Origin of the sequence: Polynucleobacter ibericus (genome assembly GCF_018687955.1) — a bacterium.
GTDB classification, from domain to species: Bacteria; Pseudomonadota; Gammaproteobacteria; order Burkholderiales; family Burkholderiaceae; genus Polynucleobacter; species Polynucleobacter ibericus.
Map to the genome: position 1 here is coordinate 113892 of NZ_CP061309.1, position 57187 is coordinate 171078.

A 57187-nucleotide genomic window follows, 5' to 3' on the forward strand; every position below is an offset into this window, starting at 1 on the left:
TAACTGATTTGTATAGGCGCTGCTCTAAGTGCGAAGATTTCAGATCTAGCATTTTCGGTGTAACCACATAAATCAATTACGATATCTATTCTCATCTCTCTGGATAAGAGAGTAATTTCTTCGGGGGTTTTATTGGCTATATCAATGAATTGATCAAATGAGGCTTGCAGTCTTTGACGCATTGAATCATTGGTCTCTTTACCAAAAGAAAATGCATAGACCTCAAACTGACTACGATCGTGTAGTTCAAAGATTTCTGCCGTTAAATAAGAAACCGGATGTTCATGAAAGTCTGGTGAAAAGTAAGCGATACGAATTTTCTGATTCGTGTGTTTTGGAATTGACCCTAATCTAGGATTGCCTGGGTAGTTGCATTGTGCAAACAGGGTTGCAGCCTTTTGATTTATGGCTGGGGAGTCAATGAGTGCCGATATTGGTAGTGGTGAAATAATTTTTTCACTTTGATTAATGCCATCGGCTAATCGATGTTCTGCCTCTTGCATTCCATCCCATAGGCACATGCGCATTCGGGTATATATGCAGTCCCCATATAAAAATTCAATTTTAGGATTAAGAGCATAAGCTTTTTCAAAGCAAACTAAGGCTTCGGAATATTTTTTAAACGCACTTAAATCAATAGCAAGATTGATCCATGCTTCTGCGTGCAAAGGATCTGCGCTCACTGCCTTTTGATAAAAATTAATTGCTTGATCGTGCTCGTATTGATCGTCATAAAGCCTGCCAAGGTTGTATAGCAAATCAGCAGATTGATCGTTAATAGCGGCAGCCTTTAGAAAAAAATCGCGGGCCTCTTTCTTTTTCCCCATAAGGGCGTAGGTAGCACCCAGATCATGGAGAGCTTCAAAGCTCAGGGGATTTAGTGCTAATACTCTTTTAAGGGAATCCAAGGCCTCTGCGAAGTGTCCCAAGGCAAGATGGTGTGATCCTAGCTCATAAGAAAGTATTTCGGAAGCAACCCCTTGCTCAATACAGCGATTAAGCAAATCAATAGATTGTTCTTTGCTAGCCAAAGAATTAGCGATTTGGGCTAGCAATTGAGCGGAATCTTTATGCCTAGGATTGGTCTTTAATAGTCCCACCAATAGCTCAATGCCTGCCATCAATTGGCCTGAATTCAGCAGGATCAGAGCTTGCTCATAGTCGCGTGAGTTCGTGGCTTCATTCATGGGCATATTTTAGGCTTTTAAATGACGATCTTTGGGGGTGGAGTAACCCTGATAATGAGCGGTCAGAGTAGATTTAATTGAAAAAGTCTGCTAAAAATGAATCTCGAGACATTAACCATATTTAGTAATTTTTCTAAATTTAGTTAAATAACACCAGTACCCAATTAAAGAGGCAAATGATTATGCAAAAAACGAATCCCAAAACTTTCTTATATTCAGCACTTTTTTTGATGTTTACACCATTAATGATGGTGTCTTCCAATGCTATTGCTGCCAGTGCCACTATGGATAAGATTAAGTCCAGCGGCGCAGTCACTATGGGCGTTCGTGAATCCTCTATTCCAATGTCCTATACGACTGGTGATAGCCGTTTTGATGGCTACCATGTGGAGATCTGCCGCATGATTTTGGGCGATATTAAAGATAAGTTGGGTATGAGCACTTTGCGCATCAACTATCAGCCAGTGACTTCACAAAATCGCGTGCCATTGGTACAAAACGGTACAGTGGATATTGAGTGCGGTACTACTACTAACAATACTGCAAGAGCAAAAGATGTTGGTTTTGCTAACACTCTCTACGTTGAAGAAGTGCGCATTGCCGTTAAGGCGAACTCTGGCATTACTTCAATTGCTCAACTTAATGGCAAGAAGGTAGCAACCACTACCGGTACTACCTCTGTGCAGCTGTTGCGCAAAAATGAAAAAGCCACTGGCGTGAATTTTGATGAAGTATTTGGCAAGGATCATGCAGATAGCTTCTTGTTATTAGAATCAGGCCGTGCGGATGCTTTCGTGATGGACGGCTCAATTTTGGCGGGTAATATTGCCAATTCCAAGAATCCTAAAGATTTCAAAATTGTTGGTGAGGTACTGGCGACTGAGCCAATCGCCATCATGGTTCCTAAAAATGATCCAGAGTTCAAGGCTGCTGTAAATGCTGCGATTGCCAAGATTGTTGCAAATGGCAAAATGCCTGGATTGTGGAACAAATGGTTCTTATCACCGATTCCTCCTAAAAATATCGTAGTTGGTCTCGAGTTATCTCCAGCAACCAAAAATGCCTGGGCTAATTTGAATGACAAACCTGCGGAAGACTACAACAAGAAGTAATTTGATCTGATTAAGATTCTTATATGGCATTAGATTTAGGTGTTTTTTGTAAAAGCACCTTAGATGGAGAAGTGGTTGATCACTGCTTCTCCTCTATCTTTGGACTTGCTCAGAATGCGGACCCTAGTTATCTAGACTGGCTGATGAAAGCATGGGGCTGGACTCTAGCCGTAGCCGGCCTAGGATTGGCCATTGCGTTGATTTTGGGTGCCATGATGGGCACTTTGAGAACGCTACCTGACAACGGCAGGGTCAGCAGATTATTAGTTAGGGTCTCAACCGCCTGGGTTGAGCTATTTAGAAATATTCCAGTCCTGGTTCAAGTATTTCTTTGGTACCACGTCATTCCCGCTTTCGTTCTCCCCCTAAAGGCGCTCCCATCCTATTGGCTGGTTAGCATTGCATTAGGTTTTTTTACCTCTGCCCGGATTGCAGAGCAAGTTCGTGCAGGTATTCAGTCTTTGCCTAGCGGGCAAAGAGCTGCTGCAACTGCACTGGGATTAACAACGCCTCAAGCTTATCGTTATGTCATATTGCCGATGGCATTACGAATTGTCATTCCTCCGCTGACCTCGGAGAGTATGAATGTCATTAAAAACTCATCTGTTGCATTTGCTGTATCGGTTCCTGAGCTCACCTTATTTGCGATGCAGGCTCAAGAAGAAACCTCTCATGGCGTTGAAATTTATTTAGCCGTGACTGCTTTGTACGCCTTATCTGCTTTTGCAGTCAATCGCGTAATGACTCTCATTGAGAAACGCAGTCGAATTCCGGGATTTTCTGTTGCATCCAATGACGCAAGTCTGGCTCATTAAATGGTGATGATATGTTGAGCTTAGACCTTGGTTTTTACAATTGGGAACTCTTTACAAATTACATTGTGAAGGGTTTGTTGTTTAGTGTGCAGTTAACCGTTATTGCCACCATTGGTGGCATTGTCGTTGGAACTTTTTTAGCCCTGATGAGGCTATCGGGTAAGCCAGCTTTAGTCTACCCCGCAACCTTTTATATCAATACCATGCGCTCCATTCCCCTGGTAATGGTGATCCTCTGGTTCTTTTTATTGATTCCAATGCTCATCGGTAGGCCTATCGGTGCAGACTTATCGGCCACCATTACTTTCATTGCCTTTGAGGCCGCCTTCTTCTCGGAGATTGTCAGAGCTGGCATTCAGTCGGTACCTAAAGGCCAGATGTATGCGGGCGAGGCCTTAGGAATGACTTACGGACAAAACATGCGTTTAGTCGTTTTGCCGCAGGCATTCAGAAACATGATTCCGGTCTTTATGACACAGACCATCATCTTGTTTCAAGATACGTCTTTAGTCTACGCAATTGGAGCCTATGATTTGTTGAAAGGTTTTGAAATTGCCGGAAAAAATTACGGTCGACCAATCGAGACTTATATTTTGGCCGCCGCTACTTATTTTGTTATCTGTTTTTCATTATCTAAGGCAGTGCGTGCCATACAGGCTAAAGTTGCCATTATTCGTTAATTATTTTTTGATCGCTACATACTACATAGACCATCATGATTGAACTTCAAAACGTTTCTAAATGGTATGGCTCCTTTCAGGTTCTGACGGACTGCACCACGTCAATCAAAAAAGGAGAAGTAGTAGTCATTTGCGGCCCCTCTGGTTCGGGAAAATCAACTCTCATTAAAACTATCAACGCACTGGAGCCATTTCAGTCCGGTCAAATCTCAGTTGATGGTATTGATTTGCATGATCCCAAAACGAATTTACCGAGACTCCGCGCTCGCGTAGGAATGGTTTTCCAGCACTTTGAACTTTTCCCCCACTTAAGCATCACCGAGAATTTAACACTTGCTCAAATCAAGGTATTGGGACGATCGGCTGATGAGGCAAAAAATCACGGCCTGAAATATTTAGAGCGTGTCGGATTAATTGCGCAAAAAGATAAGTTTCCCGGCCAGCTATCCGGTGGACAGCAGCAGCGCGTGGCGATTGCTCGCGCCCTGAGTATGGATCCGATTGTGATGTTATTTGATGAGCCTACCTCTGCCCTTGACCCTGAAATGGTTGGTGAGGTGTTGGATGTGATGGTGAAGCTTGCCAATGAGGGTATGACGATGTGCTGCGTTACTCATGAAATGGGTTTTGCACGCAAGGTTAGTCATCGAGTCATCTTTATGGACCAAGGGCGAATCATTGAGGACTGCAGCAGGGATGAGTTTTTTGGCAATCCGGATGCGCGTTCACCAAGAGCTAAAGACTTCTTGTCCAAAATACTCCCCGGCTAAAAGCCTAGGGAGTGCCCTCATTAATTGATGGTTTTTGGTTTTGGCCTCTTGCCAGCTTGAACTCTAATTTCTAGTTCTTTATCCTTGCGTAAGATTTTTAGAGTTGCTCCATTGCCTGGCCCTATCTGAGCAATTTGATTCAATAGCTGTCTGACGTCTTTAGTGCTGTTGCCATTAACTGCAGTGAGGACATCGCCAGGTTTGATACCGCCTTTGTCTGCGGGCCCACCCTCTAGAACACCTGATAAAAGTACTCCTGAAGTATTTTTAGGAAGTCCCAGTGACTCCAGGAGCTCCTTAGATAGATTTTGAGGCTCAACCCCAATCCAGCCTCTGGTAACACTACCATTACTCAGAATGGATTCCATCACTTGTTTGGCAAGATTAATGGGAATGGCGAATCCAATTCCCATGGAGCCACCATTTTTTGAATAAATAGCAGTATTAATTCCAATGAGATGTCCTCGCGTGTCTACTAGTGCGCCGCCGGAATTTCCAGGATTAATTGCTGCATCAGTTTGAATAAAATTTTCAAATGTGTTGATGCCAACATGATCGCGACCAAGAGCGGAAATAATTCCAGAGGTAACAGTTTGACCCACTCCAAAGGGATTGCCAATGGCGAGTACTACATCACCCACATGTATTGACTCCACTTTTCCTAGTGTGATCGGCGTTGGTAATTGTTTGGCATCAATTTTTAAAACAGCAATGTCAGTTTCTGGATCGCTACCAATAATTTTGGCTTTTACTTTTCTGCCATCTGCGAGTGCTACATCAATTTCATCCGCATCACTGATGACATGATGGTTGGTGAGAATAATGCCTTCGGGGCTTACTAGCACCCCAGAGCCTAGGCTGGAGCTGGGCTCTGCGTCTGGTGGTTGATCACCAAAAAAGAATTTAAAAAAAGGATCTGCCGAATTATTTCCATTACCTTTACGAGTTTTGGATGTTGTATTCGCCTTGCTTGTAAAAATATTGACTACAGCAGGCATCGATTTTTTAACTGCATCATGATATGACCCAGGGCTAATTGTGGAGCCATCGTAAGCACCCTCTTTTAGAGTGACGCTCTCGACGATTGAGCTCATTTGAGTATTCGAAAGCCAATTTGGTTTAAGTGTCGTAATTACAAACCATGCAGCCAAGAGTATGGTTACCGATTGCGCAAAAATTAACCAGAGTCGATTCAACATTTTTTATTGAGTTAAAGACGGGTGCGTAGTTTATTTTTTAAGGCTATCGCGAATCTCGCGTAGCAAAACAACATCTTCTGGAGCCGGGGGTGGAGGCGGCGCATCCATGAGGCGAATCCTATTCACCACTTTGACCATTTGAAAAATCACAAAGGCTAAAAGTAAAAAATTAATGGAAATGGTGATGAAATTGCCGTAGGCAAAAATGGGTACACCAGCCTTTTTAAGGGCATCAAAAGTTCTGGGCACACCCTCAGGCACATGGCCGAGGACAATAAAAAGGTTAGTAAAGTCGATATGACCCCCTAAAAGGGTGGAAATAACAGGCATAACGATGTCGTTTACCAGGGAATCCACGATTTTTCCAAAAGCGCCGCCAATAATGACGCCAACCGCCAAATCGATCACATTTCCCTTAACAGCAAAGTCCCGAAACTCCTTTAAAACGCTCATAAATGCTTCCTTTTTTGATTTGATACAGATTAACCTGAGATTAACCCCATAACTTTCTTGCTTACCCCACTTTTTACTTTAAAATCCTACCTTTAAGCAATTTCCACCCATAAATACCCTTTCTAGGAATTTTGTAAATGAGTGACAAGCCCTGTATGGATAAAGATCGCCGTAATTGGCTGATCGCCACTTCGGCGGTAGGAGGCGTAGGAGCAGCCGCAGCCCTTTACCCTTTTGTTGACAGTTTTGAGCCTTCAGAGCGTGCGAAAGCCGCTGGAGCTGCTGTTGAAATCGATATCACTGGCATGCAGCCAGATGAAATGAGAATGGTTGAATGGCGCGGGAAACCGGTTTGGGTAGTTCGTCGCACCCCAGAGCAGGTTGCTGAGTTATCCAAAATTGATAACGAATTAGCCGATCCAAACTCATTGCGTGACCCAGCCCAATTTACACCTCCTTATGCCCAGAATCAGTGGCGCTCCATTAAGCCTGAGTACCTTGTAGTTGTTGGTATTTGCACCCACCTAGGTTGCTCTCCAACAGCCAAATTTGAATCCGGCGCTCAGCCTTCCTTGCCTAATAATTGGCCGGGTGGCTTCCTTTGCCCATGCCATGGCTCGACATTTGATATGGCCGGCCGTGTGTTTAAAAACAAACCAGCACCAGACAACATGGAAGTGCCGCCTCATATGTATTTGAGCGACACCAAAATTCTGGTTGGCGAAGATAAGAAGGCCTAAGGAGAGATAAATGGCATTCCACGAAAAAGAAGTTCCTGCAGACGCCTCCGCAGCCGTAAAGTTAATGGCATGGGTTGACTCACGTCTACCGGTAACCGAGGCATTTAAGCGCCATATGAGCGAGTACTACGCTCCTAAGAATCTGAATTTTTTCTATATCTTTGGTGCTTTAGCGATCGTAGTATTGGTAAACCAGATACTGACTGGTATTTTCTTGACCATGAACTATAAGCCTGATGCTGCAAAGGCTTTTGAGTCAGTTGAATACATCATGCGCGAAGTTCCATGGGGCTGGGTGATTCGCTACATGCATTCCACTGGTGCTTCTCTGTTCTTTGTAGTGGTGTACATGCATATGTTCCGTGGCTTGATCTACGGTTCCTATCGCAAGCCACGTGAACTGATCTGGATTTTCGGTTGTGCGATTTTCTTGTGCTTGATGGGCGAGGCATTCTTTGGTTACCTGCTCCCATGGGGTCAGATGTCCTACTGGGGTGCTCAGGTAATCGTGAACTTATTCTCTGCGATTCCATTCATTGGCCCAGACCTTTCCTTGTGGTTGCGTGGTGACTATGTAGTGGGTGATGCCACACTGAATCGCTTCTTTGCATTCCACGTAATTGCTATTCCATTGGTATTGATTGGCTTAGTAGCAGCGCATATTTTGGCTCTACATGAAGTTGGTTCAAACAATCCTGATGGCGTAGAAATCAAAAATACATTGGATGCCAATGGTCACCCAGTTGACGGCATTCCATTCCACCCTTACTACAGCGTTCATGACGTGATGTACTTAGGTGGATTCTTAATGATTTTTGCTTGCATCGTATTTTTTGCACCAGAGATGGGTGGATATTTCTTGGAAGCGAATAACTTCATTCCAGCAAATCCGTTTGTAACGCCCACACACATTGCTCCAGTTTGGTATTTCACGCCGTTCTACTCAATGTTGCGCGCAACCACCACCAACTTCTTGTTGCCATTGTGGATCTTCTTAGCAGTCATTCTTGGAATGTTTGCTCTGAAGAGTAAAGACATGAAAGTTAAGGGTGCATGCGCAGCAATCGCTCTTGTCTTGGCTGCTGGCTTCTACTTGTTTGATGCGAAGTTCTGGGGTGTTGTAATCATGGGTGGCTCTGTTGTGATCCTGTTCTTCTTGCCTTGGCTTGATCACTCCCCAGTCAAATCCATTCGCTATCGCCCACAATTTCATAAATATATTTATGGTGTATTTGTGGTGAGTTTTGTGATCTTGGGTTACTTGGGTATCCAACCACCATCACCAGTTTTTGAAAAGATTTCTCAGATTTGTACGATTTATTATCTGGGCTTTTTCTTGGCAATGCCTTTCTGGAGCAAGCTTGGTACATTCAAGCCAGTTCCGACGCGCGTTACTTTTGAATCCCATTAATTCAGATACCAGAGAAATTAGGAACTAGCATGAAACGAATTCTGCAAACTTTGATGGGCGTCTGCCAAGCTACTGTTTTGGTTGCTGCCCTAGGCTTTGGTGTAAGCGCCAATGCAAATGAAGGCGGCTTTCCTTTGGACAAGGCGCCGGATCGTGTAAGCAACAACGCATCACTGCAAAATGGTGCAAAGATTTTTGTGAACTATTGCTTAAACTGCCACTCAGCAACCAGCATGCGTTACAACCGCTTGCGTGATATTGGTTTGACCGATCAACAGATCAAAGACAACCTCATTTTGACTGATGCCAAAGTGGGCGATTTGATGACGATCTCTATGACTCCAAAAGAAGGCAAGGCCTGGTTTGGTAAGACTCCACCTGACCTCTCTGTTGAGGCGCGTGCTCGCGGAACGGATTGGCTGTACACCTACTTCCGTACTTTCTACAAAGATGACACCACTCAGACTGGTTGGAATAACTTGGTTTATCCAAACGTTGGTATGCCGCATGTGCTTTGGCAGTTGCAGGGCGAGCGCGCAGCTAAGTTTGAGGAGCGTAAAGATCCTCATGACGACAGCAGAATGGAGAAGGTATTTGTAGGCTTTGAGCAATTAACTCCAGGCATCATGAAGTCACAAGAGTACGACGACAATATTGCCGACTTAGTTTCATTCATGTCATGGATGGCTGAGCCGGTTCAGTTAGAGCGTAAGCGTCTGGGTGTAGTGGTGCTCTTATTCTTAGCACTCTTTACTCTCTTGGCTTGGCGCTTGAACAAGGCTTACTGGAAAGATATTCACTAATTGAATTCAATGGGTCCTGACGCTAGGGCCCATTAGTGAAAGATTTAACGCTGTTGTGCGTTTGTTGTATTGAAGTAGAAATTTAAGGAAATAAATTTATGATGGTGTTGTACTCGGGTACTAACTGCCCATTCTCGCAACGCTGCCGTTTGGTGCTTTTTGAAAAAGGCATGGATTTTGAAATCCGCGATGTTGACTTGTTCAACAAGCCAGAAGACATCTCCGTAATGAATCCATATGGTCAAGTGCCTATCTTGGTTGAGCGCGATTTAATTTTGTATGAATCTAACATCATCAATGAGTATATTGATGAGCGTTTTCCTCATCCACAATTGATGCCGCCTGATCCAGTAGCACGCGCTCGCGCACGTCTCTTCCTCTTTAATTTTGAGAAAGAGCTATTTGTGCACGTAGCTGCTTTGGAAAATGAAAAAGGTAAGGCTGCTGAAAAAACTCATGAAAAAGCGCGTTTAGCTATTCGTGATCGATTGACTCAGTTGGCACCTATTTTTGTTAAAAACAAGTACATGCTAGGCGATGAGTTTTCAATGCTGGACGTAGCTATTGCGCCGTTGTTGTGGCGTCTTGAGCACTACGGTATCGATCTTTCCCGCAATGCTGCTGCCTTACTTAAATACGCCGAGCGTATTTTTAGTAGACCTGCGTATATCGAAGCACTGACTCCCTCTGAGAAGGTAATGCGCCGCTAAGTATTTCTAGCGGTTCATTATGAGTCGGCATGTCTGACGTTCCAAGTAATAAGCCCTATCTAATCCGTGCTCTACATCAGTGGTGCACGGATTTTGGTTTTACACCCTTCATCGCTGTTTTTGTGGATGCTAGGGTAGAGGTGCCCATGGAGTTTGTTAAGAATGATGAAATCGTCCTTAACCTCTCCTTGGAGGCATGTCACCAGCTCCAGATAGAAAATGACTGGATTAGCTTTCAGGCTAGATTTGGCGGGGTTCCTCGGAAAATTATGGTCCCAGTGACTCACGTTCTAGCCATCTACGCTAGGGAAAATGGCCAGGGCATGTCCTTTCCCTTTGACCCAGCCCAAGCACGAGATTTGCACATTGCTGATGCTGCGGATGAAGTCCCAGAAAAGCCCAAATCCACAAGACCAGCCTTGAGGATTGTGAAATAGGCTAAAATATATTCCGTTGCCCCTTTAGCTCATCTGGTAGAGCAACTGATTTGTAATCAGTAGGTGGTCTGTTCGAGTCGGACAAGGGGCACCAAAAATACAAAGCTCACTGCCAAAACAGTGAGCTTTTTTATTAACCTTTAGAGATGCAAATTCGCTTTTCCTCAGGTGTTGTCTAAAGTAGTATAAAAATATGCCAACTTTTAATGTATGCAAAATTGCGATAAACGATTTTCATCATTTATTTGATGATGTGGCCTTATCTGTTGCCGCTTCGTTGAGAGATCTGGGATATGAGTGCAGTATGACTGTCAACGACATGCGACCAGATGCAATCAATATCTTGATTGGCTCCATTATGTTTAACGACATGCTCATTTCCAGCCAGCTAACGCAGCCCTATATCGTTTATCAAATGGAAATTTTGGATGATCATCAAGGACATCTAAAAAATTACCCAAAGTATTTAGACTTTTTATCTAGAGCATTATCTGTTTGGGATTATTCACCTAAGAATTTTAAATACCTCAAATCAAAAGGGCTTAAAAATTTAGCCTATGTTCCTCCTGGCTATCACGCTGTTTGTGAAAAGTTTTCCTGGCGGGAGTCACCGCATGAGTTTGATTTTCTATTTATTGGGTCATTGAGTCAACGGCGATCTGAGTTTCTCACATCCCTTATCAATAAAGGGTATCGAGTGGGGGCGATCACTGAAAATAACGATGCATTTGGTGAAATGCGAGATCAAGTGATTGCAAATTCAAAAATCATTGTTAATGTACATTGCTTTGATGATCTTGATATTCTTGAAACCGTGAGGCTTTCCTACCTTCTGACCAATCATGCAGTGGTGATTTCAGAAGCCTCAGATCATGACCCATATCAGGGGGCTGTTGGATACGCACCGTATGCTGAGTTGGTTGATTATTGTGGCAAGGTTTTGGAGGAAGGTGAAAACTTGAGGCAGCGCTCAAGCAATGGCTATGCTGCAATGAGAGCGATAGATATGACTTCATCCATAAGGGCCGCTTTATTGCAGATTGGTATTGTTTAGCTAATCTACTTTATAAGTGATGTGCCGCTAGTTTCTGGCAGATATTTAATGGCTATTAATGCGCTAATGGCTAAAAAGATGCTTGGATACCAGAGTCCAGCAATGCTATTCCCCCAATATTGATTTATCCAGGTAACAATAAAAGGGAGAAGTCCACCAATCCAGCCAGCTGCTAAATTATGAGGTAGTGTGGCTGCACTGTTCCTAGATTTGGCCGGAAATAATTCTGCAATTAGTGCTGTTTGTGGCCCTACGACTAAAGCCAGTATGCCAGATAGCCCAATTAAGATGATTGCAATCACCATTACTGATGAAGGATGATTTGCTCTGGCGCCGATGGCGGCTATCTCAAGCAAATAAAACGCCGGCAATATTAATAAAGCCCCCAGTATTAAGCCGCTAAGAACAATTTTTCTTCTCCCAAACTTATCAGAGAGCCAGCCGGAAAAAATAGTCATGGGCAAGAGACTGAGTGTGGCGTAGATATTTAATTGATCAACCAGTTTTGCGGGAACCTGCACTGTAGCTTTTAAGAAGATGGATGTGTAAACCTGTACACAGAAAAATAAAATTGCCCCACTTGAAGAAACGCAAAGAAAAAGTAAGAACATTCTTTTTCTAATTTCGGGGTCCTTAAAATTATTAATCAATTGGGATTCTGTCTCTTGCCCTTTTTTTATTAACTCTAAAAAAACAGGCGTCTCCTCTAAAGCCATACGCGCCTTAAAGGCGATCAATAACAATATGAGGGAGACCCAGAACGGTACTCGCCAACCCCAGGCTAGAAATTCTTCGGGTGACAGATGGCCTCGGAGTAAAGCAATTTGTAGGGTAGAAAACAAAATACCAAGCGGACCCATCAGCTGTAGAAAGCTAGTCTTAAATCCCCTGTAATCGCTTCCAGCATGCTCTGTAAGGTAAACGGCGCTGCCGCCAATTTCACCGCCAGCAGAAAGTCCCTGAAGGAGTCGTAGGCTTACAAGCAGGATTGGCGCCCAAATCCCTGCCTGAGCATAAGTTGGCAAAAAGCCCACGCAAACAGTTGCAACCCCCATCAGCGCAATGGTGATCATGAAGACAGGTTTACGACCGATGCGATCACCCATAGAGCCAAAGAGAGCGGCTCCAATGGGTCTGACTACCATTCCAACGCCGAAAGTCGCTAGGCTCGCCAAAAGGGCTGTATTAGGGTCTGAGGAGGGAAAGAAGAGTGGGGCAAAAACTACCGCCAACGTGGCAAATGTTAGGAAGTCATACCACTCTAAAAACGTGCCAAAGCAGGCTGCAATAGCTACTTTTCGATAGGAGTGTGAATTCTGTTTTTGCATTAAGTTATTGATTATATTGAACTAATTTAATTTATGAAATATATTTGTTGCATAGCAGCAAAAAAATCTTGATTTGTCATATTCCTTCAGTTACAGTTTGATGGTGCAGTGCAATATTTAAGGTATCTACAGTTTTCCATCTCTTAAATCGTGCGCTTAATTGACTAGTTGTACCACTTAATTTCTGGAGAAATACATGAACCAAGATCAAATCACCGCTAAATTGTCCCAAATTAACAGCAAAGGCCTCGAGGCTACATTTTCTTTAAGCGAAGCTGCTTTGGAAAATGCTCAAAAATTGGCTGAGCTGAACTACGCTGCCTCTAAGGACGTATTGGTAAATGCTCAAGACGGTATTCAACAAGTTTTGACAGCTAAGGATCCAAAGCAAGTTACCGAACTCCTCAATGCTGAAACATTGCAATCTGCTGGCAACCAAGCAGTTGCTTACCAAAAGAAAGTAAGCAAAGTATTGCGTGATGGCAATAAAGAATTTGTAAACGTAGTTGATGCAAGTATCGACCAGTTGCAAGATGGTTTCCAAGATTGGATTAACACTGTTGCTGCTAATGCGCCTGCAGGTTCTGATGCTTTCTTATCTTCATTCAAGACTGTATACGGTAGCGCATTGCAAGGTTTTGAACAGTTCCGTGCTGCTAGCAAAGAAGCTTTTGCTACTGCAGAAAAAACTGCTGATCAAGCAATCGAAACTGTGCAAGGTCAAATCGCTCAAGTTAAGAAAGTTGCTACACCTGCATCACGTAGCCGTAAATCAGCTTAATTGATTTCTGACTAAGAACTAGAGCTATTAGTAAGTATTAAAAAACCCCGTTCAGTAAAAACTGAGCGGGGTTTTGTTCATTTAAATATTTAGAATCTTTGCTAATACTTCTAAATAAAATTACTCAAAGTCAGATGAGGACTCAATGAGCGGTGGAGCCAGGTTCTTGGTGGGTTTCACGCCAAGCTCTCGTACTTTTTCTGCAGAGCGTATGAGATTGCCTTTACCAGTTTTGAGTTTATTGAATGCATCGTGATAGCTTGTTTGAGCTTGATCTAAGCGTTGCCCCAATTTCTCTAAGTCATCCACGAATCCAACAAACTTATCATAGAGATTGCCACATTGTTTTGCGATCTCAAGCGCATTGCGGTTCTGATGATCCTGTCTCCACAAGTGGGCCACTGTTCTCAAGGTTGCCATTAAGGTGCTTGGGCAAACCAGCACAATATTTTTTGCAAGAGCTTCTTGATATAGATTTGGCGCAGTTTTTAATGCCAGTAAGAATGCTGGCTCGATTGGCACGAACATGAGTACAAAATCAACTGAGCCCACGCCATAAAGAGAACTGTAGTTTTTACCAGAGAGGCCTTGAATATGTTGGCGAAGCGATTGAATGTGTGCAGCCAATTCTTGCTCCGCAATCGCTGGATCGGTAGTTTCAGCATGCCGGGCATATGCAGTTATGGATACTTTGCTATCCACCACCAGGCTTCTGCCTTCCGGCAGTTTGATGACAACGTCTGGTTGCAGACGTGAACCATCGGTTTGTGTATGACTATCTTGCACAAGATACTCTTCGCCTTTGCGCAGGCCAGAAGACTCCAAAATCGACTCTAGGACCAACTCACCCCAATTGCCTTGTACCTTGGAGTCACCCTTGAGGGCTTGGGTAAGAGAGCGAGTCTCATCGGACATGCGCAGGTTGAGATTAGCTAGACGCTCAATTTCGCTTTTGAGGGCATGACGTTCCCGCGCTTCATTACCGTAGGAAGTGCTTACCTGTTCTTTAAATTCTGTAAGCTTAGTTTGCAGCGGCTTTAAGAGAGCATCCAGACTAGCTGCATTTTGTTCGGTAAAGCGCTTGGACTTATCTTCCAGAATCTCGTTGGCTAAATTTTTGAACTGATTTGTTAAGGCCTCTTTAGCTTCATTGAGTGACTCAATTCTGCCTAGACCTTGTTTACGTTCCGAATCTAACTCTGCTTCAAGGCGGATAGCATTTTGCAAAGCTTGGTCGCGCTCGTTACGTAAGTTGAGCCCTAGAGCAAGCTCTGTTTGGGCCTGCAGTTCAACACGCGCAAGGGTAGAGCGTAAGTTGAACGCATAAACTAAAAGGCCTGCACAAACTCCAAATGGCAGGCCAAACAGTAAAAGAGAGCCTAAATCAAAAGTCACGGCGTCAAAAATCAGAGCAAGACAATGAATTAAGCAGTAACGAGTTTTTGAAGTTCACCAGACTGAAACATTTCAGTCATGATGTCAGAGCCACCAATAAATTCACCATTGATATAGAGCTGAGGAATGGTTGGCCAATTTGCAAACTCCTTAATGCCCTGACGAATGCCTGCATCTTCTAAAACGTTCACAGTGTGAAGATTCTCAACTCCACTCGCGCGCAAGATGTTGATGGCATTTCCAGAGAAGCCACATTGTGGAAACTGTGCAGTTCCCTTCATAAACAATACAACAGGATGACTAGTGACGATTTCTTTAATTTGAGCTTGCGTGTCCATATATTCTTTCTACTAAGTTTTTGCTACAGCGATCTTATTACTAAGACGGTTTGAAATAGGGTTTGACTGATTTTAAGACTTAATGTGAAAAAGGGGTATTTCGCTCTATTTTCTGCCAGAGGCGACACGGTAATGGCCGCCCAAATCTAAATGAGTTTGAATATCGCGAAGACCCGCTAACTTCATCAGCGCTACAACCGCTTCAGATTGGTCAAAACCATGCTCAAGGGCAAGCAAGCCATTTGGATTGAGGTGTAATTGAGCGCCTGTAATGATCTTTTCTAGGCAGGTGAGCCCGCTGCCGTGATCCGTAAGGGCTGAAACCGGCTCAAAACGAAGGTCACCCTGATTTAAGTGCACATCTTGGGCGGCAATATAGGGTGGATTGCTGAGGATGATGTCAAAAGACATATCCCCATCCAATGCCTCGTACCAGCTACCCAGTAAAAACTGCACACGAGAAGTAACATTCAATTGCTCTGCATTTATTTTGGCAATTTCTAGCGCCGCTAGAGATTGATCGGTGGCAGTTACTTTTGCATTTGGAGCTTCGTGAGCAATTGCTAAAGCAATAGCGCCAGAGCCAGTTCCTAAATCCAAAATACTGACGTGAGTATCTAAACATTCAATTTCACGTAAACCAATCTCTACAAGCAGCTCTGTTTCTGGGCGTGGTATCAAAACTCCAGGAGCTACATAAAGTTCAATATTGTGAAATCCTCTTTTACCAACTAGGTAAGCAATCGGTTCACCATTGAGTCTTCGGGTTTCCAGCGCCTTCCAATCGGCCATTGCTTCGGCTTGAAGGAGCATGTCATCTCTAGATAACAGAGCAGAACGAGGTAATTGGTAATACTTTTCCAGAACATGAGCCATGAGAATTTTTGCCTCAGTCGGACTCAGTGCTGAGTCTCGTAATAGAGAGCGCAGGCTTAAATCTTCACTCACAGTTTTGCTTATCGCTAAGTAATGACTTAGTTATCACCAAGAGCCGCAAGTAATTCTGCCTGGTGCTCAGATGCAAGTGCATTGCAAAGATCATCGATATCACCATCCATCATCGCATCAATTTTATAGAGCGTGAGGTTGATGCGGTGGTCGGTGATGCGACCTTGGGGAAAGTTATAAGTGCGAATGCGATCACTGCGATCACCTGAGCCGATCAGAGATTTGCGAGTCTGTGCTTCAAGTTGATGCTTCTCGCGTTCGCGCGCGTCCATGATGCGAGAAACTAATACCTTCATTGCCTGCTCGCGATTACGGTGTTGGCTACGATCATCTTGACACTCCACCACTGTACCAGTAGGTAAGTGAGTGATGCGGACGGCAGAATCCGTTTTATTGATATGTTGACCGCCAGCGCCTGAGGCACGGAAGGTGTCAATACGCAATTCTGCAGGATTAATTTTGACTGCTTCAAGTTCGTCTGCTTCTGGCATAACAGCCACCGTGCAGGCAGATGTATGAATGCGTCCCTGCGTCTCTGTTTGCGGTACACGTTGTACGCGATGACCACCAGATTCAAACTTCAGGCGAGAGTAAACAGATTGACCTACCAGTCGCAAGACCACTTCTTTGTAACCACCTAAATCGGATTCAGCAGAATTTACTATTTCCACTTTCCAGCCTTGACGTTCAGCAAAGCGGGTATACATTCTCAGGAGGTCGCCAGCAAAAAGAGCGCTCTCATCGCCGCCGGTACCTGCACGAATTTCTAAGAAGACATTGCGCTCATCATTTTCATCTTTAGGTAGCAAGAGCTTTTGCAATACGCCTGCTAGTTCTTCCATAGTAGCTAAAGCTTGCTTTTGCTCTTCATCAGCAAAGTCCTTCATCTCAGGATCTTTGCGCATTTCTTCTGCTGCTTGCGCATCTGCCTCAGCCTGCTTGTAAAGGCCAAACTGCTCTACAACAGTAGCAATATCAGAATGTTCGCGCGTGAGCTTCCGATAGGCATCCATATCTTTGGTTGCTTCTTCGGAAGTTAATAGGGAGTTAAGTTCGGCTAAGCGCGTGTCTAGGTGGTCTAGCTTAGCCCGCATGCTGGGCTTCATCTAATGCTCTTCTGGCTTGGAATGCGAGGCGAATAATTTAGGTAACAACTTAATCAAGGCGTCACGCTCAGCGCCATTAGAGTGTTGCAGTGCATGGAGTGAGCCATGTAAAAATTTATTAGTTAAACCTTGTGCCATCGCATTGAGAACTTCCTGAGGATCTTCGCCGCGCATTAAGCGTTTCATAGCGCGCTCGAGCTCAAGTTGACGCATGCGTTCACCTTGTTGCTGAATATCTTGAATGAGTGGAACCGCATTACGACCTTGCATCCAATGCATAAAGTTACCAACGCGGTCTTCAATAATGGCTTCTGCTTGACTTACCGCTGCTTGACGTAAGTTGGCACCAGTCTGAATCATTACTCCTAAATCATCCACCGTATAGAGATAGATGTCATCCAATCTGGAGATCTCTGGCTCAAAGTCTCGGGGTACCGCTAAGTCAATCATGACCATTGGCTTATGGCGACGTTGTTTTAGGGCGCTCTCGACCATGCCAAGGCCAATGATGGGCAGGGAGGAGGCGGTACTAGACACAATAATGTCGAACTCGTGCAAACGTCCTGGGAGCTCTGAAAGCTTGAAGGATTCAGCCTCTACATCTTGCGCAGAAATAGAGTCTGCTAACTCCTGACCACGCTCAATGGTGCGATTGGCAATGGCGACATTCTTTGGCTTACGTGCAACAAAATGGGTGGCACATAAAGTGATCATTTCACCGGCGCCAATAAACAAAATCTTTTGATCTGAAATTTTTTCAAAGATCCGTTCGGATAAGCGAACGGATGCTGCAGCCATCGAAATAGAATGAGCGCCAATTTCAGTAGAGCCACGCACTTCTTTCGCAACTGCGAAAGTTTTCTGAAAGAGCTGATTGAGATACGTTCCTAAAACCCCGGCATCATTTGCGGTGCGAACTGCATCTTTCATTTGACCCAAGATTTGGGTCTCACCAATCACCATGGAATCTAAACCACAAGCAACTCTGAAGGCATGCCGAACTGCATCTGATTGTGGCAAGGAATATATATGGGGCTCAAGACTGCTTGGAGCAAGCTGTTGAGTTTTAGCCAACCAATCAAAAGTAGCCTCATGCAAAAGACCTGCGGCACTCGCATCATTTGCTGCACAGTAGACTTCGGTACGGTTGCAAGTTGACAAAATCGTAGCCTCGGGCAGCCCAGCCTGATTCGCGCCAACTAAGTGCTGGCGTAAATCGTGTAACGCTTCTTGAAGAAATTCAGGGTCAAAGGCGACTTTTTCCCGAACGGCTAGCGGCGCTGTGTGATGATTGATGCCGAGTGTCAACAACTTCATAATGGCGATTATAGATTTGATGGCAGCATTAATGGGGGTATGAATGGGGTTTTTAGCTTTTCTGGTGATTGGGGGTATTTCTGGGGTGTCTGCCTGGATTTTTTACCCTGGAGCTTCCTATGGTCTTAGACCTGCAAAGATCCTCACTGCCTTCTTGCTCGGGTTTATTGCGGCTGCTGCCAGCTCGTATTTGGGGCAATACTCGGGTCTTTTCCAATCCGGGCAAATCCTGGAGTGGGCCAGTGCTATTTTTGCCTCTTGTGCAGTGGGTTGTGTTTTTACCGCTTTAGCTAAATAAATCAGTCCAGGTACCATCCACCCACTGAATGGGTGAAGCCTGATGATCAATCAGCCATTGATTGGCTTTAGTGAAGTGACCGCAGCTTACTTTGCCTCCCGGCTCCAAAAAAGGCCTACCTGTTTTGTAAACACCCAAACCAGAGGGGTGGGAAGATTGCAAAACCAATTGACCTAAACCACTTTCAATTAATGGCAATTTAGATTGGGCGTGACCACCCCAAAGCATCCAGACCAAATTTGGCTTTTGTTTTACCAAAGCGGTAATAAGCATATCAATCAGACTTTTCCATCCCAAATTGGTATGACTACCTGCCTCACCCAGTTTGACGCTTAAGGCGGTATTGAGAAGTAGCACGCCTTGTTTGGCCCAGTCATGAAGATCTCCATTGTGTAGAGCCCCAAATCCTTCTAGTGCAAGCGCTTTGCTGATATTTCGGAGTGAGCTTGGAAATGTGCGTGAGTTCACTGCAATCTCTGCGGGAATCGAAAAAGCCAATCCTTGTGCCAGTCCCGGTGAGTGATAAGGGTCTTGACCGAGGATGACCACTTTTACTGAGTTAACAGGGCAAAGCTTGAGGGCTTTAAAAAAGTTTCGAGGTTCAGGCCTTACAGTGTTCGGATCTAAATCCAAAACACTTTGTAAATTTTTCTCTAGTGATTGCCAATCTGTTGAGTTGAAATAATCTCCTAGTAATTCTTGCCAATCATTTGGGATATCGTCTTTTGAAAATAGCGCTTTCAATTTCGGTCAAGCATCTTTCTTGGGTATTAGTTCATACTGCGCCGGTACTGGACTAGATTGCAGTGAGACCATACGTTCATGCTCAAGATCATCGCGATAGAAGGTAATGCGAGTATGAGTATTTTCAGAAAGGCTGCCTAAGACCCGATCCCAGCGTGCGCTGGTGATGCGCTGCCCATCGAGACTAGCCAGTAAATCTCCAGCTGCAAGGCCTGCGGCTTGAGCAAGCCCACCGTCAAGAACGTGGGTAACTTTTAGCCAGCCGTTGGCATCGGTATGTCGCATGCCAAACTGCAACTTCCGCTTTTCTAAAGTGGATAGAGATTTAGGTTTTACAGAAACAAGAGTTGAGCCAAGCCATTTTTGCAGAGGAATATCTTCAACCCCAAAAATGTAGCGCGTCTTTATTTCATGCCAAGTTTTACTAAAACCTTCACCTAGCAATTCGAAAATTAAATCATCTAAACCGTCTTCTGCAATCCCATTGCTACCATGCTTATGCCAAAGAAGGCGCATCAGGTCGTCTAGAGATTGCTTGCCCTTAGAGAAAGTGCGAATTTGTAAATCGAGACCAAGCGCAAGTAAGGCGCCTTTGCCGTAGTAGCTCACGACTGCATTGGGAGTGTTCTCGTCAGCTTGGTAATATTTGGTCCAAGCATCAAAAGAGCTATCAGCTAAGCTTTGCTTCTGGCGTCCAGGGCTGCGCAAGATCCCATTCCAATTGTCTGCAACTAGCTTTAAATAGGTTTTGAGATCGATTCGTTTGCTACGTAATAGTTGAAGGTCATCGTAATAGCTGGTGAAGCCTTCAAACACCCATAAGAGGCGTGTGTGATTACGTTTGGCTAAATCATAAGGCTGGAAAGCTTTGGGCTGAATACGCTTCACCAGCCATGCATGAAAATACTCGTGACTACATAAACCTAGAAATTCTCTATAAGCAGTTTCTTCACAGAGAATGTTTTCTTGAGGAATTTGATCGCGTCGGCAGAGGAGTGCAGTGCTATTGCGATGCTCCAGACCGCCGTAGCCATTCAAAACGGCATTGACCAAGAACAGATATTCCCCAAATGGCGCGCGCTTAGTTTTAGGCTCAAAGAGATTGATGGTGCTGGTGCAGATAGCTTGCAGATCATCTACAAGACGCTTGGCATCAATAATGTGATTACATCCCTGAATTGCCATCCGGTGAGCAACACCATTGGACTTCCAGTGCACAATTTGGAAGTCACCCATAGCTACAGGATGATCTATCAGATCTCCATAGTTTTGCGCCAGATAAAAACCAAACCCTCTAACATCAGTTTTCACTTCTCTTAAAGTAGTTTGTACTGTCCAGTGATCGGCAAAGGCAAGCTCTGGCGCAGTGATGGCGAGTGAGCAAGGTAAGTCCTCTTGCCCCTTAACAGCCAGACACAAGCTAGTGGCATTAAAGAATGCTCTTTCAGTGTCTAAATAGGCTGCACGTACCGATGAGTCAAAAGCATAAACAGTACTGAGGATCTCTACAGGGCCATTAACAGGGGGTAAGCGCCAATGGTCGTTGTCGATACGTTCGAGCGCAATTTTTTTCCTAGTGCCTGCGCTTGAATAAGCCTCGATGGATTCAATTTGCTTACTGAAGTCACGAATTAAATAACTGCCCGGAATCCAGGCAGGCATTTGTAGTACTTGACCCTCGGGATCAGGGTTGGCTATAAACAGCTTTACACGAAAGTGATGACCATGAAGATCGGCAGGCCAGACCGTGTATTGAATTTCAGGTAAGTCAGCATGATTCATGATTATTTCAGTGAATTAAATTTCTTTTCGATATCGGTAATTTGTACGGCGCCAGGGAAGCGGCTGCCGTCAGTGAAGAAAAGGGTTGGAGTACCTGTAACTCCATAGGTCTTGGCAAAAGCCATATTTTTATCAAGGGGTGTACTGCATTCGCCCTTGCCGCTTGGAGTGATGCCACTAATCATCCAATCCATATAGGCCTTATTTTGATCCGCAGAGCACCAAATTTGTTTTGATTTCTGAGCGGAGTCAGCCGACAAAATTGGGATTAAGTACGTGTAGATCGTGACGTTATCAAGCTGCTGTAGCGATTTTTCTAGACGCTTACAGTAGCCACAGTTGGGGTCGGAGAAGACTGCTAATTGACGACTACCGTTACCGCGGACATTTTTGATGGCGTTAGCAGGTATCAAGTCGCTCCACTTGATCCTGTTTAAGTCTGCTTGCCTTTGCTCGGTAATATTTTTGCCCGTAGCAAGTTCAATAATTTCTCCCTGAATGAGATATTTCCCAGAAGCATCTGTATAAAAAACATCATTGCCAACCAGAACCTCATATAAGCCGGAAACAGGAGCTGGTGAAACACTCTTCACTTTGGCATTAGCGCCCAACTTTTTTTGGATTTCTGTTTTTATTTGCTGTTCAGGTTGGGCATGAAGCGGGCCAGAACAAATGAGAGCTACGCTAATTAATGCAATGGCTGATAAGAGTTTATTCAAAATCAATTTCTCCTAAGGCGCGTTCAATTAAGCGCTGTTTTATAAAGTGGCTTTTATTCACAAGACCTAGACCCCAATTGCGAAGTTGTCTTTCAGTACTGCTACTCGCAGAAAATAATTTCTTAAGTTTATCGGTTACCCATAAAAGTGCGCTCGTATCACCCTGGCGTTGTCGTTCGTAACGGCGAAGCAGCACTAGGTCGCTTGGCGAGCGGAAAGACTCACGCTTACCTAAAATATTGAGCAATACCGCAACATCTCGCAAGCCCAGATTAAGACCTTGGCCAGCTAATGGATGCATCACATGAGCTGCATCACCAATGAGCACAACCTTGGGAAGAGCTTCGGGCCCAATAAATCGTTTGGCTCGGATTTTTCTCAAAGGGAAGGCTGCAGGGCTTGAGTTGAGGGTTAGTTCGCCTAATTGCTTAAGAATTGCGCCATTGGCGATAGCTGCAAATTGATCCAACCATTGAGATTGATCTAGTTTTAATAACTCCTCAGCATGCTCTGGTGAGGTGGACCAAACCATGGAGACTTGCTTTCCGGGTAGGGGCAACATGGCAACGATATCGCCGCCTGGCAAGAACCACTGAAAGGCAGTTTCTAAATGTGGATGAGTGCAAAGCCAGTTAGCCACAACTGCACTTTGTGAATAACTTTCTTCACTGACGCTGATACCTAGTTCATTGCGAATCGGGGAATTAGCCCCATCAGCTGCAATTACTAGTTGCGCACGAATACTGCCACCATTTTTTAAATGTAGCGTACTGCCCTCGGCATCAACAATAATCCGTTCTACTGCATCGTTAATGCGCTCCAATTTATTTTGAAAGCGCGAGGCTTGATCAATCGTGTGCTCAATGAGATTCGATTCTCCAATCCAGGCAAGTTGCGGTGTGCCCGCTTCAAATGCAGAGAGATGAAGGAAATCATCTTTTTCGCCGCGATCACCATAGATCCGCATATCTCGAACTGGCTGCAAGCGACTGTGATCGAGCGCATCCCAAATTTGTAAGTGGGCTAGCAATTTTTGGGTACTCGGGGAAAAAGCATAAATTCTTTGACCCCATTGATGTCCCTGTGGGTTAGAAACGTTTTGCCCTAAATCAGGGGCAATCTCGACGGTATGAAGACCAAGCTGGGCGAGCCCTAGGGCACAGGCCTTACCGGCAATGCCTCCGCCAACCACCGCGACATCCACAGCGCGGTTTTGAGAGCTGGTGATCGAGGACTTTGAGAGGTGATTTTGGTGAACTTCTGACATAACTCGATGATATCGAAACCAGCCCCTTTACAATACGGATATGTCTTTGAAATGTGGCATCGTCGGCCTGCCTAACGTCGGCAAATCTACCCTCTTTAATGCGCTTACCAAGGCTGGGATCGCAGCGGAAAACTATCCTTTCTGCACGATTGAGCCAAATGTGGGCGTTGTAGAGGTTCCTGACCCCCGTCTAGCCGCTTTGGCTGAGATCGTGAAGCCTGAGCGCATCCTACCGGCAGCTGTCGAATTTGTCGATATTGCTGGTTTGGTAGCTGGCGCCTCAAAAGGCGAAGGTCTTGGCAATCAGTTTTTAGCGAATATTCGTGAAACTGACGCCATTACCCATGTCGTGCGGTGTTTTGAGGACCCCAACGTGATTCACGTTGCAGGAAAAATCGATCCAATCGCTGATATTGGTGTAATTGATACTGAATTAGCCTTGTCTGACTTAGCAACAGTTGAAAAAACTTTGAATCGCTCCAGTAAAGCTGCTAAGTCTGGGAACGACAAAGAGGCCGCTGCCTTGGTTGCTGTTCTGACTAAAGTTCAAGCCCATTTAGATTCTGCTTTGCCGGTTCGCAGTCTCAATTTGAGCGACGATGAAAAATTATTGATTAAACCTTTGTGTTTGATCACCGCTAAGCCTGCCATGTATGTTGCGAACGTTAAAGAAGATGGCTTCTCAAACAACCCGCATCTTGAAGCGGTAAAGCAGCATGCAGCAAAAGAGGGTGCTCCTGTTGTGGCAGTCTGCGCTGCTATTGAAGCGGAAATTGCCGACTTAGATGAAGCCGATAAGATTGAGTTCTTAGCCGACTTAGGTATGGAGGAGCCAGGCTTAGATCGCGTAATTCGTGCCGGCTATTCATTACTCGGCTTGCAAACGTATTTCACGGCAGGGGTTAAAGAGGTGCGCGCCTGGACTATCCACGTCGGTGATACAGCACCCCAAGCTGCCGGTGTTATTCATACCGACTTTGAGCGCGGCTTTATTCGTGCCCAAACTATTTCTTACGATGACTTCGTGCAGTTCAAAGGAGAGTCTGGTGCTAAAGAGGCAGGCAAGATGCGCGCCGAAGGCAAGGAGTATGTTGTTAAAGATGGAGATGTGCTGAACTTCTTATTCAACGTCTAAAAGCCGTATCTTTACCCAATAAAAAAGCCCTTTTCAGGGCTTTTTTGCTTAAATAGACGAATAGATTTGGTTTTTAAACCGCCTTAACTGCCTTTTCTAAGCATTTAGAAATTTCTTCATAGCGCTTGAGCGCCATCTTGGTAGGTAATACCTCTTTTTTGCGACCATCCTCATTGGCCGCCATTTTGATGTAACCCAAAGCGCTCAGATTTTTAAGGCGCCCATGTAATGTGGCTTGTGAGCCTAAATCTGCTAAAGCAATGAGGTCACCAACTAAAATTGCTTGCTTAGTTTGGGCGCATGAAACAATCTTATCCAGCAGACTCTCTTCAATGCAATCGAGCTTCTTTCCTGGGTTGATGCGATCAATTGCATCAATCAGGTTGAGAAACTTAATGTAAGAAGAGGTTTTTATAGTAGACATATTTCTTGGTAATAATTAGATATTAGCTTTAAAGCTAATATCAGTTTATTCCCTAATCCTAGTTTTAGCAATTGACCGACATCAATTAAAAGAATTAATCCATACTGAATGCAATGTCAAAATTTTTAAAGATTTCTGTAGAGTTGTTTATTGGGTGCGTAATTAGTGCGATGGCGTACACATTACTTTTTTATTTAAATGGATGGTTAACCGACAGCTTAGTTTTTGGCTTGGGCGTAAATTGGATTTATCTACCTGCCGGCCTACGCTTATTTTTGACCTTGATTTTTGGTTTGCCCGGTGCCGTTGGTATTGCAATAGCTTCATTTTTAATTAGTTATTACGGCGCTTTCCCACAAGAATTAACTCTCTGTATTGGCACTGGATTGATTTCAGGATTTGCACCTTACTTAGCCAGATATTTTGTATTTAGCAATCTTCGACTTGAGTCAGATCTCAGTAATTTGAACTTCCCAAAGTTGATTGCTTGTATTTTGATTTATTCCTTGCTCTCCGCAGGATTACATCAGTGGTGGTTTTCAACGATGGACCTAGACGATACAGGAAGCCTTAATCACTTCGCAGTCATGTTTATTGGCGATGTACTGGGTTCGCTACTGCTAATTTCTTTGATCAAATACTGTCTTGATCTATTGAGAAAAGCTAGGAGAACAGCTCACTAAGGGCTGCACCTGGATCTGAAGCGCGCATGAATGCTTCTCCAACCAGGAAGGCGTTAATCTGATTGTTGCGCATGAGCTCTACGTCAGCACGATTCAAGATGCCAGACTCTGTCACTAAGGTTTTATTGCTAGGAACCATCGACATTAAAGAGAGGGTGGTTTGTAGAGTCACATCAAAGGTTTTGAGATTACGGTTATTAATACCTAGTAATGGGGTCTTCAGTTCAAGTGCCTGCTCTAATTCTGGGGCATTGTGCACTTCAACTAAAACATCTAGCCCTAATTCATGAGCGCATGCTTCAAGCTCTTTCATTTGATTTAACTCTAGGCAGGCCACGATCAGCAAGATGGCATCGGCGCCAATGGCGCGAGCTTCATACACTTGATAAGGGTCTATTGTGAAGTCTTTGCGCAATACTGGTATGTTGCATGCAGCACGAGCTTGCTGTAGATACGCATTGCAACCCTGGAAATAGTCTTGATCAGTTAGGACTGATAAACAAGCGGCACCATGTTTTTCATAGGACTGAGCAATAGCAGCTGGCAAGAAGTTTTCGCGCAAGATTCCTTTGCTAGGGCTCGCTTTTTTAATCTCGGTAATCACTCCGGCTTTGCCGGAAGAGATCTTGTTTTCAATAGCTTTGATAAAGCCCCTTGGCTTTAGAGCAGCATCTTGATTGTTAGCTTCAGCCCGTTCACGTTGGTTGGCAAGCGAGAGTTGCTGCAGGCAACTGGCCACTTCAATTTTTTTAGTAGCAATAATTTTTTCGAGAATATCGCTCATGAATAACCAATTATTTAGATTGTGTTGCTGCAATAAAAGCGTCTAATTTTTGACGTGCCGCCCCAGAGGCGATAGCGGCTTTTGCTAGCGCAATACCACTAGCAATATCTTTAGCCACGCCAGCCACATAAAGTGTTGCTCCGGCATTGAGGCAAACGATATCACTCGCTGGCCCTGATTTGCCATCGAGCACATCTAAGACAATCTTTTTGGACTCTTCAGCGTTAGCAACTTTAAAACTATGGCTAGGAGCAGTACTCAATCCAAAATCTTGTGGCTGAATTTCATATTCACGTACCACACCATCTTTGAGTTCGCCAACCAATGTCGGACCCTCTAAAGAAATCTCATCTAGACCATCTCGCCCAAAAACTACCAGCGCATGTTCCATTCCGAGGGCTTGTAATACCCGCGCCTGAATACCTACAAGATCTGCATGAAATACGCCCATCAAAATACGTTTCGCATCGGCAGGATTGGTGAGGGGTCCCAGGATATTAAAGATCGTACGCACACCTAACTGCTTGCGGATAGGTACTACATTCTTCATGGCTGGATGATGGTTTGGGGCAAACATAAATCCTGCGCCTACCGTTGAAATGCATGCAGCAACTTGATCGGCAGATAAGGCTAGATTGACACCTAAAGCCTCTAAAACGTCAGCGCTGCCAGACTTACTGCTGACGCTGCGATTGCCGTGTTTAGCAATCTTTGCGCCTGCGCCGGCAGCTACAAACATGGCTGCGGTTGAGATATTAAATGTGTGCGCGCCATCACCACCAGTGCCCACTACATCGACTAAATGGCTGCGATCGTCTACTTTTACTGAAGTTGCAAATTCCCGCATTACTTGCGCTGCAGCAGCGATTTCACCAACTGTTTCTTTTTTGGTACGTAAAGCAACTAGCAATCCCGCAACTAGCTCTGGTGACATTTCACCGCTCATGATGAGCCGCATCATGGCAGTCATCTCATCATGGAATAACTCGCGATGTTCAATGCAGCGTTGTAAAGCTTCTTGCGGAGTAATTGGCATGGCGCTGTTAGTAGGCCCTTATTTATTTTGTAAAAAATTCTTGAGTAGGGCATGACCATGCTCAGAAAGGATAGACTCTGGATGGAATTGCACGCCCTCAACAGCAAGTTCCTTGTGGCGTACACCCATGATTTCGCCATCCGATGAAGTTGCCGTCACCTCTAACATTGCCGGTAAGGTGCTCTTCTCAATAGCAAGTGAGTGATAACGGGTTACTTTAAATGGATCCGGCAGGTTTTTAAAGACGCCAACACCAGTGTGATGAATGCTATCCGTTTTACCGTGCATGACCTTTTGAGCGCGAATGACTTTGCCGCCGAATGCTTCACCGATCGCTTGGTGTCCTAAGCAAACACCGAGGATCGGAATTTGACCGGCATAGCGTTTGATAGTTTCGACAGAGATACCTGCCTCTGAAGGACTGCAAGGCCCAGGAGAGATGCAAATACGTGCAGGATTTAACTTCGCAATATCTTCTACCGTGATTTCATCATTGCGAAAGACTTTTACCTCTTCACCTAGTTCTGCAAAATATTGAACAAGGTTGTAAGTAAACGAATCATAGTTATCAATCATTAGGAGCATCAAGTCCTCCTTGTACTAAATCTGCTGCAGTTAATACTGCGCGTGCCTTGACTTCTGTTTCTTTCCATTCAGCAGTTGGGTCAGAGTCAGCTACAACACCAGCGCCAGCTTGAGAGTGGAGCATGCCATCCCGAATCACACCAGTGCGGATCGCAATCGCGACATCCATATCACCTGAGAATGAAAGGTAGCCCACTGCACCACCATAAACACCGCGCTTCACAATTTCCATTTCATCAATGATTTCCATTGCCCGAATTTTGGGGGCGCCTGACAGGGTGCCTGCTGGAAAAGTAGCTCGCAACACATCCATATTGCTCATATTGTCTAAAAGATCCCCCTCTACCGAGCTCACAATATGCTGAACATGGGAGTACTTCTCGATAGACATAGAGTCAGTTACTTTGACTGAGCCAGTTTTAGCAATACGACCTACATCATTGCGGGCTAAATCAATCAACATCACGTGCTCGGCGATTTCCTTAGGGTCTGCCAAAAGCTCTTTTGCCAAGCGCTCATCTTCCTCTGGGTTGGCGCCACGCGGACGGGTACCGGCGAGCGGTCGTATTGTGACAATCTTCTCGGCAGCCCGTTTTTCTTGGCGCACTAAGATCTCCGGAGATGAGCCCACGATTTGCATATCGCCAAAGTCGTAGAAATACATATAAGGCGATGGATTGAGTGAGCGTAACGCTCTGTAGAGTGCTAAGGGAGAATCTGTAAATGGTTTGCTAATACGCTGACCAATCACAACCTGCATGCAATCGCCAGCCAAAATATATTCTTTGGTCTTGAGAACTGCGCTCTCAAAATCAGCTGCTTTGAACTTACGAATGAGATCGGTTTTGGTGCTTGGTAAGGATGCTGGCATGTTAGCTGGTTTACCAAGACAAGTCAGCAATTCTTTCAAACGATCTTGTGCTTTTTCAAAGCTATTAGCAATACTAGGGTCCGCGTAAACAATAAAATAAATTTTTCCAGCGACGTTATCAATGACCGCTAACTCTTCAGTCAACATGAGTTGAATATCAGGTACACCTAATTCATCGGGCAATTGATGTTTGGCCAAACGAGACTCGATATAACGAACGGTGTCGTAGCCAAAGTAACCAGCAAGACCGCCACAAAAGCGGGGCATATCAGCTTGTAAAGCCACTCTAAAGCGCTTGAAATAAGCATCAACAAAGTCGAGTGGATTATCGGTGTTGGACTCAACAACTTTTCCATTTGTTACGACTTCGTTAATTGGTGCGCTAGGTGTGCCAACCGTTCTGACGATAGTCTTGGCGGGCAGACCAATAAAGGAGAAGCGGCCGAAACGCTCGCCACCTAAAACAGACTCTAATAGGTAAGTATTAGTCTTACCAAATGCATGACTCAGTTTGACGTAAAGCGATAGAGGAGTTTCTAGATCTGCCAACACCTCTTTGATCAGGGGAATGCGATTGAAACCCTGTTTAGCTAGGGCATTAAATTCTTCGAGCTGCATTACGCTTTTCCTGACTTTCCTAATTCAGTGCGCATTGCATTAATTACTTGTGCGTAATTTTCTTGTGCATAAATCGCTGAACCCGCAACAAAGGTATCCGCACCAGCTCGTGCTACTTCTGCAATGTTGTCGACCTTAATTCCACCATCTACTTCAAGACGAATATGTCGACCAGTTTCAGCTTGATAGCGGTCGAGACGGGTACGAACTTGTGCGATCTTTTGTAAAGTACTTGGGATGAAGGATTGACCACCAAAACCCGGGTTCACTGACATGAGTAAAACAAGATCAAGTAATTCCAAGGTGTGATCAAGATGATCAAGCGGTGTAGCCGGATTGAATACGAGACCAGCTTGGCATCCTTGATCGCGAATTAAGTTCAATGTGCGGTTGACGTGGGGACTGGCTTCAGGATGAAAGCTAATTAAATTTGCGCCCGCTTTAGCAAAGTCGGGGACGATGCGATCTACAGGCTCGATCATCAGGTGAACATCGATCATTGCAGGCTTGCCATCTTTGTTTGCGTAAGGACGAATAGCCTCACAAACCAAGGGGCCAATGGTGAGATTGGGTACGTAGTGGTTATCCATCACATCAAAGTGAATCCAGTCAGCACCTGCCACTAAAACGTCCTGTACTTCCTTGCCTAGGCAGGCGAAGTCGGCCGACAAAATGGAGGGGGCAATAACAAATTGACTGTTTGAGGATGATTTTTGGCTTTCCATCCCTAGATTCTAGCTTGCAGTTGGCTTAAGGATGGAGCAGAATTCGAGCATGAATCCCCATGAAATGAGCATTACGGTCAAAGCCCAGTACCTTCCTGAGCAATCTGACCCCGATAACCGTCAATTTGCCTTTGCTTACACGGTAACCATCCGAAACACCGGAACCGCCAGTATTCAGGTGATTGCCCGCCATTGGTACATTACGGACGGGGACAACGATGTCCAGGAGGTAAAGGGCTTGGGGGTTGTTGGGCAGCAGCCTCTATTGCGCACTGGCGAGCATTTTGAGTACACCAGCTGGGCCACATTACCCACCCCTGCAGGAACTATGCGTGGCGAGTATTTCTGCGTGACTGAGGATGCCCAGTTTTTTCAGGCCCCTATCCCAGAATTTGCCCTAGTGATGCCGCGTACCCTGCATTAATGCAGGGTTTAGAAAAATGCTATTTTTTGCCTTTGCCGGTCCAAAGGACAATAAACAATAAAAGTCCTAAGGCAACAGCACCTTCAAAGACAAACAGCAGCATTGGGTATTCATCGAGTAAATTGGCAATCATGATTTCTAAATTTAAATTAGTTCCAGCAAGTGTATTCGCTATCTTCATTGCTAGCTTGATTTCAGGGTGCTCTGCTCCGCCTACTCGTGGCACTGGATATCGCTCTGGTAGTTCCGGCGCTTCACCATCAAGTTATAACTCTTCTATTGCCAGCTTTAGCGCGGTTTCTTGGCAGGCATTGCCTGGGTGGCAAGAAGATGATTTAACTCAGGCTTGGCCTGCTTGGTTAAAGAGTTGTGATGCCTTGCGCAAGAAAAGTGGCGAAGTTAATTGGCGACAGGTATGTGCTCAAGCCGGGACTATTTCTGGTCGCGATACCCAATCTATCCGCAAATACTTTGAGGGTAATTTTCAAGCTTACGAAATTCACAATAGCACTGGGAGTGATACAGGTTTAATTACTGGCTACTACGAGCCAGTAATGAATGGATCTCAAACCCGCACTAGCACTTATAACGTGCCGCTTTACGGCTTACCTAATGCGTGGCGTAAATCAAAACCTAACCCCGGCCCAAGTCGTGCTGAGCTTATGAGTTCAGGGATTTTGCAGGGATCTGAAATTGCTTGGGTGCAAGATCCGGTAGCAGCAGCGTTTATGCAAATTCAGGGCTCCGGAAAAATTCGCCTTGAAGATGGACGCGTCTTGCGTCTCGGCTATGCAGGGACCAATGACCAACCTTTTAAATCATTTGCTCAGTGGTTGTTGGACCGTAAAGAAATCACTCGCAGCGAAGCAACAATGCAAGGTATTTCGCAATGGGCTAAGCGCAATCCTGGTCAAGTAAATGAAATGCTCAATGCCAATCCACGTTTTGTATTCTTCAAAGAGTTGCCCGGTAATGTAGCGGCTGACTTGGGTCCTAACGGTGCTTTGGGCGTTCCATTAACCAGCGAGCGCAGTATTGCAGTAGATTTACAAGCTATGCCCCTGGGTGCACCAGTTTTTCTGGCAACGACTAAGCCACTCAGCAGCCAGCCTTTACAGAAGCTAGTCATGGCGCAAGATACAGGTAAGGCCATTGTGGGCGGTGTCAGAGCAGACTACTATTGGGGGTCGGGAGATTCTGCTGGAGAAATGGCGGGTCGCATGAAGCAAAACGGTAGGATGTGGTTGTTGCTTCCACGTTAATTCAATATCAACACTGAAAGAAATTTATGAGCTACAAAACCATTTTGACTGAAGTTGAAGGCAAGGTTGCCACTATCACTTTGAATCGCCCCGAAGTGTTAAACGCATTGAATGATCAGCTGATGAGTGAACTTGGGGCTGCCTTATTGGCTTTTGATGCAGATGACAATATCGGTTGCATGATCATCACTGGCAGTGAAAAAGCATTTGCTGCTGGAGCGGATATTGCTTCAATGGCTAATTACACATTGACAGATGTTTATCGCAGTGGCTTTATTTCGCGTAACTGGGAAGAGATTAAGAAAGTCCGTAAACCAGTAATTGCTGCAGTTTCTGGTTATGCCCTTGGTGGTGGATGTGAACTGGCGATGATGTGCGACACCATCATGGCTGCTGATAACGCTAAGTTTGCTCAGCCTGAAGTGAAGCTGGGCATCATTCCTGGGGCTGGAGGCACGCAACGCTTGCCACGCGCGGTATCGAAAGCGAAAGCAATGGATCTGGCTTTGACGGGCCGCATGATGGATGCTACCGAAGCTGAACGTTCGGGTTTAGTCGCGCGTATCTTCCCGCAAGCAGATTTATTGAAAGAGGTAAAGGCAATTGCTACAGGAATTGCAGATATGCCTTTATTGACGGCGATGATGGTGAAAGAGAGTATCAATACTGCCTATGAGACTACCTTGTCTGAAGGTATTCATTTTGAACGCCGCCTCTTCCATGCTTGCTTTGGAATGAGCGATCAAAAAGAAGGCATGGCTGCATTTATGGAAAAACGCCCAGCTAAATTTACTAACTCTTAATTAAATTCATTCAAAAGAATTTAGTTTTTTTCTAAGAAGCGTTGAGCTAGTTTGACCCAATAGCTCACGCCTACTGGAATCAAGGTGTCATTGAAGTCGTAGGAAGGATTGTGCAGGTGACATGGGCCCATTCCATGACCAACAGAGCGATGATCGCCATCGCCATTGCCAAGGAATACATAGCAGCCGGGCTTTTCTAGCAACATAAAGGCAAAGTCTTCAGCGCCCATTGTAGGATCAACAGAGTTATTTACATTCTGTTCACCAACTAATTCATTCATGATCTCTGTAGCAAATTTCACCTCAGCCTCATGATTAATGAGTGGTGGGTAATTTCTGGAAAACGTAATTTCAGCTTGGCAATCGAATGCGCCTGCAACATTGTGGGCGATTTCTCGTAAGCGTTGCTCAATCAAATCTAAGACGTCTAATGTAAATGTGCGTACCGTACCGCCAATAAAAGCACTATCTGGAATAACGTTACTGGTTTCTCCCGCATGAAATTGTGTGATCGATAAAACTGCGGCATCCACAGGGCGCTTATTCCGTGTGATGATGCTTTGTAGAGCAAGGACTACTTGTGCACCAGCAAATACAGGATCTGCGCTGTTATGCGGTAGGGCGGCATGACCGCCTTTGCCGGTGATGGTAATTTCAAAAGTATTGCTAGAGGCCATCATTGGGCCAGAAGTAACGCCAAAATGACCTGCAGCAAAACCGGGCCAATTGTGCAAGCCAAATACAGCATCACATGGAAACTCTTTGAAGAGTCCATCCTTGATCATTTCATTAGCGCCAGCGCCCCCTTCTTCGGCAGGCTGGAAAATAAAAATCACCGTACCTCTAAAATCACGATGATTGGATAAGTATTGTGCAGCGCCCAGCAGCATTGCAGTATGACCATCATGTCCACATGCATGCATCTTTCCAGGATTTTTAGAGGCATGGGCAAAGTTGTTGTGTTCTTGTAATGGCAGTGCATCCATATCGGCACGTAAACCAATCATCTTGCCGGGACCTAAATCCCCATCTAAGCGACCAACAACACCTGTTTTTCCCATGCCGCGGTAAACGGTAATTCCCCAGCTTGATAGTGCTTCAGCTACCAGATCGGCCGTGCGATTTTCTTCGAAGCGTAATTCAGGGTGCGCATGAATATTGCGTCGAATTTCTTGAATTGCTTCAGCAGAGTCGATAATTTCTGGAGATAAATGCATCCCTTCATCTTATCCGAAAGTCTTTAAATATGCCTTTTGGGGGGAGATTACCGCAAATTAATTCTTGGGTAATTGAATGTGCTGTGCAGCAAAAGTGAGCGCCTCTAATGAATAGGGGCTGTTATTAGCTTTTTGGAGTGCTTTTGGTAGTACTGGAACAAGACCCAAAAAAGGTGCAGCAATTCTGGTTTTAAGGGTTTGCACATTCTCCTGAAGAAGTGACATCTCTGTAGAGAGGGTGTTGGCTACCCAACCTGCAATTGTTAAATTACGTGCCTTGATCGCTTCATAAGTTAGGAGAGCATGATTAATGCAGCCTAATTTCATGCCAACTACAAGAATGATGGGCAAATGAATTTCTTTTGCAAAAGCACCTAAATCTTCCACTTCATTTAGTGGGATGAGGAGGCCTCCGGCACCTTCCACGACAACACAATCTGCCTGATTCTGAATATGACGAAAGGCTTTTGCCATCACATCCATTTCAAGCTTCACACCTTGGTGCGCTGCAACTAAGTGTGGAGCGGCTGGCTGATCTAAAACATAAGGGCACAAACTCAACGCATTTGAGTCCAGATTTGAGGCGGTGCGTAGCGTTTCTACATCTTCATTGAGGGTCTTGCCTCTTGCATCTTGATAAGTGCCGGCAACCACAGGCTTAAAGCCGATTGCATTCATTCCCTGCTCGCGCAATTTCAGAATAAGCGCGCCACTGACTAAGGTTTTGCCAACCTCAGTATCAGTCCCAGTAACAAAGAAGCCATTGGACTTAATCATGGTCTGCCTTTGCGATAACTTCATTCTCAATTGTTTTCAGGGTAGCAATTAGCTGACGCAAATCGGCTTCACTATGATTGGCGGAAAACGTAATACGTAACCGTGCGCTCCCATTGGGCACTGTTGGTGGACGAATAGCCGGAATCCAATAGCCTGCTTCATCTAATAACTTTGCTGCGAGAAGAGCGCTAGCATTACTGCCCAAGATAACGGGTTGAATTGCAGTGCAAGAGGATGCCTTTTCCCATTGAGAGAATTGCATTTCTTCTTGCCAAATTCGAATGAGTTTATTGAGTTGGGCGCGGCGATTGCTTCCCTCATTCCCCTCGATGATGTCTAAGCTCTTTAAAAGGGTATGCGCTATTGCTGGTGGTGTTGCGGTACTGTAAATAAAAGGACGTCCCTTTTGAATCAGCCATTCAATAAAAGTTTCCTGTGCGCAAACAAAAGCCCCGCTGACGCCAGCAGCCTTACCAAGCGTGCCAATATAGATAATGCGATCAGAGCAGATATTTTCTTGCTCCAAAATGCCGTGACCATGTTTACCTAGAGCTCCAAATCCATGTGCATCATCAACTAACAACAGTGCATCATATTGTTCGGCAAGTTTTAGTAATTCTTTAATGGGAGCGAGGTCACCATCCATACTAAAGACGCCATCAGTGACGATGATCTTCAGGGGTCGTTGATCAGCTTTTAGTAATTCACCGAATAAATCTACTTGTGTGTGATCAAACAAGGTGACACTTGCTTGTGTCTGTGCGCTAGCTAAACGAATACCATCAATGAGCGAGGCATGATTTAGCTTTGCTGAGTAAATACTGGCAGACCCCTGTGGACCAAGTCTTGCTAGAGCTGTGATAGCTGTGAGGTTGGCCAAATAGCCGGTGCTAAAAAAGAGTGCACGAGCATCTGGGATATGTTGTTTCTGAAAATCTGCCAACTTGCTTTCAAGAATCTCATGGGCAATGCTGTGGCCACTGATGAGATGAGAGGCGCCGCTACCAATGCCATACCGTGCGGCACCTTCAGCAAGGGCTTGAACAAGATAGGAATGATTTGCCAGGCCTAGATAGTCGTTGCTACAGAAGGCCTTTAATTCACGCCCGTTAACCAGCGCTTTGGTGTCGCATGGAGATTCAGTCGCTCTGAGTTTTCGCTTGAGTAGTTGCAAATCCAAATCTGCAATTTGCTCTTGTGCTAATTGAAGGGCATTAAATGCGTTCGTCATGCCAATGTCTTCTCGAGGGCAAGCTGTACTGCTCTACCTAATTGCATCGTTTCTTCGGATGACAAGATATAGGGAGGCATTACATAAATCGTATTAACAATTGGTCTAATTAATATGCCTTTATCTAAGCTATTTGCGAACATCTCTCGTGCAAATGTTTTAGGATTTTTTAAGCAATCACTTTTTACATCGAATGCCAAAATCATGCCTTGCTGACGCCAGTGCTCAATTCGAGTATCAGTTTTTGCCCATGCAAATGCATTTGCTAAATCCTGAGAGCGCTCAATATTTTTTTCCAATACGTTTTCGGATTCAAAAATCGCAAGACAAGCTAGAGCGGCAGCGCATGCTAGCGGATTGCCGGTGTATGAGTGGGAGTGTAAAAACCCTTGCGACGTTTGGTCACCATAAAACGCTTGGTAAATCTGATCAGTCGTTAGGCATAGAGATAGTGGCAAGTAACCGCCACTAATTCCCTTGGAGAGTGTTAAGAAGTCTGGCCAGACACCAGCATGTTCACAGGCGAAGAACTTACCGCTCCGCCCACAGCCTACGGCAATTTCATCTGCAATCAGATGCACTTCATAGCGATTGCATAGTTCTCTGACTAGGCGTAGATATTCGGGAGAGTGCATAGCCATTTGTCCAGCACATTGCACTAATGGTTCCACAATAAAGGCAGCTATTTGTTGATGCTCTTTTGCAAATAACTCTTCCAGTTGTTTGGCTGCATGTTTTGCCACATCTTCTGCAGTCTCGCCAACTTTTGCTTTACGTGCATCGGGGGAGCTAACTGTGTAGACATCTTGCAGCAGCGACCCGTAAGCTTTTCTGAAAATGGCTACGTCAGTTACCGCTAATGCGCCTAGCGTTTCTCCGTGATAACCATTCTCTACACAAACAAATTTTTTCTTTTGTAGTTTCCCATTGAGCTGCCAATAGTGATGACTCATCTTCAGAGCAATTTCTACAGCAGAGGCACCATCGGATGCATAGAAGACATGGCCTAATTGGTGATTAGTCAGCGCAGAAAGTTTTTCTGATAACTCGACCACGGGCGGATGAGTAAATCCTGCGAGCATCACGTGCTCAATTTTTTCTAGCTGCTCAGTTATTGCATGATTGATGCGTGGATTAGAGTGGCCAAATAAATTGGTCCACCAAGAACTAATGGCATCGAGCAGGGCATTTCCGTTTTCATCATAGAGCCAAGCACCTTTGCCTTTGGTAATGGCAACCAACGGAAAGGACTCATGCTGTTTCATCTGAGTGCAGGGGTGCCAAACGGCGGCTAGGCTGCGATCAACGAGTGCGACTTGATTTAAATCAGAAATAACCTTCATGTTTGATATTTGACCACTAGTTTTCCCAATTTCAGGCCTGTATCTGTTATGTTTATGCCTTGAATCTACCCATTTTCTGGAATTTACCCATGCAGGACACTCAAACCGTTGAAAAACCCTTAACCCAGTTCAAATCCAAAGCCGAGTTGCACCAGGGAACAGATGCGGGGGTAGAAGCGTCTGGCCATTGGTCAGTGGCTCAAATTGAGGCTTTATTTGCTCTTCCTTTTAATGAGTTAATGCTCAAAGCCCAAGAGACGCACAAGTCATATTTTCCTGAAGGTGATGTGGAATTGGCCACCCTGCTTTCCATTAAGACCGGTGGCTGCCCTGAGGACTGCGGTTATTGCCCTCAGGCTGCTCGTTATGACACCGATGTGAAGGCTGAGAAGTTAATGGGCTTGGAAGAGGTTTTGGAGGCTGCTAAAGCGGCTAAAGCGGCTGGTTCTAACCGTTTCTGTATGGGTGCTGCCTGGCGTGAACCTAAGGATCGCGACATTGAAAAAGTCACGGCCATGATTAAGGGTGTGAAAGCCCTAGGTTTAGAGACTTGCGCCACCTTAGGCATGCTGGAGGCTGACCAAGCCCAAGCACTGCAAGAGGCTGGCCTAGACTTTTATAACCATAACTTGGACACCAGCGAGGACTTTTATCGCTCTGTGATCTCGACGAGAGGTTATCAAGATCGCCTGGATACGATTTCGAATGTACGCGCTGCTGGTATGTCAGTTTGTTGCGGTGGAATCGTTGGCATGGGTGAATCTAGAGAGCAACGCGCTGCATTTTTAGCGCGCTTAGCCAATTTGAGCCCTTACCCAGAATCAGTGCCGATTAACCATTTGGTGCCGGTTGCAGGGACTCCCATGGCGGATCAAAAACCTTTAGATCCTCTGGAGTTTGTAAGAACCATTGCTGTTGCTAGGATCACCATGCCTAAAGCCCGTGTGCGCTTATCTGCTGGCCGCCAAGAGCTAGGTAGGGCAGTTCAAGCCATGTGCTTCTTAGCGGGCGCCAACTCGATTTTCTATGGTGAGCAACTACTCACTACCGGCAATCCTGAGGCAGAACAAGACCGTGAGCTCCTAGCAGAGCTTGGCCTGAAGACCAAGCAAAGCAGCAAAGCAGAGGTTTTAATCTAACCTTTGTCGCGAATGTCCCCGATAGATCGCCTTATTCTGGAGTTTGATACTGCCCTTAGGTCGGTAGTTGGTGGTGCAAATGCGCAAAGACCTACTCCAGGTTCTGATGCTGGGGGAAATACTGGACTGGATGCGTCGGAACGTAAACATGCCGCAGGCCTCATGCGTGTAAATCACGTAGGAGAAGTTTGTGCACAAGCGCTTTACCAATCGCAAAAATTAGTCGCTAGAAATTCAGAAATTCAGGAAATGCTCGATCACTCTGGTCAAGAAGAAATGGATCATCTTGCATGGTGCGAAACTCGACTACATGAGTTGGGCTCCCACACTAGTTATCTCAATCCAATTTGGTATGCGGGATCCTTTGCAATCGGCTTGGCAGCAGGCTTAGCGGGTGATAAGTGGAGTTTAGGTTTTGTCGCTGAAACTGAAAAGCAAGTTGAGAATCATCTAGAAAGTCATCTCAAAAATTTACCCAAAGATGATCAACGTTCACGTGCAATTGTTGATCAAATGCGCCTAGATGAAATTGCTCACGGACAAGCTGCAAAAAATGCTGGTGGTGTCAATTTACCTGAACCAGTTCAAAAAATAATGCAAGCTATGTCTAGGGTGATGACCACCACTGCTTACAAAATTTAAAACGAAAATCCGTTTTAAATTAAATAATCTCTTTCTAAATAATTTTTTGATATATTTTTTATCGATTACTGTTTATAAATACAGTATATTTAGGGATTATCTGGCCCAATAGCTAAGATCTATTCTTAAGTATATTTTCCAAGCCATTGTTTCAAGTAGCTATTTTATTATCACCATTTTCTCAACACATGACGCTAAGTGTTTGTAAACACTAGAGAAATTCCTAAAAAAACTCTCAAAAACACTTGACCCTCTTAGTGTGATCCTCTAAAGTGGGAGGAAGTGTGAAAAAGTGGGGTAAATGGTGTTTCAAGGTGCGTCAGCTCTCAATTTAGATGCAAAAGGCCGCATGTCTGTGCCGGCTAAGCATCGTGACGCCTTGTTGGTACAGGGCGAGGGCCGAATCACGCTCACAAAACACCCAGATGGCTGCTTATTGCTGTTTCCAAGGCCAGAGTGGGAAACGTTCAGAGCAAGAGTTGCTCAACTTCCGATGGATGCTCACTGGTGGCGCCGCATTTTCTTAGGTAATGCAGCAGAGATGGATTTGGACAGTGCTGGTCGCGTACTGGTGGGTCCAGAATTACGTGCAGCAGCCGGAATTGAAAAAGAAGTGATTTTGCTCGGTATGGGTAGTCACTTGGAATTGTGGGATGCGGCAACATATGCTGCAAAAGAACAGGCTGCTATTGCACAAGGCATGCCTGAAGCACTCAAGCAATTTAATTTTTGATGACAGGGTGCCATGAACATAACTCATCGCCCAGTGTTACTGGCCGAGGCGGTGACGGCGCTAGTTGGCGGTCCGCTGATTCAAAATCAAAATGCAACAAACAATATTTTGGTGATCGATGGAACCTTTGGGCGCGGTGGACACACGCAAGCATTGCTCAAGGAATTGAATCCTTTGGCGCGAATGATTTCGTTCGACAAGGATTTAGATGCGATTGCAGTGGCGCAAAAAATCAACGATCCACGATTAAAGATCGTACACGACAGTTTCGCGCAGATGGACGAGTATGCGGAAGCGGAATCAGTCGATGGAATTTTGTTGGACTTGGGTATCAGCTCACCTCAGGTGGACGAAGCGCATCGGGGATTTTCTTTTCGTCGCGAAGGTCCGCTCGATATGCGTATGAATACCGATCATGGTTTGACAGCGGCAGAGTGGTTGGAGCAGGCGGCACCGGAGGAAATCACGCGCGTGATTAAGACTTACGGAGAAGAGCGCTTTGCATTTCAGATTGCGAAAGCCATTGTGGCTAAGCGCGAAGAAGGCTTGTCCCCAAAAACAACAACCGAGTTGGCAAATCTAGTGGCGAGCGTCGTGCGCACTCGTGAAGCAGGTCAAGATCCTGCAACTAGAACTTTTCAAGCATTACGTATTTTTATTAACCGAGAGTTAGAGGACTTAGAGATCGGCTTAAAAGCAGCTTTGAAATTACTAAAACCTGGCGCAAGACTTGCGGTAATTAGTTTTCATTCTTTAGAAGATCGCATTGTGAAGCAGTTTATGCAAGCACATGCAAAAGTAGAGGTGCCACGTGGCTTACCAGTGCGCGAAAAAGATTTGCCGCAAAGTGCGCTTGAACTGATTGGTCGCATCAAGCCAAGTGATGCTGAGGTGTCTGAAAATCCCCGTGCGCGTTCTGCAATCATGCGTGTCGCTGAAAAGCGCACTGGAGTTATTGCATGAATCGAGCCACTTTAACTCTGCTCGCATTGCTATTAATTTGCGCTTTATCTCTGGTCGCAGCGCAGCAACGTGCACGTAAGCTGTTTATTCTTCAAGAGCGTGCTCAGATTGAAGAGCGTAAGTTAAATCAAGAATGGTTACGTTTAGAGTACGAGCAGCGCAATCTTTCTAAATCTGCACGCATTCGTGATGTTGCTCGCAATCAATTACGTATGTCGCCGATTTCTCCTGAGCGTACTTTGTATTTGAGGGAGGCTAAATGAGGCCGGTTGGTTTTTCTACTACGCCAAATTTAGTATTGCGCCTGCCAATGTGGCGGTCACGCCTGATGTTGTTCCTCTTGTTCTTTGTTTTCATGATGCTATTACTGCGTGCGTTTTGGATTCAAGGCCCAGGCAACGCATTCTATGAAGCTAAAGGTGTGCGTGGTACTCAGCGTGAACTAGAGTTGCCCGCTAGCCGTGGAAAAATCTTGGATCGAAATGGTCAAGTCATTGCAACTAGCCTAGAGGCTAAATCAGTTATCGCCTATAACGACACAGTTCCAGATGATTTAGCTGCAGACAAAGTACAAAAGTTAGCAAGTCTTTTGCAAATGAGTGAAGCTGATTTGCGTAAGAAATTACGCGAAGAGCGTAAGCAGATCTTCTTAAAGCGCCAAGTAGACCCGGCGGTTGCACAGCAAATTAAGCAGTTGGAAATTCCAGGTATTGGCCTAAATAATGAGTACCGCCGCTTCTATCCAGAAGGTGAAGCGATGGCTCACGTAGTTGGCTTCACCAACGTAAACGATAAGGGTCAAGAAGGCATGGAGCTTTCTAGAGAGAAGGATCTTGCCGGTCACCCAGGGCAGAGACGCGTAGTGGTTGATCGTCTCGGGCGCGTTGTTGATGAAATGGCTATTTTGCAGTTGCCGCAAAACGGTAAAGATTTAAATCTGTCGATTGATAGCAAGATTCAGTTTTTAGCATACAACGCTGTGAAAGATGCAGTTGAAAAGCATCATGCTAAGGCGGGTGGTGCTGTAGTGCTTGATACCCAAACTGGTGAGATTCTGGCATTAGCAAACTATCCAAGTTACAACCCGAATGATCGAAGAGTTCTCACGGGCGAGCAATTACGTAACCGTGTACTTACTGATACCTTTGAGCCTGGTTCAACTATGAAGCCACTCACCATTGCCATTGCTTTGGAAAAGGGCGCGGTCAAGCCCGAAACTAATATGGTCATTGGTGCAAAGTATTTGATTGGTCCAAAACCAATTACTGATACGCACCCTTATGGAAATTTAACGATCTCTCAAATTATTCAAAAATCTAGCAATATTGGTACCGCAAAGATCGCTATGAATAATCTTTCTGCTGAAGAGATGTGGGATTTCTATACAGCAGTTGGCTTTGGTCAGGCCCCTAAGATTGGCTTTCCAGGCGCTGTTGCTGGAACGGTTCATCCATTTAAAAAATGGGTGCCCTCCGATCAAGCGCGCATTGCATTCGGCTACGGTATTTCTGCATCACTCTTTCAGGTGGCGCGTGCTTATACCGTTTTTGCACGTGATGGTGAATTAGTGCCTTTGACAATTGAGCGTAGTCCAGAATTTAAGCCAGGCACTAAAGTACTCTCTCCTAAAACGGCAATTGAAATGCGCAGCATGATGGAGTCAGTTACCGAGCCAGGCGGAACTGCAATTAAAGCGCAAGCTGAAGGCTTCCGTGTTGGCGGTAAGACTGGAACAGCTCATAAATTAGTTGGTAAAGGCTACGGTAATAAATACCGTGCTTACTTTGCAGGATTGGCGCCAATTAGCGCACCACGTATTGTGGTGGCAGTAATGATCGATGAGCCTACTGGCGGAAGCCATTATGGTGGCGATGTAGCTGCACCCGTGTTTTCAACTATTGTGAGCGAAACATTGCATACCTTAAATGTTTTGCCAGACAGTAAGGCAAAACAAATGGTATTGCAGGATAAGAATCCACAGGAGATTCAAGCTGCTAATGCGCAGGCTCAACATGTGGTTTTGAAGCGATGAGGGTGAACTTGAAAATAGACACCAATCAGCTGATTGACCACCTACACACCCTAGCGAATTCTTCCGCAAAAGTGTGCGCGGATAGTCGCCAGATTCAGCCTGGCGATATCTTTTTTGCATACCCAGTTGGTCATGGCAATGCTTTGCGTGATGGGCGTCAGTTTATTAGTACTGCTTTGAAGAGTGGTGCAGCTGCCGTGGTGTTTGATTCAGCTGGCATGGATAATCAATTCGAGGATCATCCACAATGTTTTGCAGTTGAAAATCTTGCTACAAAAGCTGGTAATTTGTGCGCGCAATGGTATGGCTACCCTAGTAAAGCATTAAAAATTATTGGCGTGACTGGCACTAATGGCAAAACCAGTATTACGCAGTGGTTGGCTCAAGCATTAGATACAAGTAATCATCGCACTGCAGTGCTAGGAACTTTGGGCACCGGCTTTCCGGGTGCGCTAGTACAAACCGGCTATACCACCCCAGACGCCCCTAAATTGCAGACTCAGTTGGCAGAGTTGCTTAACTCCGGAGCAAAACAAGTGGCGATGGAAGTATCTTCGCATGCATTGCATCAAGATCGTGTTGCTGGAATTGAATTTAATTGTGCGGTGTTCACCAATTTAAGCCAGGATCATTTGGATTACCACGGCAGTATGGCTGATTACGCTGAGGCAAAGGCGAGGTTGTTTCAGCAGACCAGTCTTAAGCATGCGGTTATTAATTTAGATGATGCATTTGGTCGTGAGTTAGCCATGAATTTACTGGCGAAAGAGAGTTTGAAGGTCTGGGCGTATGCATTGTCCCAATCTGCTTTTCAAGGCTTCGAAAAATTTGGAGATCGATTGCAGCGCATTTACGCAAAAGATACTGTGCTGAGTGGTTTTGGCTTCGACTCCAACTTTGTTTGCGACGGGGTAGGTAGTAATCAATTGCATATTCCATTAGTGGGTGAATTTAATTTAAGCAATGCTCTGGCAGTCTGGGCAGTATTGCTTACCCAAGGAATTTATTCTGAAGATGCTGCCAAAAAAGTGAGTCAATTAAACCCAGTGCTTGGCCGCATGGAACTCATTCGTTTAGGTAAATCTCAAAAGACTGATGCTTTGTTAGCAGTTGTAGATTACGCACACACTCCCGATGCTTTAGAGAAAACTCTCCAGGCACTGCGTCCTATAGCCAAACAACGTGGTGGAAAAGTATGGTGTGTATTTGGTTGTGGTGGCGATCGTGATACTGGTAAACGTGCATTGATGGGTGCTGTTGCCGAACGCAATGCCGATCAAGTTCTAATCACGAGCGATAATCCTCGCTCTGAAGATCCACAAGCCATTATGCAGATGATTCGCAGTGGTATGAAAGCGGATGCACAGAATATTCAAATAATTGCTGACCGTGCAGCAGCCATTATGGCTGCAATTCGTCACGCCAATGTATGCGACATTGTCTTAGTTGCCGGCAAGGGTCATGAAACTACGCAAGAGATTAACGGTAAAAAGTTTGATTTCTCTGACCAAGAGCATATTCGTCTGGCTGCTGGAGGGATCGTCTGATGACTATTATGACAAGTCTTGCGCAAGCGCAGGCTATGTTGCCTGGAAGTACATTGGTGAATACTTCCGAAGAAATTGCTCAAGAAATATTGATTTCTCGCGTTGGTACGGATAGTCGTCAGGTCGATCGTAATGAATTATTTGTTGCGCTCGTTGGCGATCGTTTTGATGCCCATGACTTTTTATCTGATGTAGCTAGCGCTGGTGCTGGTGCCGCCTTAATAAGCAGCGAAGATAAGTGTCCTGCAGACTTACCTGCCATTTGTGTTTCAAATACTCGTGTTGGCTTGGGAAATTTAGCAAAAGCATGGCGTACAAATCATCCCATTCCTTTGGCGTTGGTTACTGGTAGTAACGGTAAAACCACTGTTAAAGAGATGATTGCCTCTATATTTAAGGCTGCAGTTGGTGAGCAGCATACCTTGGTAACCAAAGGCAATCTCAATAATGACATTGGTTTGCCATTAACGCTCTTGAAGTTGCGTTCTACCGATCGTCTTGCAGTGGTTGAGCTTGGTATGAATCATCCCGGGGAAACAGCACAGTTAGCTGCCATTGCCCAAGCGAATATTGCATTAATTAATAATGCCCAACGCGAACATCAAGAATTTATGGCGACCGTTGCGGCTGTAGCAGAAGAGCATTCAGATGCAATTCGCGCTTTGCCAAGCGATGGAATCGCAGTATTCCCAGCAGATTCAGAGTTTGAAAACGTTTGGCGTCAGGCCGCTGCCGGACGAAAAGTTATTGATTTTGTACTGACATCCGCGCAGACCAAAGCTTCAGCCTCAGTAACGGGCAGCTTATTAAGCAATGGATTGGTAAAAATACAAACAGAACAAGGAGCTATCGAAGTCCAGTTAAATACTTTGGGTAGTCACAATGTTCGTAATGCTTTAGCGGCAAGTGCTGTAGGTATTGCAGCTGGCGTAAGCCTTGAAAAAATCAAAGAGGGTCTTGAGTCTTTTGCGCCAGTAAACGGGCGTATGCAAGCAAAGGTGATGGATTCAAATCGCACCTTAATTGACGATAGCTATAACGCTAACCCTGATTCTGTACGAGCTGCGATTGATGCACTCAAGCAATCCGGTAATTTATCGTGGTTGATCTTAGGTGATATGGGTGAAGTTGGTAATCAGGGTCCAGAATTTCATCATGAAGTCGGCGCTTATGCTGCAGAGCAGGGAATCTCAAAGCTATTTGCTTTGGGTGAGCAATGCCAATTTGCCTTGCAGGGATTTAATAAAGCGTCTTGTGATAACGCGACTGTATCTAGCGCAATACATTTTTCCGATATGGATAGCCTAATCGCAAAACTAAAAGATACATTACTCGCACAGTCTAGTAGCAGTCAGCATTTAAATATTTTGGTTAAGGGTTCGCGATTTATGCGCATGGAGCGTGTAGTACAGGCCTTATTAGAGGAGGCTAAAACATGCTCTTAATGTTGGCGCAATGGTTGCAAGATGACTTTGGATTCTTTCGAGTCTTCAACTACATCACTTTTAGAGCTGTGATGGCAACAGTTACTGCATTGTTGATTGGTTTGGCTGCGGGTCCTTGGGTAATTCGTAAATTGACAGCTTTAAAGATGGGTCAGGCAGTTCGCACTGATGGACCACAAACCCATTTAGTGAAATCAGGCACTCCAACGATGGGTGGCGTGTTGATTTTGATTGGGATCTTTATCTCATGCATGTTGTGGGCCGATCTGAGTAACCGATTTATTTGGATTGTGATGATTGTTACTTTTGGATTCGGCATAGTGGGCTGGGTAGATGACTACCGTAAGGTGGTTTACAAAGATCCCAAGGGAATGGCTTCAAAAGAAAAGTTCTTCTGGCAAACCTTAATTGGTTTGTTTGCCGCAATTTATCTTGCGTTCTCCGTTTCTGAAGTCAACAACCTTAAGGTGCTGCAATTATTTTATGAATGGCTCAGAAGCGGTTTTGCTTTAGATCTGCCTGCAAAAACCAACTTGCTATTGCCGTTTATGAAAGAGGTGAGCTACCCATTGGGAATCATGGGCTTCATTATTTTGAGTTACTTGGTAATAGTTGGCAGTAGCAATGCTGTCAATTTAACCGATGGTCTTGATGGCCTTGTCATCATGCCAGTGATCTTGGTGGGTGCTGCTTTAGGGGCATTTGCCTATGTGATGGGTAATGCGATTTATGCAAAGTACCTCCTCTTTCCTTATATTCCTGGCGCTGGCGAGTTAATGATTTTCTGTGGTGCCATGGGCGGTGCTGGCTTGGCATTCCTTTGGTACAACACGCACCCAGCACAAGTATTTATGGGTGATGTAGGCGCATTAGCTTTGGGCGGAGCGCTTGGCACTATCGCCGTTATTGTTCGCCAAGAAATTGTGTTGTTTGTGATGGGTGGCATTTTTGTTGCTGAAACGGTCTCAGTAATGCTCCAAGTGTTTTGGTTCAAACTCACCAAAAAACATTTTGGCGAAGGCCGCCGTATTTTTCGCATGGCACCATTGCATCATCATTTTGAATTAGGTGGCTGGAAAGAAACACAAGTAGTTGTCCGTTTCTGGATCATCACTATTCTTTTAGTCTTAATTGGCTTGTCTAGCTTGAAGTTACGGTAATCCAAAAGTAAATATGTTGATCTTAGAGAACACCTTTGCAAACTCAGCTTTTATGGCTGATGAGGGCTATACCGCACCACATCGGTTCCTGATATTGGGATTGGGTGAGTCTGGTGTAGCCATGGCTAAGTGGTGTTTGCGCAATGGGGCAGAGGTTCGGATAGCCGATACGCGTGACCAGTCAACATTCTCTGAACGCCAAAATGCTTGGCTAGAAGAATTACGTATTGCAGGTCTAAAAGATAGTTGTTTTGGCCCATTGAGCGAGGATTTACTCAAAAATATTGATGTTATTGGTATCAGTCCTGGCTTATCGCCGTTGCAAGAGCCGACCCAATCTTTCTTGGGCAAGGCAGAACAAGCCGAAATTGATGTTTGGAGCGAAATTGAATTTTTTGCTCGAGCAATTTCCGCATTAAGCCGCATGGCACAAGCGCAAGAATTAAGTTATGCCACTACAGTGTTGGCGGTTACTGGTACTAATGGAAAGACAACGACTACTGCATTAACGGGTCAATTGTGTGAACGTGCCGGAAAAAAGGTAGCTGTTGCAGGAAATATTAGCCCTGCTGCTTTAGAAAAGCTCATGAGCTGCCTAGATACGTCTGATCAAATTGTGGATATGCCTGATGTATGGGTATTGGAGTTATCGAGCTTCCAGTTGGTCTATACGCATACATTTAATGCTACAGCTGCAACTGTGTTGAATATTACTCAAGACCATTTAGATTGGCATGGGGATATGCAGGCTTATGCGCAAGCAAAGTTAAAAATATTTGGCGACGATACAGTCTGCATTCTGAATCGGGATGATGCTCTTGTGATGGGTTTGCTTTCAGGGGCACAAAAGACAGAAAAATCTATTGTGACTTTTGGATCCAATCGTCCAGATGAGCAAGGTGCTTTTGGTATTGAGCATGACTTGCGTGCTGGTGGAATCGATTGGTTGGTATGGGCTGAAGTAGATGAAGATGTTGAGCCTCAGCCTAAGCGTCGCCGTAAGTCTGCAGCGGTTGAGGAAGATGAGCCATTGCGTCTCAAGCGCTTAATTCCAGCTGATGCTTTAAGAATACGTGGGCGACACAATGCTTTGAATGCCTTGGCTGCTCTGGCTTTAGCACGAGCTGCCAAGCTGCCAATGAATGCGCTATTGCACGGCTTGCGTGATTACCATGGCGAACCCCATCGCGTACAAAGTATTGCAATTGTTAGAGATGTTGAATACGTAGATGACAGTAAAGGTACGAATGTAGGTGCCACTGTTGCTGCGTTGAACGGCTTAGGTAGTAATGAGTCAGGTAAACGTATTTGGTTGATTGCGGGTGGTGATGGCAAGGGTCAGGATTTCAGTCCGCTACGTGAGCCAGCCTTGCGTTTTGTGAAGGGCGCTTTTTTGATTGGCAAGGATGGGGCAACAATAGGTCAGGCCTTGGGTTCTGATATTCACAGCACGAATTGTGGCGACCTGAAGTCTGCTGTTCAGGCGGCTGCAGCACAAGCAGTTTCCGGAGACTTGGTATTACTCTCTCCAGCTTGTGCAAGCCTAGATCAGTTCCGCGATTACAAGGAACGCGCTGAAGTATTTGCTGTAGAAGTAGAAGAATTGGGAATGCAATTTGAAGGGGTTCAGGTATGAACTTAAAAGAGAAATTATTTCCTGAAAATCGTCTGGGATTAGATCGCTTCTGGAATTTTTCCCGAGGTGGTATTGATAATTTCCGCACTGGCTTGCGAGATGCGGTATCCGGTGTTGAGCAAACTCGCTCACGCATGATGGACTATGACCAGTTACTCGTCTGGGCCGTCTTGTCTCTCATGTTGATTGGTTTGGTAATGGTGTACTCAGCTTCCATTACTTTGGCTGATGGGCCTAAGTACGCTAACTACAGCAGTAACTTTTTCCTTATTCGCCACATGATATCTTTAGCGATTGCGATTGGGGTCGGGATCTGGGCTTTTAAGATCCCCACCAAGGTATGGGATCGTTACTCACCAGTCATTTTTGGATTTACGGTTTTATTGCTCATCGCCGTGTTGATTCCTGGTTTGGGTAAAGGTGTCAATGGAGCTAAACGTTGGATTCCCTTAGGCTTAATGAACTTCCAGCCATCTGAGCTAATGAAATTTGCGGCCGTCATCTTTGCCGCAAGCTATACCGTTCAACGTCAGGAGTATCTCCATTCATTTGTTAAGGGGATGCTGCCTATGGGTATTGCTGTTGCGCTGGTTGGTGGTCTCCTGATGGCTGAGCCAGATATGGGTGCGTTTGTGGTAGTTGCCCTGATTGCATTTGGCATCCTCTTTTTAGGTGGCATCAACGCTAAATTATTTGGCGGCCTGATTGCGGTTGGTTTACTGAGTGCCGCAACCATGATTGCGCTCTCACCTTTCCGTCGTGGGCGCATGTTGGCCTTTATGGACCCATGGCAAGTAGACAATGCTGCTAACAAGGGCTATCAGTTAACCCACTCGCTGATGGCCTTTGGTCGTGGCGAATGGTTTGGCACAGGGCTAGGTGGTAGTGTTGAAAAATTACATTACCTACCAGAAGCACATACCGACTTCATCATGGCTGTGATTGGCGAAGAGTTAGGCTTTGTAGGTGTAGTAGTCATGATCTTCTTGTTCTATTGGATCGTACGTCGCGCCTTCTTAATTGGCCGTACTGCTTTACAACTAGATCGCAGCTTTGCAGGTCTTGCTGCTAAGGGTGTTGCCATTTGGATTGGTTGGCAGGCCTTCATCAATATGGGTGTGAACCTGGGACTTCTGCCAACTAAAGGTCTGACCTTGCCACTGGTAAGTTATGGCGGCTCTGGGATTCTGATGAATGTCGTTGCTGTGGCAATGTTGCTACGGATTGATTTTGAAAATCGTATTCTCATGCGTGGAGGGAAGCTTTGACAAAACCCTCAATTTTGGTGATGGCAGGTGGTACTGGTGGGCATATCTTCCCAGGCCTTGCTGTCGCTGAATATTTGCGGATTTGCGGTTGGAATGTCTCTTGGTTAGGTAATCAAGCAGGCATGGAATATCGTCTTGTAAAGTCTTGCGATTTTCCATTTGAAGCAGTTGACTTTGGTGGCCTAAGAGGTAAAGGATTAAAAGCAAAGTTGATGCTGCCTATTAATCTCGTACGCGCTTGTTATCAAAGCTGGAAGATTATGCGCCGAGTAAAGCCTAATGTCATATTAGGTATGGGTGGCTATATTACTTTCCCCGGCGGTTTAGTAACTAAGTTTTTAAAGCGTCCATTAGTCTTGCATGAAGCGAATTCAGTCGCTGGTAGCGCTAATCGCGCCTTAGACAAAATTGCGATGCGAACTCTCACAGGTTTCCCTGGCACGATGGCAAATGCAGAGTGGGTAGGCAACCCTATTCGCGAAGAGTTTGACCACATGCTTGCTCCAGCAACTCGTTATGAACAGCGCCAAGGACCGCTTTCAATCTTGGTAGTGGGCGGCAGTTTGGGGGCGGCAGCCTTAAATGAAAATATTCCTACTGCTCTGTCATTGATTCCGGAGGGGTCACGTCCTAAGGTCATTCACCAGGCTGGCGACAAGCACTTAGCAGATCTCCAAAAGCGATATGCCGATTTAGGGGTAACGGCAGATATTCGCCCCTTTATCGATGACATGCCAGCGGCGTATTCACAGGCTGATTTGGTTATTTGCCGCTCAGGCGCGATGACAGTTTCTGAAATTGCAGCATGCGGCGTTGCATCTTGCCTGATCCCATTTCCATTTGCGATTGATGATCATCAAACCGCTAATGCTCAGTTCTTATCTAATGCAGATGCGGCAGTTTTATTGCCGCAACCATTACTTAATCCACAAGATTTAGCAATGATGATTCAGAACTTTAATCGAGCAGACTTAAAAGAAATGGCATTACGTGCACATGCTTTAGCAAAGCCACATGCTACCCAGCGCGTGGCTGAAGTATGTGCAGATTGTGCGGGGGTGGGAATATGAAGCATATCGTTCAGCAAATTCACTTCATCGGCATCGGCGGTGCAGGCATGAGCGGTATCGCGGAAGTGCTTCTGAATTTGGGTTATCAAGTTTCAGGATCAGATCTTGCTGATGGTGTGGTTACTAAGCGCCTTAGAGAGTTAAGTGCGGTAATCCACATCGGTCACGATCCTAAAAATATTGGTACTGCTGAGGCAGTAGTGATTTCCACTGCAGTTGCAGGTAATAACCCAGAAGTCTTAGCTGCACGTGCGGCGAAAGTTCCCGTGATTCAGCGCGCTGTGATGTTAGGTGAGTTAATGCGCCTAAAACAAGGTATTGCGATTGCTGGAACACATGGCAAAACAACTACTACCAGCTTAGTGGCATCTGTTTTGGCTGAAGGCGGTTTAGATCCTACATTTGTGATTGGCGGCAAGCTCAATTCTGCAGGTGCTAATGCGCGATTAGGTCAAGGGGATTTCATTGTTGTCGAAGCAGATGAATCTGATGCCTCTTTCCTGCAATTATTTCCGGCGATGGAAGTGGTAACCAATATTGATGCTGATCATATGGATACTTATCAGCACGATATGGCTCGATTGAAACAAGCATTTGTTCAGTTCATTCAACGTATGCCGTTTTATGGTGTGGCAGTACTTTGTATTGATGACGCTAATGTGCGCGATATTATTCCGTTTGTATCTCAGCCCGTACTTCGCTATGGCTTATCGGAGGATGCAGATATTCGAGCCAGCAATGTTCGTGCGGATGGCACCCAAATGCACTTTACAGTTGATCGCCGCACAGTGCGTAGGCATGGTAATAAACCAGGCCCATTAAATGTCACCCTCAATTTACCTGGCTTACATAACGTACGTAATGCATTAGCGGCTATTGGTATAGCAACAGAGTTGGGTGTAGGTGACGAAGCTATTACTAAGGCGCTATCTGAATTTAGTGGCGTTGGTCGTCGCTTCCAGCGTTATGGAGAAATTCCATTGGCATCTGGCGGCAGCTTTACCTTGATTGATGACTATGGTCATCACCCTGTAGAAATGGCGGCCACTTTGGCTGCAGCTAGAGGTGCTTATCCAGACCGTCGTTTGGTATTGGCGTTCCAGCCACATCGTTTTACTAGAACTCGCGATTGCTTTGGAGAGTTTGTGCAGGTTCTCAGAAGTTTTGATGCTTTGGTGCTAACGGATGTTTATCCGGCGGGCGAGGCAAAAATTCTGGGGGCAGATAGTAAGAGTTTGATGAAGGCTGCGATTGCCGAAGATAAGCATTCCAAGGTTTTATTAAATTCAGGTGCAGTTGCCTATGCTGCAAATATTGCCGAGATGCCAGAAAAATTGAGTCAAGTTTTAAAAGATGGAGATGTGTTAATTACAATGGGTGCTGGATCAATCTCTGCTTTGCCAAATACCCTATCGGAGGCAAAGCATGTCTAAAGTAGTTGCTAATTTAAGCCTCTGGGGGGAACGCGTAAAAACTAGCTTAGCTAGCTTGGATCTCAAGTCATTGGGTCGCGTTGGTGTATTGCTGGGCGGTAAATCTGGGGAGAGAGAAATCTCTCTCTTGTCAGGTAATGGCGTACTAGAGGCCTTACGTGCTAAAGGGGTTGATGCTCATGCTTTTGATACGGGTTTGCGTTGCCCTACTGAAATAGCTAAAGAAAATTTCGATCGTATATTTATTTCTCTTCATGGTCGCTTTGGTGAAGATGGCACTATTCAAGGCTTATTGGATTTATTGGGTTTACCTTATACCGGTAGTGGTGTATTGGCCTCTGCTTTGGCGATCGATAAGATTGTCACCAAGCAAGTCTGGATTAGTAATGGACTCGCTACTCCTGAGTTTGAAGAACTCACAGCAAGCAGTGATTGGAATGCAGTGGTTCAGCATTTGGGCTTGCCGTTGATAGTAAAGCCTGCCCACGAAGGCTCTTCTTTAGGTTTGACAAAAGTTAAATCCGTAGAGGAATTGCCAGCCGCTTACAAGCTAGCTGCTGGATTAGATAAAAAAGTGATTGCAGAGACTTGCATTATTGGTGACGAACTTACTTGCCCGTTGGTTGGTCAGGGTAGTTCAGCTGAAGCTTTGCCAGTGATCAAGATCATTCCACCACAAGCAAACTACGATTTTCATAATAAGTATTTCTCTGATGAAACTCAGTACCTATGCCCTACAGGGCTTGCGCCGGAAGTAAATATCGCCGTTCAGGAATTGGCTTTGGCTGCATATAAAGCTCTAGGTTGTCGAACATGGGGTCGCGCAGATGTAATGCTGGATCAAAAAACCGGTAAACCTTATTTGCTTGAGATGAATACCTCTCCTGGTATGACCTCACACTCCTTGGTACCTATGGCTGCAAAGGCTGCTGGTATTGAGTATGGGGATTTAGTGCTTTGGTTGCTAAGTCAAACATTGCAGCAAAAAGAGAGTGCTTCTGCATGAGCAACTTCATGGACCGATTCGGTGAAATTTTCTCGATGTTGATGTCACCGCTTTGGAATCATTCAGAGCGAATGGAGAAGCTTAGTCGTTTCTTGATGCGCTGTTTTGTAGTCATGCTGGTGATTGGCATTTTAGTTTGGCTTAGTCAGCGCCCAGTATTTGCTTTGAAGCAAATTCAAATTGAGCCAGTTGCTGGACAAACACTGAAACATATAAAGAAACCTTTCGTGAAACAACAGGTCCTTGAAACGGTGCAGGGTAATTTCTTCAGTGTGCGGTTGGAAGATGTAAAACGCGGCTTTGAGAGCATGCCTTGGGTACGTCACGCTAATGTACGTCGTGTTTGGCCTAATGGATTAGTGGTGAGTATTGAAGAGCAAAAGCCTTTTGGTACTTGGGGTGGCGCGGATAGTCATACTCTGATGAACACCCATGGCGAACTTTTTACTGGACGTGTTTCAGAGGTGGGTGATGAAGTGCACCTAGTTGATTTTTCTGGTCCTGCGGATGCTGGCAAGGAGGTTATGAGCCTTTATGAAAAAGCCAACAATTGGTTTAAGCCATGGGGTGCAGAAGTAACTAGTCTCGCTCTAACAGAGCGCTATGCATGGCATGTGAGACTTTCAAATGGTATGAAGGTCGAGTTTGGGCGTGATGAAGAAAGCTCTGATAAAAATTTAACGGAAGAACGTGTAGCACGTTTATTTAAATATTGGCCACAAGTACAAGAGAAGTGGGCAAATCGGGTAGATGCAGTTGATCTGCGCTATGCAAATGGATTCGCAGTGCATCTTGCTTCTGCAAGTGTGAAAAAGAACGAAGTGGATAGTAAGAAAAGTGAGCTGAAGCAATGAGGAATGGTAATGAGTAAAGACAATCGCGATATTTTGGTTGGTTTAGATATTGGAACTTCCAAGGTCGTTGCCTTGGTTGCTGAATTAGCTCCCGATGGTCAATTCAACGTAGTTGGTGTTGGACAAACTGCATCCAAGGGATTGAAGAAGGGTGTTGTAGTCAATATTGAGGCAACCGTTCAATCGATTCAGAAGGCACTTGAAGAAGCTGAGGTCATGGCTGATCGCCAGATCGTGCAAGTCTTTACTGGCATCGCGGGTAATCACATTGTGAGTTTTAACTCTAGTGGCATGGTTGCCATTCGCGATAAGGAAGTTGGCTCCGGTGATGTTGAGCGAGTACTCGAGACAGCAAAAGCAATCAATATCCCGACCGATCAACAGATTCTCCACATCCTTGTCCAAGAATTCATCATTGATGGGCAGGAAGATGTGCGCGAACCTATTGGAATGAGCGGCTTACGTTTGGAAGTAAAGGTGCATATCGTTACCGGTGCTGTGAGTGCTGCTCAAAATATTGTGAAGTGTGTGCGTCGTTGTGGTCTTGAGGTCAATGACTTGATATTGCAGCCCTTAGCCTCAAGCTTGGCGGTGCTAACTGAAGATGAAAAAGAGCTTGGTGTGGTACTGGTCGATATTGGCGGTGGAACAACGGACATTGCGATTTATTGCCAAGGTTCAATTCGTCATACTGCAGTAATTCCAATTGCGGGCGATCAAATTACCAATGACATTGCTATGGCATTGCGTACCCCAACGATTGATGCGGAAGATTTGAAGATTGCACATGGTATCGCTCGTCAAGAGATGGCTGATCCAACTGCAATGATTGATGTTCCTGGTGTCGGTGATCGTGAGCCACGCCCGATGTCTAAACAAGCATTAGCAGCAGTGATTGAGCCGCGTGTTGAAGAGTTATTTACGCTTGTTAGAGGCGTAGTTCGCGACTCTGGTTACGAAGATATGGTCTCTTCTGGAATTGTTTTAACAGGGGGCACCGCATTAATGCCCGGCATGGTGGAATTGGCCGAACAAGTTTTCTTAAGACCAGCGCGTATTGGTACGCCTGAGTACCGTGGACACCTTCATGAAGTTTTACGAAGCCCTAGATATGCCACCAGCATTGGTTTGTTAATGGAAGGACAAGCGCAGCTATTGCGTGGCCGTCGTGTTTCTCAATCAGGCGCATTACAAGGTGTAATTTCGCGCATGAAGGAATGGTTTGCAGGAAATTTTTAAGTAATTTTTTAAGTTTTTTTCGTCGTCGTCAATGTAGTACGTATTTACCTAGGAGGGTATATGGAATTTGAAATGTTAGATCAAGAAACAGCTGGCAAGACCATTATTAAAGTGGTTGGAGTCGGTGGCGCTGGTGGTAATGCAGTCCAGCACATGATCCGTCGTGGTGTTAATGGCGTAGAGTTCATTTGCATGAACACCGATGCTGGCGCTTTACAGCGTTCTGAGGCATCTGTGAATTTGCAACTGGGCTCTAGCGGATTAGGTGCAGGCGCTAAACCAGAAATCGGTGCAGCTTCTGCTGAAGAAGCGCGCGCACGAATTGCCGATACATTGCAAGGCGCGCACATGGTGTTCATCACTGCAGGTATGGGTGGTGGCACGGGAACTGGCGCAGCTCCAATCGTGGCTCAAGTAGCCAAAGAAATGGGCATCCTCACTGTTGGTGTGATCAGTAAGCCGTTTGATTTTGAAGGTGTGAAGCGTTTGAAGGTTGCTGAGAACGGTGCTGCAGAACTTGAGTCATATGTAGATTCACTCATTGTTGTACTCAATGAAAAACTCTTTGAAGTGATGGGTGAAGATGCTGAGTTCGACAAAGCTTTTGCTTGTGCAGATGATGTGTTGCATAACGCGGTATCTGGCATCGCAGAAATCATCAATGTACAAGGTTTGATTAACGTCGACTTTGAAGATGTGAAGACAGTCATGGGTGAGCAAGGTAAAGCCATGATGGGTACAGCAACTGTTTCCGGTATGGATCGTGCACGCTTGGCTGCTGAAGCTGCAGTTGCTTCACCATTGCTCGAGGGTGTAGATTTATCTGGTGCGCGTGGTGTATTGGTTAATATCACTGCTAGCCGTTCATTGAAGTTGTCTGAGACTCGTGAAGTGATGGCTGCGATTCGTGGCTATGCTGCTGATGATGCAACAGTGATCTTCGGTACGGTATATGACGAGAGCTTAGGCGATGCCTTGCGTGTGACTGTTGTAGCTACTGGTTTGAATAATCCACAAGCTCGTAGAAACAATCAGCCGGAAGTGGTTTGGAGACAAGCTACTGGTACGCATGATGCAATGCCAACGATGGCAGACCTCAATAGCTTTGCTCCTGCGAGTGCATCAGCAGCAATCAGCAAAGTGAGCTTGGATTCTGCGCTAAGTACTAGTGCCGGTTTAGCCTTAACTGGCGCAGGTAATGCTCCAGCAATGGCTGCTCAACCAGCAAGTTCTGGCGTTGACTACAGTCAATATGATTTACCGCGGGTTTTTCGTAGCTCTCGTGAAGCGACTCCTGCGCCTACATTAGGTGCTGATAGCTCTCCTCAGGCTAAATCCATGTTGGACAAAGGGGCTGATTACTATGAAATCCCAGCCTTTTTGCGTAAGCAAGCGGATTAATTCACTGCTTAATACAATAGGTGATTGCAAAATGCCAGCGCGGCGCCCCTCCGGACGACGAATCCCGCGCTTGCGTTGGCATGCTTACTAACAATTATTTATTGGAGATGTCATGATCGCTGTTGGACAAAAATTACCAAACGCTACTCTTTATGAATTTATGAATGAAGAGAGCGAAGGTTGCTCCTTGGGGCCAAATGCCTTTGAAGTTGAAAAAATTACAGCTGGAAAAAAGATTGTGCTGTTTGCTTTGCCTGGAGCGTTTACACCAACTTGCTCTGCAAAACACGTTCCTGGTTACGTTGAG

General features: G+C 45.2%; 57 protein-coding genes and 1 tRNA gene (2 of these 58 only partly in view). 35 read left to right on the top strand and 23 right to left on the bottom strand.

Annotation, left to right across the window (positions count from 1 at the left end; genetic code table 11):
• Positions 1-1187, bottom strand: the 5' portion of a protein-coding gene (locus tag AOC20_RS00660) for an O-linked N-acetylglucosamine transferase, SPINDLY family protein (RefSeq protein ID WP_215360655.1). The gene continues 790 nt to the left of window position 1, outside the view; 1187 of the gene's 1977 nt are visible here — the first part of the coding sequence; its start codon is at positions 1185-1187; its stop codon lies beyond the left edge, outside the window.
• 230 nt (positions 1188-1417) lie between these two features.
• Between AOC20_RS00660 and AOC20_RS00665 the strand changes: the two genes are divergently transcribed.
• From AOC20_RS00665 to AOC20_RS00680, 4 genes are read left to right on the top strand one after another with little or no spacing between them, the layout of a single operon-like run.
• The gene (locus AOC20_RS00665; protein WP_215362057.1) at positions 1418-2299 is read left to right on the top strand and encodes an amino acid ABC transporter substrate-binding protein; all 882 of its coding nucleotides are present in this window, start codon (positions 1418-1420) and stop codon (positions 2297-2299) included.
• Between the two features lie 23 nt (positions 2300-2322).
• Entirely contained in the window at positions 2323-3114 is a 792-nt protein-coding gene (locus AOC20_RS00670; protein WP_215360656.1) for an amino acid ABC transporter permease, read from the top strand.
• Between the two features lie 11 nt (positions 3115-3125).
• The gene (locus tag AOC20_RS00675) at positions 3126-3794 is read left to right on the top strand and encodes an amino acid ABC transporter permease (protein ID WP_215360657.1); all 669 of its coding nucleotides are present in this window, start codon (positions 3126-3128) and stop codon (positions 3792-3794) included.
• Between the two features lie 35 nt (positions 3795-3829).
• Positions 3830-4564 carry an amino acid ABC transporter ATP-binding protein gene (locus AOC20_RS00680; protein WP_215360658.1) on the top strand — a complete coding sequence of 245 codons (735 nt, stop codon included), beginning with the start codon at positions 3830-3832 and terminating at the stop codon, positions 4562-4564.
• Positions 4565-4584: 20 nt separating this feature from the next.
• Here AOC20_RS00680 and AOC20_RS00685 read toward each other — a convergent pair whose 3' ends face one another.
• On the bottom strand, positions 4585-5763 hold the full coding sequence (locus tag AOC20_RS00685) for a Do family serine endopeptidase (RefSeq protein ID WP_215360659.1): 1179 nt from the start codon (positions 5761-5763) through the stop codon (positions 4585-4587).
• Between the two features lie 30 nt (positions 5764-5793).
• A complete protein-coding gene (gene mscL, locus AOC20_RS00690; RefSeq protein WP_215360660.1) occupies positions 5794-6216 on the bottom strand; it encodes a large conductance mechanosensitive channel protein MscL in 423 nt (140 codons plus the stop codon).
• Between the two features lie 137 nt (positions 6217-6353).
• Between mscL and petA the strand changes: the two genes are divergently transcribed.
• From petA to AOC20_RS00725, 7 genes are all read left to right on the top strand, one after another.
• Positions 6354-6956 (top strand): ubiquinol-cytochrome c reductase iron-sulfur subunit, encoded by a 603-nt coding sequence (gene petA / locus AOC20_RS00695; protein WP_215360661.1) that lies wholly within the window; start codon positions 6354-6356, stop codon positions 6954-6956.
• A 10-nt stretch (positions 6957-6966) separates the two neighbouring features.
• The gene (locus AOC20_RS00700) at positions 6967-8367 is read left to right on the top strand and encodes a cytochrome b (RefSeq protein WP_215360662.1); all 1401 of its coding nucleotides are present in this window, start codon (positions 6967-6969) and stop codon (positions 8365-8367) included.
• A gap of 29 nt (positions 8368-8396) precedes the next feature.
• On the top strand, positions 8397-9170 hold the full coding sequence (locus AOC20_RS00705; protein ID WP_433915458.1) for a cytochrome c1: 774 nt from the start codon (positions 8397-8399) through the stop codon (positions 9168-9170).
• Positions 9171-9268: 98 nt separating this feature from the next.
• Positions 9269-9880 carry a glutathione S-transferase N-terminal domain-containing protein gene (locus AOC20_RS00710; RefSeq protein ID WP_028819209.1) on the top strand — a complete coding sequence of 204 codons (612 nt, stop codon included), beginning with the start codon at positions 9269-9271 and terminating at the stop codon, positions 9878-9880.
• A gap of 29 nt (positions 9881-9909) precedes the next feature.
• On the top strand, positions 9910-10317 hold the full coding sequence (locus AOC20_RS00715; protein WP_215360663.1) for a ClpXP protease specificity-enhancing factor: 408 nt from the start codon (positions 9910-9912) through the stop codon (positions 10315-10317).
• An 18-nt stretch (positions 10318-10335) separates the two neighbouring features.
• A tRNA-Thr gene (locus AOC20_RS00720) sits at positions 10336-10411 on the top strand.
• Between the two features lie 99 nt (positions 10412-10510).
• Positions 10511-11371, top strand: coding sequence for a CgeB family protein (locus AOC20_RS00725; protein WP_215360664.1), 861 nt, complete (start codon positions 10511-10513; stop codon positions 11369-11371).
• Positions 11372-11376: 5 nt separating this feature from the next.
• On the opposite strand, the gene AOC20_RS00730 is transcribed toward AOC20_RS00725, so the two are convergent.
• Complete coding sequence (locus tag AOC20_RS00730; RefSeq protein WP_215360665.1) at positions 11377-12699, bottom strand: MFS transporter; 1323 nt, start codon at positions 12697-12699, stop codon at positions 11377-11379.
• Positions 12700-12895: 196 nt separating this feature from the next.
• Here AOC20_RS00730 and AOC20_RS00735 point away from each other — a divergent pair, with 196 nt between their 5' ends.
• Entirely contained in the window at positions 12896-13480 is a 585-nt protein-coding gene (locus tag AOC20_RS00735) for a phasin family protein (protein WP_215360666.1), read from the top strand.
• A 120-nt stretch (positions 13481-13600) separates the two neighbouring features.
• On the opposite strand, the gene AOC20_RS00740 is transcribed toward AOC20_RS00735, so the two are convergent.
• The 9 genes from AOC20_RS00740 to AOC20_RS00780 all read right to left on the bottom strand — a co-directional run bounded on the left by AOC20_RS00740 (position 13601) and on the right by AOC20_RS00780 (position 23394).
• Positions 13601-14875 (bottom strand): DNA recombination protein RmuC, encoded by a 1275-nt coding sequence (locus AOC20_RS00740; RefSeq protein ID WP_215360667.1) that lies wholly within the window; start codon positions 14873-14875, stop codon positions 13601-13603.
• 29 nt (positions 14876-14904) lie between these two features.
• The gene (grxD, locus tag AOC20_RS00745) at positions 14905-15213 is read right to left on the bottom strand and encodes a Grx4 family monothiol glutaredoxin (RefSeq protein ID WP_215360668.1); all 309 of its coding nucleotides are present in this window, start codon (positions 15211-15213) and stop codon (positions 14905-14907) included.
• A gap of 105 nt (positions 15214-15318) precedes the next feature.
• Positions 15319-16161: a peptide chain release factor N(5)-glutamine methyltransferase gene (prmC, locus tag AOC20_RS00750; protein WP_215360669.1), complete on the bottom strand. Its 843-nt coding sequence runs from the start codon at positions 16159-16161 to the stop codon at positions 15319-15321.
• 26 nt (positions 16162-16187) lie between these two features.
• Complete coding sequence (prfA, locus tag AOC20_RS00755) at positions 16188-17267, bottom strand: peptide chain release factor 1 (protein ID WP_215360670.1); 1080 nt, start codon at positions 17265-17267, stop codon at positions 16188-16190.
• Positions 17268-18584: a glutamyl-tRNA reductase gene (hemA, locus tag AOC20_RS00760; RefSeq protein ID WP_215360671.1), complete on the bottom strand. Its 1317-nt coding sequence runs from the start codon at positions 18582-18584 to the stop codon at positions 17268-17270.
• Positions 18585-18870: 286 nt separating this feature from the next.
• Positions 18871-19626, bottom strand: a complete 756-nt coding sequence (locus tag AOC20_RS00765; RefSeq protein ID WP_215360672.1) for a uracil-DNA glycosylase — start codon at positions 19624-19626, stop codon at positions 18871-18873.
• A gap of 6 nt (positions 19627-19632) precedes the next feature.
• Entirely contained in the window at positions 19633-21408 is a 1776-nt protein-coding gene (locus tag AOC20_RS00770) for a M61 family metallopeptidase (RefSeq protein ID WP_215360673.1), read from the bottom strand.
• Between the two features lie 2 nt (positions 21409-21410).
• Positions 21411-22127 (bottom strand): DsbC family protein, encoded by a 717-nt coding sequence (locus tag AOC20_RS00775; RefSeq protein WP_215360674.1) that lies wholly within the window; start codon positions 22125-22127, stop codon positions 21411-21413.
• Positions 22120-23394, bottom strand: a complete 1275-nt coding sequence (locus tag AOC20_RS00780) for a UbiH/UbiF family hydroxylase (RefSeq protein ID WP_215360675.1) — start codon at positions 23392-23394, stop codon at positions 22120-22122. The genes AOC20_RS00775 and AOC20_RS00780 overlap by 8 nt, the downstream gene beginning before the upstream one ends.
• 40 nt (positions 23395-23434) lie before the next feature.
• Between AOC20_RS00780 and ychF the strand changes: the two genes are divergently transcribed.
• Positions 23435-24529: a redox-regulated ATPase YchF gene (gene ychF / locus AOC20_RS00785; protein WP_215360676.1), complete on the top strand. Its 1095-nt coding sequence runs from the start codon at positions 23435-23437 to the stop codon at positions 24527-24529.
• Between the two features lie 73 nt (positions 24530-24602).
• Here the strand turns inward: ychF and AOC20_RS00790 are convergent, their stop codons facing one another.
• On the bottom strand, positions 24603-24953 hold the full coding sequence (locus tag AOC20_RS00790; RefSeq protein WP_215360677.1) for a hypothetical protein: 351 nt from the start codon (positions 24951-24953) through the stop codon (positions 24603-24605).
• Positions 24954-25066: 113 nt separating this feature from the next.
• On the opposite strand from AOC20_RS00790, the gene AOC20_RS00795 reads away from it, so the two are divergent.
• Positions 25067-25636, top strand: a complete 570-nt coding sequence (locus AOC20_RS00795; RefSeq protein WP_251373113.1) for a hypothetical protein — start codon at positions 25067-25069, stop codon at positions 25634-25636.
• Here AOC20_RS00795 and trpC read toward each other — a convergent pair.
• Genes trpC through rpe form a run of 5 tightly spaced genes read right to left on the bottom strand, consistent with a single transcriptional unit; the run spans position 25617 to position 30255 of the window.
• Entirely contained in the window at positions 25617-26420 is an 804-nt protein-coding gene (gene trpC, locus AOC20_RS00800) for an indole-3-glycerol phosphate synthase TrpC (RefSeq protein WP_215360678.1), read from the bottom strand. The two genes, AOC20_RS00795 and trpC, sit on opposite strands and share 20 nt — an antisense overlap.
• A gap of 10 nt (positions 26421-26430) precedes the next feature.
• Positions 26431-27456, bottom strand: coding sequence for an anthranilate phosphoribosyltransferase (gene trpD, locus AOC20_RS00805; protein ID WP_215360679.1), 1026 nt, complete (start codon positions 27454-27456; stop codon positions 26431-26433).
• An 18-nt stretch (positions 27457-27474) separates the two neighbouring features.
• On the bottom strand, positions 27475-28041 hold the full coding sequence (locus tag AOC20_RS00810) for an anthranilate synthase component II (RefSeq protein ID WP_215360680.1): 567 nt from the start codon (positions 28039-28041) through the stop codon (positions 27475-27477).
• Complete coding sequence (trpE, locus tag AOC20_RS00815) at positions 28025-29530, bottom strand: anthranilate synthase component I (RefSeq protein WP_215360681.1); 1506 nt, start codon at positions 29528-29530, stop codon at positions 28025-28027. The genes AOC20_RS00810 and trpE overlap by 17 nt, the downstream gene beginning before the upstream one ends.
• Entirely contained in the window at positions 29530-30255 is a 726-nt protein-coding gene (gene rpe, locus AOC20_RS00820; RefSeq protein WP_215360682.1) for a ribulose-phosphate 3-epimerase, read from the bottom strand. The genes trpE and rpe overlap by 1 nt, the downstream gene beginning before the upstream one ends.
• Positions 30256-30304: 49 nt before the next feature.
• Here rpe and apaG point away from each other — a divergent pair, with 49 nt between their 5' ends.
• From apaG to AOC20_RS00835, 3 genes are all read left to right on the top strand, one after another.
• Positions 30305-30679, top strand: coding sequence for a Co2+/Mg2+ efflux protein ApaG (gene apaG / locus AOC20_RS00825; RefSeq protein WP_215360683.1), 375 nt, complete (start codon positions 30305-30307; stop codon positions 30677-30679).
• Between the two features lie 131 nt (positions 30680-30810).
• Positions 30811-31941 (top strand): murein transglycosylase A, encoded by a 1131-nt coding sequence (gene mltA, locus AOC20_RS00830; RefSeq protein WP_215360684.1) that lies wholly within the window; start codon positions 30811-30813, stop codon positions 31939-31941.
• Positions 31942-31967: 26 nt separating this feature from the next.
• A complete protein-coding gene (locus AOC20_RS00835; protein ID WP_215360685.1) occupies positions 31968-32744 on the top strand; it encodes an enoyl-CoA hydratase in 777 nt (258 codons plus the stop codon).
• Between the two features lie 20 nt (positions 32745-32764).
• Here AOC20_RS00835 and AOC20_RS00840 read toward each other — a convergent pair whose 3' ends face one another.
• Genes AOC20_RS00840 through bioA form a run of 4 tightly spaced genes read right to left on the bottom strand, consistent with a single transcriptional unit; the run spans position 32765 to position 37312 of the window.
• Positions 32765-33961: a M20 aminoacylase family protein gene (locus tag AOC20_RS00840; protein ID WP_215360686.1), complete on the bottom strand. Its 1197-nt coding sequence runs from the start codon at positions 33959-33961 to the stop codon at positions 32765-32767.
• A gap of 57 nt (positions 33962-34018) precedes the next feature.
• Positions 34019-34738, bottom strand: coding sequence for a dethiobiotin synthase (gene bioD / locus AOC20_RS00845; protein ID WP_215360687.1), 720 nt, complete (start codon positions 34736-34738; stop codon positions 34019-34021).
• The gene (locus AOC20_RS00850) at positions 34731-35969 is read right to left on the bottom strand and encodes an aminotransferase class I/II-fold pyridoxal phosphate-dependent enzyme (RefSeq protein WP_215360688.1); all 1239 of its coding nucleotides are present in this window, start codon (positions 35967-35969) and stop codon (positions 34731-34733) included. Before AOC20_RS00850 ends, bioD begins: the two co-directional genes overlap by 8 nt.
• Positions 35966-37312, bottom strand: coding sequence for an adenosylmethionine--8-amino-7-oxononanoate transaminase (gene bioA, locus AOC20_RS00855; RefSeq protein ID WP_215360689.1), 1347 nt, complete (start codon positions 37310-37312; stop codon positions 35966-35968). The genes AOC20_RS00850 and bioA overlap by 4 nt, the downstream gene beginning before the upstream one ends.
• An 89-nt stretch (positions 37313-37401) precedes the next feature.
• Between bioA and bioB the strand changes: the two genes are divergently transcribed.
• The 18 genes from bioB to AOC20_RS00945 form a co-directional block, all read left to right on the top strand.
• Complete coding sequence (gene bioB, locus AOC20_RS00860; RefSeq protein WP_215360690.1) at positions 37402-38451, top strand: biotin synthase BioB; 1050 nt, start codon at positions 37402-37404, stop codon at positions 38449-38451.
• Between the two features lie 12 nt (positions 38452-38463).
• On the top strand, positions 38464-39093 hold the full coding sequence (coq7, locus tag AOC20_RS00865; protein ID WP_215360691.1) for a 2-polyprenyl-3-methyl-6-methoxy-1,4-benzoquinone monooxygenase: 630 nt from the start codon (positions 38464-38466) through the stop codon (positions 39091-39093).
• Positions 39094-39397: 304 nt separating this feature from the next.
• The gene (gene mraZ / locus AOC20_RS00870) at positions 39398-39826 is read left to right on the top strand and encodes a division/cell wall cluster transcriptional repressor MraZ (RefSeq protein WP_215362063.1); all 429 of its coding nucleotides are present in this window, start codon (positions 39398-39400) and stop codon (positions 39824-39826) included.
• A 12-nt stretch (positions 39827-39838) separates the two neighbouring features.
• Positions 39839-40789: a 16S rRNA (cytosine(1402)-N(4))-methyltransferase RsmH gene (rsmH, locus tag AOC20_RS00875; RefSeq protein ID WP_215360692.1), complete on the top strand. Its 951-nt coding sequence runs from the start codon at positions 39839-39841 to the stop codon at positions 40787-40789.
• Positions 40786-41052 carry a cell division protein FtsL gene (ftsL, locus tag AOC20_RS00880; RefSeq protein ID WP_068320283.1) on the top strand — a complete coding sequence of 89 codons (267 nt, stop codon included), beginning with the start codon at positions 40786-40788 and terminating at the stop codon, positions 41050-41052. The genes rsmH and ftsL overlap by 4 nt, the downstream gene beginning before the upstream one ends.
• Entirely contained in the window at positions 41049-42821 is a 1773-nt protein-coding gene (locus tag AOC20_RS00885) for a peptidoglycan D,D-transpeptidase FtsI family protein (protein WP_215360693.1), read from the top strand. Before ftsL ends, AOC20_RS00885 begins: the two co-directional genes overlap by 4 nt.
• Positions 42818-44368, top strand: coding sequence for a UDP-N-acetylmuramoyl-L-alanyl-D-glutamate--2,6-diaminopimelate ligase (locus tag AOC20_RS00890; RefSeq protein WP_215360694.1), 1551 nt, complete (start codon positions 42818-42820; stop codon positions 44366-44368). The genes AOC20_RS00885 and AOC20_RS00890 overlap by 4 nt, the downstream gene beginning before the upstream one ends.
• Positions 44368-45813, top strand: a complete 1446-nt coding sequence (locus tag AOC20_RS00895) for a UDP-N-acetylmuramoyl-tripeptide--D-alanyl-D-alanine ligase (RefSeq protein ID WP_215360695.1) — start codon at positions 44368-44370, stop codon at positions 45811-45813. Before AOC20_RS00890 ends, AOC20_RS00895 begins: the two co-directional genes overlap by 1 nt.
• A complete protein-coding gene (mraY, locus tag AOC20_RS00900; RefSeq protein WP_215360696.1) occupies positions 45804-46973 on the top strand; it encodes a phospho-N-acetylmuramoyl-pentapeptide-transferase in 1170 nt (389 codons plus the stop codon). The genes AOC20_RS00895 and mraY overlap by 10 nt, the downstream gene beginning before the upstream one ends.
• A gap of 52 nt (positions 46974-47025) precedes the next feature.
• Positions 47026-48609 (top strand): UDP-N-acetylmuramoyl-L-alanine--D-glutamate ligase, encoded by a 1584-nt coding sequence (murD, locus tag AOC20_RS00905; protein WP_251373168.1) that lies wholly within the window; start codon positions 47026-47028, stop codon positions 48607-48609.
• Positions 48606-49877 (top strand): putative lipid II flippase FtsW, encoded by a 1272-nt coding sequence (ftsW, locus tag AOC20_RS00910; protein WP_215360698.1) that lies wholly within the window; start codon positions 48606-48608, stop codon positions 49875-49877. Before murD ends, ftsW begins: the two co-directional genes overlap by 4 nt.
• The gene (gene murG, locus AOC20_RS00915) at positions 49874-50947 is read left to right on the top strand and encodes an undecaprenyldiphospho-muramoylpentapeptide beta-N-acetylglucosaminyltransferase (RefSeq protein ID WP_215360699.1); all 1074 of its coding nucleotides are present in this window, start codon (positions 49874-49876) and stop codon (positions 50945-50947) included. Before ftsW ends, murG begins: the two co-directional genes overlap by 4 nt.
• On the top strand, positions 50944-52380 hold the full coding sequence (murC, locus tag AOC20_RS00920) for a UDP-N-acetylmuramate--L-alanine ligase (protein WP_215360700.1): 1437 nt from the start codon (positions 50944-50946) through the stop codon (positions 52378-52380). The genes murG and murC overlap by 4 nt, the downstream gene beginning before the upstream one ends.
• Positions 52373-53386 (top strand): D-alanine--D-alanine ligase, encoded by a 1014-nt coding sequence (locus AOC20_RS00925; protein ID WP_215360701.1) that lies wholly within the window; start codon positions 52373-52375, stop codon positions 53384-53386. Before murC ends, AOC20_RS00925 begins: the two co-directional genes overlap by 8 nt.
• Entirely contained in the window at positions 53383-54240 is an 858-nt protein-coding gene (locus AOC20_RS00930) for a cell division protein FtsQ/DivIB (protein WP_215360702.1), read from the top strand. The genes AOC20_RS00925 and AOC20_RS00930 overlap by 4 nt, the downstream gene beginning before the upstream one ends.
• Positions 54241-54249: 9 nt before the next feature.
• Positions 54250-55479, top strand: a complete 1230-nt coding sequence (gene ftsA, locus AOC20_RS00935) for a cell division protein FtsA (protein ID WP_215321364.1) — start codon at positions 54250-54252, stop codon at positions 55477-55479.
• A gap of 60 nt (positions 55480-55539) precedes the next feature.
• Positions 55540-56880 carry a cell division protein FtsZ gene (gene ftsZ, locus AOC20_RS00940; RefSeq protein WP_215360703.1) on the top strand — a complete coding sequence of 447 codons (1341 nt, stop codon included), beginning with the start codon at positions 55540-55542 and terminating at the stop codon, positions 56878-56880.
• 112 nt (positions 56881-56992) lie between these two features.
• Positions 56993-57187, top strand: partial view of a peroxiredoxin gene (locus tag AOC20_RS00945; protein WP_215360704.1) — the beginning only. It continues 306 nt past the right edge of the window; the window shows 195 of its 501 coding nt (coding positions 1-195); the start codon lies at positions 56993-56995; the stop codon falls past the right edge of the window.

Coding starts and splice junctions, on each gene's coding strand:
- trpE (WP_215360681.1), bottom strand. CDS start 29,530: ATGCAGCTCGAAGAATTTAATGCCCTAGCTAAACAGGGTTTCAATCGC.
- AOC20_RS00735 (WP_215360666.1), top strand. CDS start 12,896: ATGAACCAAGATCAAATCACCGCTAAATTGTCCCAAATTAACAGCAAA.
- apaG (WP_215360683.1), top strand. CDS start 30,305: ATGAATCCCCATGAAATGAGCATTACGGTCAAAGCCCAGTACCTTCCT.
- mscL (WP_215360660.1), bottom strand. CDS start 6,216: ATGAGCGTTTTAAAGGAGTTTCGGGACTTTGCTGTTAAGGGAAATGTG.
- prfA (WP_215360670.1), bottom strand. CDS start 17,267: ATGAAGCCCAGCATGCGGGCTAAGCTAGACCACCTAGACACGCGCTTA.
- AOC20_RS00795 (WP_251373113.1), top strand. CDS start 25,067: ATGTCAAAATTTTTAAAGATTTCTGTAGAGTTGTTTATTGGGTGCGTA.
- trpD (WP_215360679.1), bottom strand. CDS start 27,456: ATGCCAATTACTCCGCAAGAAGCTTTACAACGCTGCATTGAACATCGC.
- rpe (WP_215360682.1), bottom strand. CDS start 30,255: ATGGAAAGCCAAAAATCATCCTCAAACAGTCAATTTGTTATTGCCCCC.
- hemA (WP_215360671.1), bottom strand. CDS start 18,584: ATGAAGTTGTTGACACTCGGCATCAATCATCACACAGCGCCGCTAGCC.
- AOC20_RS00700 (WP_215360662.1), top strand. CDS start 6,967: ATGGCATTCCACGAAAAAGAAGTTCCTGCAGACGCCTCCGCAGCCGTA.
- petA (WP_215360661.1), top strand. CDS start 6,354: ATGAGTGACAAGCCCTGTATGGATAAAGATCGCCGTAATTGGCTGATC.
- AOC20_RS00665 (WP_215362057.1), top strand. CDS start 1,418: ATGTTTACACCATTAATGATGGTGTCTTCCAATGCTATTGCTGCCAGT.
- AOC20_RS00680 (WP_215360658.1), top strand. CDS start 3,830: ATGATTGAACTTCAAAACGTTTCTAAATGGTATGGCTCCTTTCAGGTT.
- AOC20_RS00810 (WP_215360680.1), bottom strand. CDS start 28,041: ATGCTCCTAATGATTGATAACTATGATTCGTTTACTTACAACCTTGTT.
- grxD (WP_215360668.1), bottom strand. CDS start 15,213: ATGGACACGCAAGCTCAAATTAAAGAAATCGTCACTAGTCATCCTGTT.
- murC (WP_215360700.1), top strand. CDS start 50,944: ATGAAGCATATCGTTCAGCAAATTCACTTCATCGGCATCGGCGGTGCA.
- AOC20_RS00730 (WP_215360665.1), bottom strand. CDS start 12,699: ATGCAAAAACAGAATTCACACTCCTATCGAAAAGTAGCTATTGCAGCC.
- AOC20_RS00925 (WP_215360701.1), top strand. CDS start 52,373: ATGTCTAAAGTAGTTGCTAATTTAAGCCTCTGGGGGGAACGCGTAAAA.
- AOC20_RS00670 (WP_215360656.1), top strand. CDS start 2,323: ATGGCATTAGATTTAGGTGTTTTTTGTAAAAGCACCTTAGATGGAGAA.
- coq7 (WP_215360691.1), top strand. CDS start 38,464: ATGTCCCCGATAGATCGCCTTATTCTGGAGTTTGATACTGCCCTTAGG.
- rsmH (WP_215360692.1), top strand. CDS start 39,839: ATGAACATAACTCATCGCCCAGTGTTACTGGCCGAGGCGGTGACGGCG.
- ftsZ (WP_215360703.1), top strand. CDS start 55,540: ATGGAATTTGAAATGTTAGATCAAGAAACAGCTGGCAAGACCATTATT.
- mltA (WP_215360684.1), top strand. CDS start 30,811: ATGATTTCTAAATTTAAATTAGTTCCAGCAAGTGTATTCGCTATCTTC.
- ftsW (WP_215360698.1), top strand. CDS start 48,606: ATGAACTTAAAAGAGAAATTATTTCCTGAAAATCGTCTGGGATTAGAT.
- AOC20_RS00715 (WP_215360663.1), top strand. CDS start 9,910: ATGTCTGACGTTCCAAGTAATAAGCCCTATCTAATCCGTGCTCTACAT.
- AOC20_RS00790 (WP_215360677.1), bottom strand. CDS start 24,953: ATGTCTACTATAAAAACCTCTTCTTACATTAAGTTTCTCAACCTGATT.
- AOC20_RS00710 (WP_028819209.1), top strand. CDS start 9,269: ATGATGGTGTTGTACTCGGGTACTAACTGCCCATTCTCGCAACGCTGC.
- AOC20_RS00850 (WP_215360688.1), bottom strand. CDS start 35,969: ATGACGAACGCATTTAATGCCCTTCAATTAGCACAAGAGCAAATTGCA.
- ftsL (WP_068320283.1), top strand. CDS start 40,786: ATGAATCGAGCCACTTTAACTCTGCTCGCATTGCTATTAATTTGCGCT.
- AOC20_RS00705 (WP_433915458.1), top strand. CDS start 8,397: ATGAAACGAATTCTGCAAACTTTGATGGGCGTCTGCCAAGCTACTGTT.
- bioD (WP_215360687.1), bottom strand. CDS start 34,738: ATGATTAAGTCCAATGGCTTCTTTGTTACTGGGACTGATACTGAGGTT.
- AOC20_RS00895 (WP_215360695.1), top strand. CDS start 44,368: ATGACTATTATGACAAGTCTTGCGCAAGCGCAGGCTATGTTGCCTGGA.
- AOC20_RS00885 (WP_215360693.1), top strand. CDS start 41,049: ATGAGGCCGGTTGGTTTTTCTACTACGCCAAATTTAGTATTGCGCCTG.
- bioA (WP_215360689.1), bottom strand. CDS start 37,312: ATGAAGGTTATTTCTGATTTAAATCAAGTCGCACTCGTTGATCGCAGC.
- AOC20_RS00840 (WP_215360686.1), bottom strand. CDS start 33,961: ATGCATTTATCTCCAGAAATTATCGACTCTGCTGAAGCAATTCAAGAA.
- mraY (WP_215360696.1), top strand. CDS start 45,804: ATGCTCTTAATGTTGGCGCAATGGTTGCAAGATGACTTTGGATTCTTT.
- AOC20_RS00770 (WP_215360673.1), bottom strand. CDS start 21,408: ATGAATCATGCTGACTTACCTGAAATTCAATACACGGTCTGGCCTGCC.
- trpC (WP_215360678.1), bottom strand. CDS start 26,420: ATGAGCGATATTCTCGAAAAAATTATTGCTACTAAAAAAATTGAAGTG.
- bioB (WP_215360690.1), top strand. CDS start 37,402: ATGCAGGACACTCAAACCGTTGAAAAACCCTTAACCCAGTTCAAATCC.
- AOC20_RS00930 (WP_215360702.1), top strand. CDS start 53,383: ATGAGCAACTTCATGGACCGATTCGGTGAAATTTTCTCGATGTTGATG.
- AOC20_RS00835 (WP_215360685.1), top strand. CDS start 31,968: ATGAGCTACAAAACCATTTTGACTGAAGTTGAAGGCAAGGTTGCCACT.
- ychF (WP_215360676.1), top strand. CDS start 23,435: ATGTCTTTGAAATGTGGCATCGTCGGCCTGCCTAACGTCGGCAAATCT.
- ftsA (WP_215321364.1), top strand. CDS start 54,250: ATGAGTAAAGACAATCGCGATATTTTGGTTGGTTTAGATATTGGAACT.
- AOC20_RS00685 (WP_215360659.1), bottom strand. CDS start 5,763: ATGTTGAATCGACTCTGGTTAATTTTTGCGCAATCGGTAACCATACTC.
- AOC20_RS00890 (WP_215360694.1), top strand. CDS start 42,818: ATGAGGGTGAACTTGAAAATAGACACCAATCAGCTGATTGACCACCTA.
- murD (WP_251373168.1), top strand. CDS start 47,026: ATGGCTGATGAGGGCTATACCGCACCACATCGGTTCCTGATATTGGGA.
- AOC20_RS00675 (WP_215360657.1), top strand. CDS start 3,126: ATGTTGAGCTTAGACCTTGGTTTTTACAATTGGGAACTCTTTACAAAT.
- AOC20_RS00780 (WP_215360675.1), bottom strand. CDS start 23,394: ATGTCAGAAGTTCACCAAAATCACCTCTCAAAGTCCTCGATCACCAGC.
- AOC20_RS00725 (WP_215360664.1), top strand. CDS start 10,511: ATGCCAACTTTTAATGTATGCAAAATTGCGATAAACGATTTTCATCAT.